This window comes from Arthrobacter sp. BGA-UO-ETr-C19, assembly GCF_059568005.1.
This window is the reverse complement of sequence record NZ_JCAQPC010000015.1, coordinates 114,638-171,728: the sequence shown is the minus strand read 5'-3', so window position 1 is coordinate 171,728 and position 57,091 is coordinate 114,638. Positions and strand designations below refer to the sequence as shown.

General features: G+C 66.9%; 49 protein-coding genes (2 of these 49 cut by a window edge). 25 read left to right on the top strand and 24 right to left on the bottom strand.

Going from position 1 to position 57,091, the window contains the following annotated elements; all coding sequences use genetic code 11:
- A protein-coding gene (ribA, locus tag AC57BR_RS08015; protein ID WP_496359263.1) for a GTP cyclohydrolase II RibA crosses the window boundary here: on the top strand, positions 1-481 show its final stretch. 1,376 nt of this gene lie to the left of the window's left edge; the window shows 481 of its 1,857 coding nt (coding positions 1,377-1,857); the start codon falls outside the window, past its left edge; the stop codon is at positions 479-481.
- 18 nt (positions 482-499) lie between these two features.
- Here ribA and AC57BR_RS08010 read toward each other — a convergent pair whose 3' ends face one another.
- From AC57BR_RS08010 to bioB, 6 genes are read right to left on the bottom strand one after another with little or no spacing between them, the layout of a single operon-like run.
- Positions 500-1,693, bottom strand: coding sequence for a cytochrome P450 family protein (locus AC57BR_RS08010; protein ID WP_496359624.1), 1,194 nt, complete (start codon positions 1,691-1,693; stop codon positions 500-502).
- A complete protein-coding gene (gene bioD / locus AC57BR_RS08005) occupies positions 1,693-2,388 on the bottom strand; it encodes a dethiobiotin synthase (protein ID WP_496359261.1) in 696 nt (231 codons plus the stop codon). The genes AC57BR_RS08010 and bioD overlap by 1 nt, the downstream gene beginning before the upstream one ends.
- Entirely contained in the window at positions 2,385-3,560 is a 1,176-nt protein-coding gene (locus AC57BR_RS08000) for an 8-amino-7-oxononanoate synthase (RefSeq protein ID WP_496359622.1), read from the bottom strand. Before AC57BR_RS08000 ends, bioD begins: the two co-directional genes overlap by 4 nt.
- Before the next feature lie 8 nt (positions 3,561-3,568).
- The gene (locus tag AC57BR_RS07995) at positions 3,569-5,014 is read right to left on the bottom strand and encodes an adenosylmethionine--8-amino-7-oxononanoate transaminase (RefSeq protein WP_496359259.1); all 1,446 of its coding nucleotides are present in this window, start codon (positions 5,012-5,014) and stop codon (positions 3,569-3,571) included.
- Complete coding sequence (gene bsaP / locus AC57BR_RS07990) at positions 4,984-5,220, bottom strand: biotin synthase auxiliary protein BsaP (RefSeq protein WP_496359257.1); 237 nt, start codon at positions 5,218-5,220, stop codon at positions 4,984-4,986. Before bsaP ends, AC57BR_RS07995 begins: the two co-directional genes overlap by 31 nt.
- Positions 5,217-6,266 (bottom strand): biotin synthase BioB, encoded by a 1,050-nt coding sequence (gene bioB / locus AC57BR_RS07985; protein WP_496359255.1) that lies wholly within the window; start codon positions 6,264-6,266, stop codon positions 5,217-5,219. Before bioB ends, bsaP begins: the two co-directional genes overlap by 4 nt.
- A gap of 180 nt (positions 6,267-6,446) precedes the next feature.
- On the opposite strand from bioB, the gene AC57BR_RS07980 reads away from it, so the two are divergent.
- The 4 genes from AC57BR_RS07980 (at position 6,447) to AC57BR_RS07965 (ending at position 11,307) form a co-directional block, all read left to right on the top strand.
- Positions 6,447-7,487 (top strand): LLM class flavin-dependent oxidoreductase, encoded by a 1,041-nt coding sequence (locus tag AC57BR_RS07980; protein WP_496359253.1) that lies wholly within the window; start codon positions 6,447-6,449, stop codon positions 7,485-7,487.
- Between the two features lie 106 nt (positions 7,488-7,593).
- Positions 7,594-8,727 (top strand): amidohydrolase family protein, encoded by a 1,134-nt coding sequence (locus tag AC57BR_RS07975; RefSeq protein WP_496359251.1) that lies wholly within the window; start codon positions 7,594-7,596, stop codon positions 8,725-8,727.
- 38 nt (positions 8,728-8,765) lie between these two features.
- Entirely contained in the window at positions 8,766-10,112 is a 1,347-nt protein-coding gene (locus tag AC57BR_RS07970) for a type I glutamate--ammonia ligase (RefSeq protein WP_496359249.1), read from the top strand.
- Between the two features lie 34 nt (positions 10,113-10,146).
- Positions 10,147-11,307 carry a M20 metallopeptidase family protein gene (locus AC57BR_RS07965; RefSeq protein ID WP_496359247.1) on the top strand — a complete coding sequence of 387 codons (1,161 nt, stop codon included), beginning with the start codon at positions 10,147-10,149 and terminating at the stop codon, positions 11,305-11,307.
- Between the two features lie 28 nt (positions 11,308-11,335).
- On the opposite strand, the gene AC57BR_RS07960 is transcribed toward AC57BR_RS07965, so the two are convergent.
- From AC57BR_RS07960 to AC57BR_RS07950, 3 genes are all read right to left on the bottom strand, one after another.
- A complete protein-coding gene (locus AC57BR_RS07960; protein ID WP_496359245.1) occupies positions 11,336-11,923 on the bottom strand; it encodes a TetR/AcrR family transcriptional regulator in 588 nt (195 codons plus the stop codon).
- A gap of 243 nt (positions 11,924-12,166) precedes the next feature.
- Positions 12,167-13,561: a trimethylamine monooxygenase gene (locus tag AC57BR_RS07955; RefSeq protein ID WP_496359243.1), complete on the bottom strand. Its 1,395-nt coding sequence runs from the start codon at positions 13,559-13,561 to the stop codon at positions 12,167-12,169.
- 105 nt (positions 13,562-13,666) lie between these two features.
- Positions 13,667-14,047 carry a cupin domain-containing protein gene (locus tag AC57BR_RS07950; RefSeq protein ID WP_496359241.1) on the bottom strand — a complete coding sequence of 127 codons (381 nt, stop codon included), beginning with the start codon at positions 14,045-14,047 and terminating at the stop codon, positions 13,667-13,669.
- A gap of 483 nt (positions 14,048-14,530) precedes the next feature.
- Between AC57BR_RS07950 and AC57BR_RS07945 the strand changes: the two genes are divergently transcribed.
- The 4 genes from AC57BR_RS07945 (at position 14,531) to AC57BR_RS07930 (ending at position 17,124) form a co-directional block, all read left to right on the top strand.
- Positions 14,531-14,941 (top strand): cupin domain-containing protein, encoded by a 411-nt coding sequence (locus AC57BR_RS07945; protein WP_496359239.1) that lies wholly within the window; start codon positions 14,531-14,533, stop codon positions 14,939-14,941.
- A 58-nt stretch (positions 14,942-14,999) separates the two neighbouring features.
- Positions 15,000-15,164 carry a hypothetical protein gene (locus AC57BR_RS07940; RefSeq protein WP_496359237.1) on the top strand — a complete coding sequence of 55 codons (165 nt, stop codon included), beginning with the start codon at positions 15,000-15,002 and terminating at the stop codon, positions 15,162-15,164.
- A complete protein-coding gene (locus AC57BR_RS07935) occupies positions 15,161-16,576 on the top strand; it encodes a purine-cytosine permease family protein (RefSeq protein WP_496359235.1) in 1,416 nt (471 codons plus the stop codon). The genes AC57BR_RS07940 and AC57BR_RS07935 overlap by 4 nt, the downstream gene beginning before the upstream one ends.
- Positions 16,577-16,659: 83 nt before the next feature.
- Entirely contained in the window at positions 16,660-17,124 is a 465-nt protein-coding gene (locus tag AC57BR_RS07930; protein ID WP_496359233.1) for a DUF8821 family protein, read from the top strand.
- Positions 17,125-17,163: 39 nt separating this feature from the next.
- Here the strand turns inward: AC57BR_RS07930 and AC57BR_RS07925 are convergent, their stop codons facing one another.
- Positions 17,164-17,751, bottom strand: a complete 588-nt coding sequence (locus tag AC57BR_RS07925; RefSeq protein ID WP_496359231.1) for an HhH-GPD-type base excision DNA repair protein — start codon at positions 17,749-17,751, stop codon at positions 17,164-17,166.
- A gap of 67 nt (positions 17,752-17,818) precedes the next feature.
- Here AC57BR_RS07925 and AC57BR_RS07920 point away from each other — a divergent pair, with 67 nt between their 5' ends.
- Positions 17,819-18,754 (top strand): 5'-3' exonuclease, encoded by a 936-nt coding sequence (locus tag AC57BR_RS07920; RefSeq protein WP_496359620.1) that lies wholly within the window; start codon positions 17,819-17,821, stop codon positions 18,752-18,754.
- 18 nt (positions 18,755-18,772) lie between these two features.
- On the opposite strand, the gene AC57BR_RS07915 is transcribed toward AC57BR_RS07920, so the two are convergent.
- The gene (locus AC57BR_RS07915; protein WP_496359229.1) at positions 18,773-20,929 is read right to left on the bottom strand and encodes an amylo-alpha-1,6-glucosidase; all 2,157 of its coding nucleotides are present in this window, start codon (positions 20,927-20,929) and stop codon (positions 18,773-18,775) included.
- A gap of 194 nt (positions 20,930-21,123) precedes the next feature.
- Here AC57BR_RS07915 and AC57BR_RS07910 point away from each other — a divergent pair, with 194 nt between their 5' ends.
- Positions 21,124-22,365, top strand: coding sequence for an MFS transporter (locus AC57BR_RS07910; protein WP_496359618.1), 1,242 nt, complete (start codon positions 21,124-21,126; stop codon positions 22,363-22,365).
- A 97-nt stretch (positions 22,366-22,462) separates the two neighbouring features.
- The gene (gene ggt, locus AC57BR_RS07905) at positions 22,463-24,289 is read left to right on the top strand and encodes a gamma-glutamyltransferase (RefSeq protein WP_496359227.1); all 1,827 of its coding nucleotides are present in this window, start codon (positions 22,463-22,465) and stop codon (positions 24,287-24,289) included.
- 47 nt (positions 24,290-24,336) lie between these two features.
- Here the strand turns inward: ggt and AC57BR_RS07900 are convergent, their stop codons facing one another.
- Positions 24,337-24,960, bottom strand: a complete 624-nt coding sequence (locus tag AC57BR_RS07900; protein WP_496359225.1) for a hypothetical protein — start codon at positions 24,958-24,960, stop codon at positions 24,337-24,339.
- Between the two features lie 168 nt (positions 24,961-25,128).
- On the opposite strand from AC57BR_RS07900, the gene AC57BR_RS07895 reads away from it, so the two are divergent.
- The 3 genes from AC57BR_RS07895 to hrpB all read left to right on the top strand — a co-directional run bounded on the left by AC57BR_RS07895 (position 25,129) and on the right by hrpB (position 30,531).
- The gene (locus tag AC57BR_RS07895; RefSeq protein WP_496359223.1) at positions 25,129-25,860 is read left to right on the top strand and encodes a hypothetical protein; all 732 of its coding nucleotides are present in this window, start codon (positions 25,129-25,131) and stop codon (positions 25,858-25,860) included.
- Positions 25,861-26,023: 163 nt separating this feature from the next.
- Positions 26,024-27,658, top strand: a complete 1,635-nt coding sequence (locus AC57BR_RS07890; protein ID WP_496359221.1) for an HNH endonuclease signature motif containing protein — start codon at positions 26,024-26,026, stop codon at positions 27,656-27,658.
- 101 nt (positions 27,659-27,759) lie between these two features.
- Positions 27,760-30,531: an ATP-dependent helicase HrpB gene (gene hrpB / locus AC57BR_RS07885; protein WP_496359219.1), complete on the top strand. Its 2,772-nt coding sequence runs from the start codon at positions 27,760-27,762 to the stop codon at positions 30,529-30,531.
- A 32-nt stretch (positions 30,532-30,563) separates the two neighbouring features.
- On the opposite strand, the gene AC57BR_RS07880 is transcribed toward hrpB, so the two are convergent.
- Positions 30,564-31,595, bottom strand: coding sequence for a glycosyltransferase family 4 protein (locus tag AC57BR_RS07880; RefSeq protein WP_496359216.1), 1,032 nt, complete (start codon positions 31,593-31,595; stop codon positions 30,564-30,566).
- Between the two features lie 77 nt (positions 31,596-31,672).
- On the bottom strand, positions 31,673-33,802 hold the full coding sequence (locus AC57BR_RS07875) for an amylo-alpha-1,6-glucosidase (RefSeq protein WP_496359214.1): 2,130 nt from the start codon (positions 33,800-33,802) through the stop codon (positions 31,673-31,675).
- Between the two features lie 250 nt (positions 33,803-34,052).
- On the opposite strand from AC57BR_RS07875, the gene AC57BR_RS07870 reads away from it, so the two are divergent.
- Complete coding sequence (locus AC57BR_RS07870; RefSeq protein WP_496359212.1) at positions 34,053-36,233, top strand: elongation factor G-like protein EF-G2; 2,181 nt, start codon at positions 34,053-34,055, stop codon at positions 36,231-36,233.
- A gap of 5 nt (positions 36,234-36,238) precedes the next feature.
- On the opposite strand, the gene AC57BR_RS07865 is transcribed toward AC57BR_RS07870, so the two are convergent.
- On the bottom strand, positions 36,239-36,925 hold the full coding sequence (locus tag AC57BR_RS07865) for an alpha/beta hydrolase family protein (protein ID WP_496359210.1): 687 nt from the start codon (positions 36,923-36,925) through the stop codon (positions 36,239-36,241).
- Positions 36,926-37,266: 341 nt separating this feature from the next.
- Between AC57BR_RS07865 and AC57BR_RS07860 the strand changes: the two genes are divergently transcribed.
- Positions 37,267-37,425, top strand: coding sequence for a hypothetical protein (locus AC57BR_RS07860; RefSeq protein ID WP_496359208.1), 159 nt, complete (start codon positions 37,267-37,269; stop codon positions 37,423-37,425).
- Positions 37,426-37,489: 64 nt separating this feature from the next.
- Complete coding sequence (locus tag AC57BR_RS07855; protein ID WP_496359206.1) at positions 37,490-37,648, top strand: hypothetical protein; 159 nt, start codon at positions 37,490-37,492, stop codon at positions 37,646-37,648.
- Positions 37,649-37,656: 8 nt separating this feature from the next.
- Here the strand turns inward: AC57BR_RS07855 and AC57BR_RS07850 are convergent, their stop codons facing one another.
- Complete coding sequence (locus AC57BR_RS07850; protein WP_496359204.1) at positions 37,657-39,633, bottom strand: alpha-amylase family protein; 1,977 nt, start codon at positions 39,631-39,633, stop codon at positions 37,657-37,659.
- A gap of 244 nt (positions 39,634-39,877) precedes the next feature.
- Between AC57BR_RS07850 and ligD the strand changes: the two genes are divergently transcribed.
- Positions 39,878-40,900 (top strand): non-homologous end-joining DNA ligase, encoded by a 1,023-nt coding sequence (ligD, locus tag AC57BR_RS07845; RefSeq protein WP_496359203.1) that lies wholly within the window; start codon positions 39,878-39,880, stop codon positions 40,898-40,900.
- Between the two features lie 60 nt (positions 40,901-40,960).
- Here the strand turns inward: ligD and AC57BR_RS07840 are convergent, their stop codons facing one another.
- Together AC57BR_RS07840 and AC57BR_RS07835 are read right to left on the bottom strand one after the other, a co-directional pair.
- Positions 40,961-41,581, bottom strand: coding sequence for an L-threonylcarbamoyladenylate synthase (locus AC57BR_RS07840; RefSeq protein ID WP_496359202.1), 621 nt, complete (start codon positions 41,579-41,581; stop codon positions 40,961-40,963).
- 67 nt (positions 41,582-41,648) lie between these two features.
- Positions 41,649-43,625 (bottom strand): APC family permease, encoded by a 1,977-nt coding sequence (locus AC57BR_RS07835; RefSeq protein ID WP_496359201.1) that lies wholly within the window; start codon positions 43,623-43,625, stop codon positions 41,649-41,651.
- Between the two features lie 165 nt (positions 43,626-43,790).
- On the opposite strand from AC57BR_RS07835, the gene AC57BR_RS07830 reads away from it, so the two are divergent.
- From AC57BR_RS07830 to AC57BR_RS07820, 3 genes are all read left to right on the top strand, one after another.
- Positions 43,791-45,794: a DUF4118 domain-containing protein gene (locus AC57BR_RS07830; RefSeq protein ID WP_496359200.1), complete on the top strand. Its 2,004-nt coding sequence runs from the start codon at positions 43,791-43,793 to the stop codon at positions 45,792-45,794.
- A complete protein-coding gene (locus tag AC57BR_RS07825; RefSeq protein ID WP_306923446.1) occupies positions 45,791-46,465 on the top strand; it encodes a response regulator in 675 nt (224 codons plus the stop codon). Before AC57BR_RS07830 ends, AC57BR_RS07825 begins: the two co-directional genes overlap by 4 nt.
- A gap of 126 nt (positions 46,466-46,591) precedes the next feature.
- A complete protein-coding gene (locus AC57BR_RS07820; RefSeq protein WP_496359199.1) occupies positions 46,592-47,020 on the top strand; it encodes a VOC family protein in 429 nt (142 codons plus the stop codon).
- 54 nt (positions 47,021-47,074) lie between these two features.
- Here AC57BR_RS07820 and AC57BR_RS07815 read toward each other — a convergent pair whose 3' ends face one another.
- Positions 47,075-48,013, bottom strand: coding sequence for a LysR family transcriptional regulator (locus AC57BR_RS07815; protein ID WP_496359198.1), 939 nt, complete (start codon positions 48,011-48,013; stop codon positions 47,075-47,077).
- Positions 48,014-48,254: 241 nt separating this feature from the next.
- Here AC57BR_RS07815 and AC57BR_RS07810 point away from each other — a divergent pair, with 241 nt between their 5' ends.
- From AC57BR_RS07810 to AC57BR_RS07800, 3 genes are all read left to right on the top strand, one after another.
- Positions 48,255-49,373: a PrpF domain-containing protein gene (locus AC57BR_RS07810; RefSeq protein WP_496359197.1), complete on the top strand. Its 1,119-nt coding sequence runs from the start codon at positions 48,255-48,257 to the stop codon at positions 49,371-49,373.
- Between the two features lie 34 nt (positions 49,374-49,407).
- Positions 49,408-50,832, top strand: a complete 1,425-nt coding sequence (locus AC57BR_RS07805; RefSeq protein ID WP_496359616.1) for an SLC13 family permease — start codon at positions 49,408-49,410, stop codon at positions 50,830-50,832.
- 261 nt (positions 50,833-51,093) lie between these two features.
- Entirely contained in the window at positions 51,094-51,342 is a 249-nt protein-coding gene (locus AC57BR_RS07800; RefSeq protein ID WP_496359196.1) for a hypothetical protein, read from the top strand.
- 101 nt (positions 51,343-51,443) lie between these two features.
- Here the strand turns inward: AC57BR_RS07800 and AC57BR_RS07795 are convergent, their stop codons facing one another.
- The 5 genes from AC57BR_RS07795 to AC57BR_RS07775 form a co-directional block, all read right to left on the bottom strand.
- Positions 51,444-53,888, bottom strand: a complete 2,445-nt coding sequence (locus AC57BR_RS07795; RefSeq protein ID WP_496359195.1) for a phosphoketolase family protein — start codon at positions 53,886-53,888, stop codon at positions 51,444-51,446.
- A 104-nt stretch (positions 53,889-53,992) separates the two neighbouring features.
- A complete protein-coding gene (locus tag AC57BR_RS07790; RefSeq protein ID WP_496359194.1) occupies positions 53,993-54,745 on the bottom strand; it encodes a maleylpyruvate isomerase family mycothiol-dependent enzyme in 753 nt (250 codons plus the stop codon).
- Positions 54,745-55,581: a fumarylacetoacetate hydrolase family protein gene (locus tag AC57BR_RS07785; RefSeq protein ID WP_496359193.1), complete on the bottom strand. Its 837-nt coding sequence runs from the start codon at positions 55,579-55,581 to the stop codon at positions 54,745-54,747. Before AC57BR_RS07785 ends, AC57BR_RS07790 begins: the two co-directional genes overlap by 1 nt.
- Entirely contained in the window at positions 55,581-56,723 is a 1,143-nt protein-coding gene (locus tag AC57BR_RS07780) for a cupin domain-containing protein (RefSeq protein ID WP_496359192.1), read from the bottom strand. Before AC57BR_RS07780 ends, AC57BR_RS07785 begins: the two co-directional genes overlap by 1 nt.
- A gap of 123 nt (positions 56,724-56,846) precedes the next feature.
- Positions 56,847-57,091, bottom strand: partial view of an IclR family transcriptional regulator gene (locus tag AC57BR_RS07775; protein ID WP_496359191.1) — the end only. It continues 553 nt past the right edge of the window; the window shows 245 of its 798 coding nt (coding positions 554-798); its start codon lies off the right edge, out of view; the stop codon is at positions 56,847-56,849.

Sequence of the window (57,091 nt, the reverse complement as noted above, 5' to 3'; positions counted from 1 at the left end):
GCTGAACCTGGTGGCGCCCGCGGCCGCCCTGGGAGCCGCCGAGTACGCTATCGGCGTCTTCCGGGAAAAGATGCTGGTACGCAAGGTGAAGAACACTGCTGACAACCGCCAGGCGGATTCACCGCTGGCCCAGGCGCGCTACTCGAAAGCCTACGGACTGGTGGCCACCGCGCGCCTGCACTGGCAGGAGGCGATCACGGCGGTGGCTGAGTCCCATCGGCGCCGGCCAGCAACACTGACGGAGGAGGAACGCGTAAGCCACCGGCTCTCGCTTGCGCTTAGCGGTGAGGCTGCGGAGGAAGCCGTCCGGCTCATCACCGCGGGCTCCGGCGGGAGTGCCCACCGGCTGTCGAACCCCCTACAGCGGATTCAGCGCGACGTGAATGTCCTGCTCAACCACCCGACCCTGAGCTTGGATCCGATCCTTGAGCAGGCTGGCCGGGGCCTGCTGGGCCTTGGGTTCACGGTCTCGTCCTTCTAGCGCCCGCCGATTTTTAGCCTACGGTCGGCCTGGCCCGTTCGTTACGTTGGCGGTCCGCGGTGCCTGGAAGGACAGGAGCCGGATCCAGTCCGGTTCGTGGTCCCGCAGCTGGATCCGGGGCAGCGCCGCCGCGGCCTCCTGGACGATGATGGCGGCCTCCAGCTCGGCGAGCTTGGCCCCGAGGCAGCGGTGGATGCCCGAACCAAAGACGAGGCCGGTTGAGGATCCGCGGCCGGCCTGGCCCTGCGGGGACTGGCTTCCGGGTCCGGGGCCCGCCGTGATCCGGTTGCCGGACAGCTCAAGAAGTATCTCTGTACCGGCCGGGATCCGGTCGCCGCCGAGGTCCGTGCTGTGGGCTGCCACGCGGCGCCAGGTGGGGACGGATGATTCGCTGGCGAGCACATGCCGCACAGCGCACCGGGCGCCGGCTTCAGAGGCCGCGGCCGTCCAGCCCACGGGCGCGGTACCCTCCAGCAGCCGGAACAACGTGGTGCTGATCAGCTGCGTGGTGGTTTCCTGGCCGGCGATCAGCAGGAAGTAGCCGAGCGAGCACATCTCGGTCCGGGTCAGGCCATGTTCGGCCAGCGACTTGAACAGGTTGCGTCCCGGCGCCGACACGGATTCGGCAACGAGCCGGCGCAGCCAGCCATAGAACCCGGCGGCGCTGCGGGCCAGCTCGAGCTGCCGGTCCCCGTCCGGCCAGCCCCAGAACAGCTCCATGGAGTCAAGGCCCCAGCGTTTGAGCTCGGCAAGGTCCCGCACGGGCAGTCCGAGGAGTTCAAACATGATGACTGCCGGGGGCAATGCCGCCACCGTCTGCACGAGGTCCGCGTGGCCGGACTGCTCCAACTGCTCGGCGGTCTTCCCCGCCGCTTCCCTGGCCAGTTCCCGGATGCGCGGCTCCATGGCGGCGACGGTGGCGGGCGTGAAGAAACCCGCCACCACCTTGCGGATGCCGCCGTGCGTGCCGGTGTCGTTGCTGGCCAGGACCGGAGGCAGCGCAAAGCCCGCGCGCTGCAGCACTCGCAGCGCGGGTCCCTGCAGCGGGGTCACGGCCACCAGGGCATTGGCAGGGCTGAAATCGGCAGGCCTGTGCAGGACCTCCCGCACCGATTCCGCGTCCCGGACCACGAGATAGGGACACCTGGACCCGTCGGGGGCCTCCGCCGGAGCCGGCTTTGCCGCGGAGCCGGTGGTGATCGTCGCCGGCATCACGCGGACACCCCGTTCAGCCAGCCTGCGCCGGTCAGCCAGGCGGCCGCGCCGGCACGGAAGTCAGTCGGGGACAGTTCGGAGGCCCGGCCCGGAAGGGCGCCCAGGAGCGGCACCGGCAGCAGCCCGAGAACCTGCCGGTTGCTGTGGTGCACGGTGTCGGGGCGGGCCGGCCAGCTTCCCAGCACCACGCCGAGGACGTCGAGCCCGCGCGCGGACAGCGCCTCGAGGGTCAGGGCCGTGTGGTTCAGCGTGCCAAGCCCCGGACGGGCGACAACCACAAATGCCGCCGCCAGCAGGGAGCCGAGGTCCGCCAGGGTACCGCCCTGGGAATCCAGCTCCACCAGGAGCCCGCCGGCGCCCTCCACCAGGACGTGATCGTGGGCGTCGGCGAGCTCGCGGATCCGCTCCGCGTGGGCAGCCAGCGACGGCAGGGGTGTTCCATCGATGGCCGCAGCTGCGACGGGCGCCATGGGTTCCTGCAGGATGACTCCGGCCTCCGCTGTCACGGCGCCGGCGAGCCGGACGATTTCGGCAGCATCGGAATCACCGTCGGCGGCACCCGACTGGCACGGCTTGTACACCGCCACGCTGCGTCCTGTTCCGTACAGGACAGCGGCGAGGGCCGCCGTCGTGATGGTTTTGCCGACGCCGGTGTCCGTTCCGGTGACCAGAACGACGGGGGACAGGTTCATGGAAGTTCCTCCAAAATGCCGCGCAGCACTGCGCAGCTGTCTTCGATTTCTTCGGGCGTGAGCGTGGCGCGGGCGGTGAGCCGCAGCCGCGGGATCCCGTCCGGAACGGACGGCGGGCGGAAGCAGCCGACGCGGACGCCGGCACGGTGCGCGGACTCGGCGGCGGCTAGGGCTGATTCCGCGGACGGCATGGGGATGGACTGGACGGCCCCAGCTGTCCGGTCGGGGGCTGTGCCGTATTGGTCAACAGTTGCCCGGCTGGCCAGGAGCTGGGCAAGCCCGGCGGCCAGTGCGGCCGCGTTGCCGTGGACGGCTTGCGCCCGCCACGGTTCGTCCCTGATGATCCGCGCCGCGGTGAGAGCCGCTGCGGCGGATGCCGGCGCCAGCCCCGTGTCGAAAATGAAGCTGCGGGCCCGGTTGAGGAGGTGTTCACGCAGCAGGGCGGATCCCAGGACGGCCCCGCCCTGGCTGCCCAGCGCCTTGGATAACGTGGCCGTCACCACCACGTTGGGATGGCCGGCGAGGGCGGTCCCGGCCACGGCGCCGCGGCCCTGGAAGCTTCCTCCGCCGGTGACGCCGAGGCTGTGGGCTTCGTCGATGAGCAGCACGGCATCGCGCTGTTCAGCCAGGGCCAGGAGGTCGGTGAGCGGCGCCGCGTCGCCGAGGACGCTGTAGACGGATTCGACGGCGATAATCGCCCGCGGCTCCCTGCGGTCGGCGAGTAGACGGCCGGCTTCCCCGACGCTGTTGTGGGTGAACGATTCGGTGCGGGACCGGCTGAGCCGGAAGCCGTCGATCATCGAGGCGTGGCAGTGCTCGTCCGCGATGATCAGGGTCCCGGGAGCGCCCAGCGCCGTGATCACCCCGATGTTGGCCAGGTAGCCGGAGGAGAAGACCAGCGCGGCTTCCATCCCGGCCAGCGTGGCCAGTTCCTGCTCGAGGTCCAGATGCAACTGCGTGGTGCCCGCCACCAGACGGGAGGAGGTGGCGCCGGCGCCCCACTGCGATGCAGCCTCCGCGGCTGCCCCGGCAACGCGCGGATCCGATGCGAGGCCCAGGTAGTCGTTGCTGGCCAGGTCGATGAACCGTTCATGCGCGGCGCGGGGGAGCGGGCGGCGGACCTGGCCCCGGCGTTCCCGGACCGCTGCCTGCCGCTCGAGCCACTGGGCCATCGAGCCGCTCATGACGCGCTTCCGGCTCTGGCCGGGACCCGTTGGACCTGGAGTTCCGGAACGCCGGTTTCGCGGCGCCCGGTTTCATCGCGCCCGGTTTCATGGACCTCGGCGACGGCAGCGGTCATCCCCGCCGTGATCTGTGCGATGTCCGCCGCCGTGCTGATGTACGGCGGCATGGTGTAGACGAGGTTCCGGAACGGCCGGACCCAGACGCCGTGGCGGATGGCCGCGGCGGTGACGGCGGGAACGTCGACAGCGTCATGCAGCTCAATGACCCCGACGGCGCCGATGGTCCGGACGTCGCGGACAGCCTCCAGTTCCATGGCGGGGGCGAGTCCTGATGCCAGGCCGGTGCCGATCCGGCCGACGTCGGTCCGCCAGGTCCCGGTCTCGATGATGCCGAGGCTGGCGTTGGCCACGGCGCACGCCAGCGGGTTGCCCATGAAGGTGGGGCCGTGGAGCAGGGCACCTGCCTGGCCGCCGGAAACAGCCCGGGCCACCACGGCTGTGCAGAGCATCGCGGCGAGGGTCAGGTACCCAGCTGTCAGTGCCTTGCCCACGCACATGATGTCGGGCACGACGCCGGCATGATCGGCCGCGAACAGCTCGCCGGTGCGGCCAAATCCGGTAGCGATCTCGTCGAAGATGAGCAGCAGCCCGTGCCGGTCCGCCACTTGGCGGAGTGTTGCCAGGCATTCAGCCGGGTACGCGTGCATGCCGCCGGCGCCCTGGAGCACCGGCTCGACGACGATCGCGGCAAGTTCCCCGGAGTGGGCGGCCGCGAGCTCCGCCACGTCCGATGCCCACGCCTGGACGGTTTCCGGGGTTGCCGAAGCCGCCGCCGGCGGACGGGGTGCGAAGACGTTGCCGGCCAGGAGCCCGGGGAAGGCCGAGTGCATGCCGTCCACCGGATCGCAGACCCCCATGGCCGCGAAGGTGTCGCCGTGGTAGCCGCCGCGGAGGCTGAGGAACCGCTGCCGCCGTGGACGCCCGGCCGCGGTCTGGAACTGCACCGCAAGCTTCAGCGCAACCTCGACGGCGACAGAGCCCGAGTCTGCGAGGAACACCCGCTCCAGCCCCGGCCGGCCGGGTGCGGCAGGGGCCATGTCCACCAGGCGCTCGGCCAGTTCCACGGCCGGGGCGTGGGTCAGACCGCCGAACATGACGTGGCTGAACTTATTCAGTTGCTCTTTGGCAACGGCATCCAGGACCGGATGGCGGTAGCCGTGGATCACCGACCACCACGAGGACATCGCATCGATCACCTCGTGGCGGGCGCCGTCTTCGCCGCGGAGCCGCAGCCGCACGCCGCCTGCCGCCTCCACTTCCCACAGCGGAAGGTCCGGGGAAGCGGGCGCGTAAGGGTGCCATAGCCGTGCGCGGTCCCGCTGGATCAGGTCGGTCTGCTGCGAAGCCGCCGTCACGGGACCAGCACCCCGTGGCGGGAGCATTCCGCGGACCAGCCCAGCGGCGTGACCTGGACCTTCATCCGGCGCCGGCAGGCGGTGCAGTAGCGCGGCGGCTCCATTGCCAGGCGTTCCCCGCACGTCCGGTGGGCGTACGACGGCGGCCCGTCGCCGCCGTCGTACTCCTCACCGCAGTGCCCGCAAAACTGGCCCCGATCGGTGGTTGAGCTTGTCGAGCGGTTGGGGATCATAGCGTCTTCTGGAGTTCCTTGATCGGCATGTTCAGCTCGACCAGCAGGTTCAGGTCGGCCGTCGCCGGGCGACCGAGTGTGGTGAGGTAGTTGCCGACGATGACCGCGTTGATGCCCCCGAGCAGGCCCTCGCGGGTGCCGAGGTCGCCGAGGGTGAGTTCGCGCCCGCCGGCGTAGCGCAGCACGGTGCGGGGCATGGCCAGGCGGAACGCGGCGATGGCGCGGAGGGCGTCCTTGCCGTCCATGATGCCCTGGTTTTCGAGCGGGGTTCCGGGGCGGGGGTTGAGGAAGTTGAGCGGGACCTCGTGCGGCTCGAGGGCTGCGAGCTGGGCGGCGAGTTCGGCGCGCTGTTCGAGGGTTTCGCCCATCCCGATCAGGGCACCGCAGCACAGTTCCATCCCGGCGGCCTTGACCATGTTGCAGGTGTCAAGGCGTTCCTCGTAGCTGTGCGTGGTGACCACTTCAGGAAAGTAGCTGCGGGCCGTTTCCAGGTTGTGGTTGTAGCGGTGAACGCCCCATCCGGCAAGCTGGTCCACCTGGCGCTGGGTGAGCATCCCCAGCGAGCATGCGATGTTGATGTCCACTGCCTCGTTGATGCGGTCGATCGCGAACTTGATCTGGTTCATGAGCTTGATGTCGGGTCCGCGGACGGCGGCGACAATGCAGAACTCGGTGGCACCAGTGGCTGCGGTTTCCTTGGCGGCCTTGACCAGCTCGGGAATGTCGAGCCAGACGCCGCGGACGGGGGAATCGAACAGGCCGGACTGGCTGCAGAAGTGGCAGTCCTCCGGGCAGCCGCCGGTCTTGATGGAGATGATGCCCTCCACCTCGACGTCCTCGCCGCAGTGCCGAAGCCGGACCTCATGGGCAAGCTGCAGGGCTGCGGGCAGGGCCTCCTCCGGAAGGCGGAGTACTTCCTCGATCTGCGCCTGCGTGAGCCCGATGCCGTCCTCGAGGACCTGCCGGCTGGCGGTTTCCAGGATGGGGAAGGTCTTGGGGACGGTCGCTTGGCTTGTGGCTTCGCTCGCGTTTGCCTGAATCGTCATTGATGGGTCCTTTGCGTGTGATGGCTGCGGATATTCCTCCGAACTGACGCTAATTCCCCATCGAGGGCAGGATTTTGTGGGGTCCCCACAAGCAGGCCGCCGGGACGTTGGCCGGGTCCCTGCCCGGGGCCCGGCCCTGCGGTGGGGAATGTATTTTCAAACTTGAAGGTTCAAGCAAATATGGACTTTGGCATTTTTACTTTCGGCGAACTATCCCGCGACGTCAGCACCGGCACGGCGCTGTCAGCCCACCAGAGGCTTGCCGAGATCGTTGAGCTGGCCAAGCTTGCGGACCAGGCCGGCCTCAGCTTTATGGGCCTGGGCGAGCATCACCGGGGGGACTTCGCTCTGTCCGCGCCGGAGATCGTCCTGGCAGCCATTGCCCGGGAGACCACAAACCTCAGGCTGAGTACCGCTGTCACGGTTCTGTCCACCCAGGATCCGGTGCGGCTTTTTGAACAGTTCGCCACCCTGGACCTGATCTCCGACGGGCGGGCCGAGATCATTGCCGGTCGCGGAGCCTTCATTGACTCGTATCCCCTGTTTGGCCACAGCACGGCGGACTATGACGCACTCTTCGACGAGAAGCTGCGGATGCTGCTTGAACTCCGCGACCAAGCCAACCTCACCTGGCAGGGAAGCCTGACGCAAAGCATTCCCGGGATGGACATCGCGCCCCGTCCCCTGCAGGAGAAGCTTCCGGTCTGGGTCGGAGTGGGCGGCACCCCGGCAAGCTTCGAACGGGCCGGACGGCTGGGCCTTCCACTGTTTATTGCGCTGCTCTCCGGTCCGCAACGGTTCCGGCGCCTCGTGGAGCTCTACAGGCAGAGCGCAGCCGACGCCGGCCACGATGCCGGCTCCCTGCAGGTCGGAGCCGGCGGCCACTTTTACGCGGCACGGACGTCCCAGCAGGCCCGGGATACGTTCTACCCCCGCTACCGCGCCTACTTCGAGCAGAACATGCCGCGCCCGGTGGACCATTTCCCGCGCTCAACTTTCGATGACTGGAGCGAACCGGGCGGCGGGCTGCTGGTGGGAAGCCCCCAGCAGGTTACCGAGAAGCTACTCGAAATCCACCAGACCCTCGGCAACAGACGCTACATGGCGCAGATCGGCCTGGGCGGGCTGCCGTTCGCGGAGACTGCACGTTCCATCGAGCTGCTCGCCACCGAAATCATGCCTGCCGTGAACCGCGAAGTCATGGGCACGAAACCGGCCTAGGCCGGCGGATCGGGCTACATTGATTTCCCGGCGCTACATGGCGCTCGCGCGGCATCAGACCCATACTCGATCTAAGGGTGGCCGAACACAAGAGTTGGCGGGGATCATGACTGACACCAACAGCCGCAGGATTGACCTTCCCCTGATCGATCACCATTGCCACGGTGTGGTCGATACCGAACTGAGCGACGAGGGGTTCAGGAGTCTGGCCACGGAATCCGACTGGCCGGGACCGGCAGGCACTGACAGCCTTGATTCACCCTTCGGGCTGGCGGTACGGAGTCTTTGCGCCCCGATCCTCGGACTTGAGCCGCTTGCGCCTCTGGATGAATACATCGCACAGCGCAGGAACATTGGCGCCGCTGAAGCGAATAGGCTGCTGCTGCGCAGCACCGGAACATCTGACTACCTCCTTGACACGGGCATACCGGATACGCGGCTTCTTGACCCCGCCGCTATGGCGGCGTGTGCTGATGCCCGCACGCGCGAGATCGTCCGCATCGAGAGCGTGGCGGAGGATCTGGCTTCCGAGTCCACAGCGGCCGGCTTCGTTTCAAAGCTCCCGGAGACGCTGGCAACCCGAAGCCGGGAGGCCGCGGGGCTGAAATCCATCATTGCCTACCGTCATGGCTTCGACATCCCCGCAGAACAGCCAACCAAGCGTGAAGCGCTCAAAGCCGCTGACGCATGGTTCCGTGCCGTCGAGACGACGGGAACATTCAGGCTCACTGACCCGGTCCTGTTAAGGTACGGGCTTTGGGCGGGCATCGGGATAGGCCTGCCCATTCAGCTCCACACGGGATACGGCGACGGCGACATTGAACTTTTCCGGGCGGATCCATCCCGGCTCAATCCACTCTTCCGCGCCCACAGATCACTGGGCGTCGATTTCATGCTGTTGCACTGCTACCCCTTCGTCAGGGAAGCCGGAATCCTCGCCCAGGTCTTCCCGCACGTCTACATTGATGTGGGCCTGGTTTCGCATTACCTGGGGCCAAGTTCCGGCACAGCAGTCCGCCAGGCGATGGAAATCGCACCATTCAGCAAGATCCTCTACTCATCGGATTCGTATGGGCTTGGTGAACACTACGCCGTCAGCGCTGCCAACTGGCGAACTTCATTCGCGGTCCTGATGGACGAATGGGTTGGCTCGGGCTGGGCAACCCCGAATGACGCCGAGAGAATTGCCACGATGGTTTCCTCGAAAAACGCCAAGCGCGTCTATAAATTGGACGCCTAAAGCTCAATGCCGGTCGCCTGAACAACGGGAGGAATGCTGTGACGTCGAATCCAAAGGCAGACATGGATCTCCAGCAAGTGAGGGCTCTTGTCATTTCCACCTTGGACAACGCAGGAATTTCAAGGGTCAAAGTCCTGCCCGGACCCAAGGTAGAGGAGGCTTTTCTTAATGGCTGCGGTGTCTCGGTCAGCGTCGGAGTCCTGTTGGCGTCTGACGACCATGTCACCCGGTCCTCGGAGATCGATCCCATCGTCGGTGACCTGCGTGGAATGCCGGATCGCTCAGCGGTTGCCGTCATCGACAAAGCCAGCGGCCTCGCCTGGGTGCCGGCCGATCTGGCGGATATGCATGGTGCCCCATATCCAACCTGCCAGCGTACGGCACTTAAGCGTGTTGCTGCCGATTGGGGAGCAGCCGGACTGGAGGTTTCGGTAGGCTTCGAGCTGGAGTTCACGGTGTTCAGCGGTACGCGGGACGCGCCTGTTCTGGCCCATGGTGGTCCGGGTTATGGTGCGGCTGCATTCCTGCAGCTGGAAGCATGGCATCTGGACGTGCTCACAGCGCTTGTGGAGGCCGGCGTTCCGGTTGACCAGATTCACCCCGAATATGGCAAAGGCCAGGTGGAGATCGCCCTGGCCCCGAGGAGCCCGGTTCAGGCTGTGGATGATTACCTTCTCACCCGGTTCATTGTCTCCCGGGTGTCACTCAAGCATGGATTGCACGTCTCCTACTCGCCAATAGCGGATTCCGATACCGCGACCAACGGATGCCACATCCATTTCTCCGCGAGGAACGGGGACGGCAACGTCTTCTACGACGCGGCAGCCACCACGCAGATGCGCCCGGCGGGGGAGAGCATGATCGCCGGCGTACTCGCGAAACTGGCTGACAGCTCAGCATTGCTGGGAGGCAGCGCCCTGAGCTTGGTCCGGCTTCAACCGGCACAGTGGGCGGGCAGTTTTATTTGCTGGGGTACCGGCAACCGTGAGGCTGCCGTCCGCTTCGTGCCGGGCCTCAAGGGCTACGAGGACAAGCAATCCAATGTGGAAGTGAAATGCTGCGACGGCTCCGCCAACCAGTACCTTGCCGTAGCTGCAATTCTGGCAGCTGCAATGGAGGGCTACAGGAGTCAGTTGAAACTGCCGGCGGAGGTCACGGTCGATCCCGGCATACTGAGCGACGCCGAGAGGGAGCGCCTGGACATCAGGGCATTTGCGCCTGACATGTTCACGGCCCTGGACGATCTGGACGGCAGCAATTTCCTCCGAACAACATTGGGCCATGAGTTGCTGGACGCCTACGTTGCTGTGCGGCGGGGCGACGCCGAGCGATTTGCCAAGCTCGACCATGAGGCTGTCATCGCCGCCCTCCGCTGGCGTTACTAGCCGGCCCGTTGTGAACCGGCCCGGAACCTGTGACATGGGTGCGGCGTTGGCCCGCTTGGCCATCGAGGTGCAGAACGTCGAAGGGCTGCACAGGCAGCTGCATGCCCAGCCTCGGATCTCGGGGGATGAGGGCGACACTCTGGCCACGCTCATGAATGAACTGCCTGACTCATTCCAAAAGGAAATCCTGACTGGAAACATCGGGGTCGTCCGGCTCGGTGGAGACGGGGTCTCGGTTGCACTCAGGGCCGAGATGGATGCCCTGCCGATCGTGGAACAGACCGGCCTTGCCTGGGCCGCCAGTAACGGAGCCATGCATGCCTGCGGCCATGACGTCCATATGGCGGCATTTGTGGCGGTTGCCCGCACTGCTGCTTCGCTGCTGCCGCTGCCGGCTCCGTTGGTCGGGATTCTCCAGCCGAGGGAGGAAGTCGGGGAGTCGGGAGCCCGAGACGTACTGCGGGCCGGGGTGCTGGGGGCCCAGCGGGTGGGCGCTGCTGTCGGGGTCCATCTCCAGCCGGCGCTGGACCCTCTGACTTATTCATGCACGCCGGGACCGGTCAATGCCGCCGCCGACGAATTCGAACTGGTCATTTCCGGCCGGCCCTCGCACGGTGCTTACCCTCATCATTCTTCCGACGCCCTTCTTGCCGCCAGCGCCTTTGTGGTGTCGTGCCAGCAGATCGTTGCACGCAACGTCGATCCCACCATGTCCGCCGTGGTGACGGTCGGGACCATCAATGCGGGCGCCAGCCCCAATGCGATCCCGGAAGAGGCAACGGTGACAGGAACTGTCCGCTCCATGTCAGAGCCACAACGGCACATGATCCACAGCCGCCTCCGCGAAGTAGCCAGCGGAGTAGCGACCGCCCACGCCTGCACGGTGCGCCTGGAGATCAGGAGGGGTGAGCCTGTTCTGGAAAACGACGCCGAACTTGCCGTCGAAATTGGACGTCGGCTTGAGGTGCAGGGCAATGCCCTTCGTGAATTCCGTTCCTATGGGTCGGATGATTTCGCGTTCTATGCCTCCGCGGCGCGGTCGGTGATGATCTTCACCGGGATGCCGGCGGCAAGCGGAAACCTGCACGCCAGTACGTTTGCGCCGGATGAACAGGCCGTGGGCCGTGTGGCCACTGCGATGCTCACCGGCTACCTGGCTTCCGCCCAGGTGCTCGGCCGGAGTGGGGCTGGGTGACGTCGCCGCGGACAGACTCCCCACGAAGCTAGACGCCGGCTTTGGCCAGGAGGGCATCAAGCACCAGGAAGAAATTGCCGCGGTGGTCGGCGGCCTTCGGGTCGGTCATGTACTGAATGGCCGCTCCGTCGTAGATCATCAGAAAGGTCCGAACCAGCGTCGCGGCGTCTATGAGGCACTTATCACCGTTGCCCTGGGCGGCGGCAGTGAATAAGTCTCCCAGCTCCACTTCATAGGCGGGATAGATGTTCGCGGCCAGTGGGCTGGAGGCCGCATTGCGCGTTGCCCACAGAATGAGTTCGATTTCCGCAAGCAGGCTGCCGGGCTCTTCCTCCAGGGCGCGCCAGTAGTTTTCCGCTACTTGTTCCACAGCCTTTCGCAGCCCCAGATGGACCGGGACGTCGCTGGAATAGCGGTTCAGGTTCTTCAACCAGGCCTCTGCGGCAGCGTCCATGAGTTCGCTCTTGTCGCTGAAGCAATAATGGGCCGCGGCCAGGGGCGCGTTGGCCTCCTTGGCAATGGCCCGCATGGTCACATACTGGACGCCTTCGCGCCGCATCAGTTCCACGGTCGCTGCAATTAACTGTTCTTTACGATCGGCTGAGGATATCCGCATGCCTCACTCTCCCGTCTCCCGGTTCTGGCCCCGCAGGGACATTTTCCTTAAGACTATTGCTTGGACAAAGGTTTCACATCATTGTCCTGAACAATTGACTGGAACGGGTGTCAGATTGAGGAGTGCACCGGGAACCGGCGATTGTTAAACGGGGCTGCCTGGCCCCGAGCCGCGTCACTTCTCGGGACAGTGTTCGCGGTCCGGGGTGCCAGGCAGTGCACGGAGTGCGGGCTCAGCCAGAGACTATCTGGCAGCCACGATGTCCGGGACGGTTGCTCCGCTATCAACATCCTGCGAAGGTCCGTCGAGGTAGCGCGCCATGGAGTCGTCCATGGCGTTGAGCCAGCGGGTGTGGTGCTTGGTGGCCATGGTCCCGGTCACCACGGAGCGGTGGAGCATGTCTCGGTAACCCAGAATGTCGTCGTGCTTGTGGCGCATCCAGTCCTTGAACAACTGGGACACTGCGTCCAGGTCGAACGGCGGGTAGTCGGTGGCGTCGATGAGTTCCCGCAGGTAGTCCGTCTGGAAATCGGCCTCCGCGTCGTGATCCGGCAGGGCGGCCTGGCGCTCGAGCCAGAGCTGGATATCCGCCTCGCGGTCGGCAAGGGACGGCAGGTCAATCGCTCCGGTCATGACGTCGCGGGCAAACCACGCCTGCGCGTCAAACATGTTGAAGGTGTAGTACTGGTCCTGCGCACCCAGGTAAAACAGATTGGTGTTCTGCTGCCACACGACGCCCTTGTACAGGTTGCCCGGGTACAGCACATTCGGCGACTTCAGCGACATCTCGCTGGGCAGGAACGGGTACTTGTGCTGATATCCGGTGCAAAGTACGACGGCGTCAAAGTCACCTTGGGTGCCGTCGCTAAAGTGGGCGGTGGGTCCCAGGAAATGGGTGACAAGCGGGCGCTCCACCGTATTGGCCGGCCAGTGATAGCCCATCGGGGCCGTGCGGTAGCTGAGGGTGATGGACGCAGCGCCCATCTTGTGGGACTGCATGCCGATGTCCTCAGCGGAATAGCTGCTGCCAATCATGAGCAGATTCTTCCCATAAAAGCGCTCGGCTCCGCGGAAGTCGTGCGCGTGCAGGACCTCGCCCGGGAAGGTCTTGATCCCTTTGAATTCGGGAACGGAAGGAACGTGGAAGTGGCCGGTGGACACCACGAGCTTGTCGAAGACGTGGGTTTCAGTGAGGTTGGTTTTGAGGTCCTCAACCGTCACTGTGAATTCCTGCGTGGCCTCGTTGTAGCTGGTGTGGCGGGCGACGGTGTTGAACTTCACGTACTTGCGGACGTCCGACTTTTCCACGCGGCCCTTGATGTAGTCGAAGAGAACCTCGCGGGGCGGGAAGGACGAAATGGGGCGGCCGAAGTGCTCGTCAAAGGAGTAGTCCGAGAACTCGAGGCACTCCTTGGGCCCGTTGGACCACAGGTGGCGGTACATGCTGGAGTGCACCGGCTCGCCGCTACCGTCGAGTCCTATCCGCCAGCTGTTGTTCCACTGTCCGCCCCAGTCGCTCTGCTTCTCGAAGCACAGGATCTCGGGGATGTCGGCGCCTTTTTGGCGCGCCGATTCAAATGCCCGCAGTTGTGCCAGGCCGCTGGGGCCCGCACCAATGATTCCGACTCGTAATGTCATGCTTCTCTCCTCTTCCAATGGTTCGTGTGGGTCGCTGCTCTGCGACGCCGTGGTTGCCCTAGGCGGTTGCGCTATGTGTGCGGGGGAGTGCTTACGGTGCTGTCCTTACGGTGCGAAGGAGCGGTGGCCGGTGAAGAACCCCAGGCCGTACTCGGGGGTCTCAAACTTGACCGTGGTGCCCTTGGGGAAGAACAGCACGTCGCGCTCCTTCGCGTGCGTGACCTCTCCTGTGGTCTCGTCGGTGAGGATGAACTCGCCCTTGATGACGACCTTCATTTCGTCATAGGTGTACGTATACACCAGGGGTTCGGAAGCCTTCAGCTCGAAGAAGCCGGCGCTCATGACCGACCCGGTTGGGTTGTGGAGGGAGTCGCCGATCGCGGCGACAGTGCCGGGCTCGTTCATTGGCGGCAGGCCGACGTAGCCGCCTACTACCTTGTGGATGGATCCGGCCTTGCTGAGTGTTCCTACGAGGGTGGTTTCCATGGGTCTCTCCTGTGAATGGTGTTGTAAGGGATTTCTCTGAATTGAACAGCGTGGCGCTGATGGTGTGCGCTTTGGTACAAGGGGGCGTTGGTGCCACTGGGGCTGTGCGGGGATCAAGCCAGAACCGGGGTCGGGCTCCAGGGGCACCGTCGTCAACGCGACATTCTCTGTGTCGAGAGGCCCCGGCCGGCTCCGTGTCGAGCCTTGCCGGTGTGAGGCCAGTCACATATCCGTGTCCCAAAACTTTCACATGGACAGCTGTCCGAGTCAAGCGTTCAAGTTGAAGATTTTTCCCGGAGCGTCTGCCGTGGCTCTTTTTATGGCGCTTGGAGATCTTTCGTTCTGAACCATTGACTGGAACAAGCGTCCCTGTCACTGTATTGAAATCGCCGTGACCCAGATCACGATGACGCAATCTGATTCAGATTCCCAACAGCAAATCCCGCAAAGCAGATTTCCCTACTTGAGAAACGGGTAAAGACAATGACCACAACCACCCCTCAGCCCCTGACGTCCGCGACGGGGGAGGCAATCGATTTCTGGCCGGCCAAGTCCATGGAGGTCATGAAGGATGACTGGCCGCGATTGCGCTGCAGGTTCATAAATTCGAATCCCGTAGGCCCATGGAAGGACGTCATACTCTCGGAGTGGGAGCTGGAGTCCTGTGGCTGGCAGGACTTCCACCCCCACACCGAGACGAACTTCGTGCTGGAAGGCGAGCTCCATATCGAGTGCGAAGGCAAGACTGTCGTCCTGAGACCGGGTGATTCGGCACGGGTTAATCCCGGACGGACCGGCCGATACTGGGCGCCCGTGTACGCCCGCATGGTCACCATTTACGGTCCCAACCCCGACGGTGTGGAGTCGCACTCCTTCCGCTACTCCGAAATCTAAGTCTTGGCCGCAGCGCCGCGGTCCACCACTACTCCAACTCCTTGAACGTGGGTACAACATGAGCACACTTAAAGAGCAGTACGCAGAAGAACTGAACGCCAGACTGGCCGAGTGGCAGGCCGGCAGTCTGGAACCACCATTCAGGTTCGCCGACATGCGAACCTTGCATGCCGTCACCCTGGCTCTTCCCGTTATCGCCTTGATCCTGGGGTGGTTCCTGTGAGTCAGGCTACGGACGAAATCTCCACGTCGGGAACTGAAGGATCGCTTCCGCTGCTGAGCCACGAGCGGAACTGGAGCCCCAAGGCTCTGTTCTTCAGTTCTGCCCAGGCTGCCGTGGCAACCTGGTGTTTCATCATCGGCGGCTATGTTGCCTTCTATCTGCCGGCTGGGCAGGGGTCGATCGTGATGATTGCGGCGATGCTGGCGGGAATGTTCCTGGTCTTCCTGGCAACGGTGCCGATGGCGACCCGGTACGGGCTGGAGGCTGTGCGCTCAACACGGCCCGTTTTCGGAACCCGTGGTTCGCTTTTCACCGTCGCCCTCACCTTTCTCTTCACGATCGGGTGGGGGACGACGCTGATGATTTTCAGCGGAAAGTCCGCTGCGTTGCTGCTGGTCTCTCTCGGCGTCGTCAGCGAGGCTAATGAGCCAATCGCCCAGACAGTGAGCAGCCTTGTCTGCCTCCTGGTGGTGTGGGCACTCATCAGCCGCGGACCCGGCATCCTCCGAAGGGTCGGTGTCATAGTTGCCTGCTCGGTCCTCGCACTGGGGGTCATGGTCATTGTCGTGATTGTTGCCAAGGTCGGCTGGGCTGTTCTCCTCGAGGCCAAGCCGAGCGCCGCAAGCGGCAACAAGCTTTTGGACTACACGACGGCCATCGAGCTGATGCTCGCTACTGCCTTGTCCTGGTGGCCCTATGTCGGTGGCATGACCCGGTTCTCCAAGAGCACCAAGAAGTCCGTACTGCCGGTAACGCTGGGACTTGGCCTCGCCCTCGCGGTCATCTGCCTGATTGGTCTTTACACTGGGCTGGTCTTTCCGGATTCAGGTGGAGACCCACTACCGGGGCTGCTGGAAATCGGCGGCGTGTGGCTGGCTTTGCCGGCATTCGCGTTCATCATCGTTGCCAATGTCGGCACGGCGATGGTCGGCACCTACACGGCAGCGCTTTCCCTAAAGCAGCAGCCTGCCATCGACGCCCGCCTTAGCTGGAGAGGCTCGACCACTGTGGCTGGACTTACTGTGGCGGTGGTGATCGTGTTCCTGGCGGAGCCCTTCTACGCCAATTTCGGAACGTTCCTCACCCTCTCGGCCGTCGTCTTCGGCCCGCTGTGCGGGCTTCAAATCGCCGATTACTTCATCATCAGGAAGCAACGTCTGGACTTGGATGGCCTGTATAACGACAGTGCAGGTGCGGCGTACTGGTACTGGAAGGGCCTGAATGTGACGGGCTTCGTCAGCATGGGCGTTGGAATCGTCGTCTACTTCCTCCTTCTTGACCCGGTCACGTTTGCCTCCGCTCCCGTGTTCGCCTTCACTACCGCTACGCTGCCGTCAACCCTGGCCACGGTCGTTGTGTATGTGCTCCTGGCGCGGCTTCAGCCCAAGGCGTTCGGGCCGGTCATGCACTAGTCTGATCGATCAGGAATCGAGAAGCCGGGCCGCGCCGCTGGACATAGGGTGAGGAGTGCGACGAATCATTACCAGGAGGGCGCATGCCATACACCGTAGACTTCCAGAACGTGTCCACCGTTGGCGTGGAATCGTCCCCAGTGGCGGAACCGCTGGCAGGACTGCGTGCCAACGAGGCACGTTATTACAAGAACAAGTACGACCACCCTTTCACCGTCAGGCCCGCGAGTGAGGCGCCGGAAACGCTGGACTGGGTGAACCGCATCCTCTCCGACGAGCGCAACATCGTCATCTCGGCCCGTCCGCTCGAGGTTACCTCCTTCGAAGTGGACGGTTTTCGGATGGCTTATGTGTTCTACGAGTCCGGCCTGGCAATCAACGTGATGTACGGCCTCGAGGCCGGATCAAAGCGCGCAGTGGGGTTCAAGCTCTCCGAAGGCATGGAAGTTCCAGAGGAACTCGCATCAAGCTTCAAGTTCGCGCGCCAAAAGTCGAAGCTGGCCGGGGTGATCCGCGGCTCCTACTTCGTGATCAAAGGCGAGTACTGAGCAGCTCCGCCAAAGCGACCGGCCGCCGTCGTACTTAAACTACCCGGCGGCCGGCGCCTTCGCTGCCTTGGCGGCGGCCTTTGCTGCCTGCTTGCTGGCGCGCACCTTCGTCAGCGACTCGGGGTCCACGATGTCCGCGACCGAGAGGTAGGAACCCTCTTCGCCGTAGTGGCCCGCGGCTTCACGCCAGCCTGGCGCCTGGAGCCCGCACTGCTTGCCGAGCAGCGCCAGGAAGATTTTGGCCTTCTGTTCGCCGAATCCCGGCAGTGCCTTCAGTCTGCGGAGCACTTCCTTGCCGTCGGGTTCGTCCCGGGTCCAGATGGCAGTTGCCTCGCCGCCCCACTCGCTCTGCACGGCCTCGGCGAGCGCCTGGACGCGGCCGGCCATGGAGCCGGGGAAACGGTGGACTGCAGGGCGTTCCTTGAAGACCTCAACAAAGCCTGCCGGGTCATGTTCGGCGACAGCCGCAGGACTGATGGACCCGATGCGCGTGCGGATCTTTTCGGGTCCGGCGAAGGCCGACTCCATGGTTACCTGCTGGTCAAGCAGCATACCGGTGAGCAGCGCGAAGGCGTCATCGCTGAGCAGTTTGTCGGCGGCATCGTCGCCGGTGATGTGCAGTTCCATGCGCCCATCCTCCCACTTCCGGCCCGTGTCCCGGGCACCGCACGGTGAATCCGTGTCAGGATCAGTCATGGTCAACCGCCTGATGCTGCTCGACACCGCGTCCCTGTACTTCCGCGCCTTCTACGGCCTGCCCGACACCATCCGCCGCCCCGACGGCACCCCGGTGAACGCTGTCCGCGGCCTGCTCGACATGATCGCCCGGCTCGCCACCGACTACGGCGCCACGCACCTGGTGGCCTGCTGGGACGATGACTGGCGGCCGCGGTGGAGGGTCGACCTCATTCCCACCTACAAGGCCCACCGGGTGGCGGAGGTGGTGGCCGGCGCGGCAGATGTGGAGGTGGTGCCGGACGGGCTGGAGGCACAGATCCCGCTGATCCGGCACGTGCTGGGCCTGGCCGGCATCGCCGTCGTCGGTGTCCCGGAGCATGAGGCCGACGACGTCGTGGGCACCTACGCCAGCCACGCCGGCCTTCCCGTCGATGTGGTGACGGGGGACCGGGACCTCTTCCAGCTGGTCGACGACGACCGCCAGGTGCGTGTGATCTACACCGCCCGCGGCATGCGGAACCTCGAAGTCCTCACCGACGCCGTCGTCGTCGAAAAGTACCGCGTGCTGCCGCAGCAGTACGCCGACTACGCCACCCTCCGCGGCGACGCCTCGGACGGGCTGCCCGGTGTGGCCGGCATCGGCGAGAAGACCGCGGCTGCGCTGCTCCTGGAACACGGCACCCTCGACGGGCTGCTCACGCCCGCAGCCGATCCCGGCGGCGGGGTGTCCACGTCGGTGCGCTCCAAGCTTGCCGCCGCCGCGGACTATCTCAAAGTGGCGCCCGCAGTCGTTAATGTGGTGCGCAATCTGGAGCTGCCGTCCCTGGAGGAAGCGGGCGCGGAACTGCAGGCCGTCACAGGTGAGGCGCGGGAAGAACTCGAGAGGCTCGCCACTGAGTGGAACCTCGGCGGCTCGGTCCGCCGGCTGCTGGCGGCGCTGGACCGGACCTAGACCGGACCTAGACCGCCCTTACTTACCCAGCCCGGCTTCCGCCATAAGCTCTGTCAACCACGGCCGGTGTTCGCGGTGGAAGGTCAATCCTTCCGGGAGTCCCTGCACGGTAGGTTCGGAACCCGTGATATCGATGGTGATTCGGCCGCCCCCCATGGGTGCGTTGGTAATGTGCAGGTCGCCGAAGGATTCGGGCAGGACCGGGTCCATCCACATCCCGCCCCGGGATACGTGGGCGTCGTACCGCATCAGGCTGGTCACCAGCATGATGGGCGTGGTGGCCGCCCACGCCTGCGGGGAGCACGCCGTCGGATAGGGCACCGGCTCGGTAACCTGGTCCCGGCTGAAGCCGCAGAACAGTTCCGGGAGCCGGCCGTCCGTGTAGTCTGCCGCTTCCAAAAGGGCAGTCGAGATCCGCTGCGCCTCGTCCACGAAGCCGTAGCGCAGCAGCCCTACTGCGATGATGGCATTGTCGTGCGGCCAGACCGACCCGTTGTGATAGCTCGCCGGATTGTAGGCACCCATGTCCGTGCCCAGCGTCCGGACGCCCCAGCCGCTGAACATTTCGGGAGCCATCAGCCGCTCGGCCACCTGCGGCACCTTCTCCTCATCGATGATGCCGTGCCACAGGCACTGCCCCATGTTGGACGCGCACGCGTCAACGGGCCGCTTGTCCCGGTCCAGGGCGACGGCGTAATAGCCGCGGTCCGGCAGCCAGAACTGTTCGTTGAACTTCTTCTTCAGCTGCGCCGCCTCATCGGTGAGCTGCGCCGCCAGCGGTGCGTCACCGGCGTCGTACGCCATCCACGCCCGGGACAGGAATGCCGAATAGACCAGCGCCTGGACTTCACAGAGCGCGATCGGCGGCTCGGCCAGGGTTCCGTCCGCGAAGTTGATGCCGTCCCACGAGTCCTTCCAGCCCTGGTTGATGAGGCCCTGGTCGTTGAGCCGCTCATACTCGACGAACCCGTCGCCGTCTTTGTCGCCGTAGTTGCGGACCCAGTCCAGCGCGCGGTCCGCATGCGGCAGCAGTGCGGCAATGGTGTCCCGGGCAAAGCCCCAGCGGCTCACCGAACCGAGCGCCATCACGAACTGTGGTGTGGCGTCAATGCTGCCGTAGTAGGCGTTCTTGCCGCCCAGCGCCAACCCGCTGGAGACACCGAGCCGGACCTCGTGCAGGATTTTCCCCGGCTCCTCCTCGCTCATCGGATCCACCACTTTGCCCTGCCGGTCGGCCAGCGTCTGCAGGGTGCCCAACGCCAGGGACGGATCGACGGGCAGCGCCATTTCCGAGGCCCACAGCGAGTCCCGGCCGAACAGCGTCATGAACCACGGGGCACCCGCAGCCACCACGATCCGCTCCGGATGGGCGGGATCCTCGATACGCAGCGCTCCAAGGTCGTCGTAGCTGCGCCGCAGGGTGCGCTCGATGGAGCGGTTGCCCATGTGCAGCTTGGGAATCTTGGCCACCCACTCCTGCCGGCGGCGGTCACTCGGGGAAAGGTCACCGGCGGCAGGGCGGACCACCGGTGACGGCGGGACCGCGGCGCCATTGGCGGCAGGCGCCACGCTCACCCGCGAGCTCCATGCACCGCGCGGCGGGACCACCGTCCTGAAAGTAAGGGAATCGGCGGTGACCTCGGCGCCGGCTGCGTGGACGATGACGCTCTTGACGAGGTCCTGCCAGCCGGCCCTGATCACCAGGGAGTCGCCCTCGGGCCGGCGGGATTCTTCCCAGCGCCGCTGGACCCGGGCCTCCTTCACCTCAAAGAGATCCGCGAAGTCCGACTCCACGCTGAGGGACACGATGCACTCGGTCTCCTTCGAGGAATAGTTCCGGATGGTGATCTCCTCGCGGATGCCTGCACCGACCTCCCGCAGGCGCTCCACGATCAGGGGGCTGTCCGCGTACCCGTCCGAGCGGGGAACCCGGCCAATGAACAGCGCCCGGTAAGGCTCCTTGGTTTCCGCAGTCAGCGCCTCCAGGGGCAGGCCGTTCACGGACAGGTTCCAGCGGGACAGGATCCGGGTGTCCTCATGGAAAACCCCGTGCGGGTGCTCCGGATGGATGTCCCCGTTCGCCAAGGAGATACAGAAGGACGAACCTTCCACCAGGGTGACCGTTCCCGACCCCACAGGACCGGCAGCCGTATCAGCGTTCCAGCCAGCAGCCATGCCCGCCTCCTTCGACGGCTCAGGGCGAGGGGGCGCTGGGCGGACCGGAGCCGCCCTGCCGTTCGCCGCCTACCCCGTTGGGCATGACGCTACGCTCGAACGCCTCCTGATAAAAGGGTCTCTGGCGGCCCCCGGTGAAGACGACGAGAATGGGTTTCGTGCCCCAACTTCGCGCCGGGACGGACAGCGAGGCGATGAACCCGGCGGCCCGCAAGGTGCAGCGCATCTACCTGACGCTGACACTCGGCAATACCCTTGCGGCCTCGTTCATCTGGGGGATCAACACGCTCTTCCTTCTCGACGCCGGGCTCAGCAACCTCGAGGCCTTTGCCGCGAATGCCTTCTTCACCGCCGGCATGGTGCTGTTCGAGGTACCCACCGGCGTGGTGGCCGACGGCTGGGGGCGCCGCGTTTCCTTCCTGCTTGGCACCGCCACCCTGTCCGTCTCGACGCTCCTCTACTACCTGCTGTGGCAGCTCACGGCGGCGTTCTGGGCGTGGGCGGTCGTGTCCGTGCTGCTCGGCCTGGGCTTCACCTTCTTCTCCGGCGCCGTGGAGGCCTGGCTCGTGGACGCCCTGCACTTCTCCGGTTACGACGGCGCTCTGGAGACGGTGCTCGGGCGCGGGCAGATGGTCTCCGGCACCGCCATGCTCATCGGCTCGGTCGCGGGTGGCGTCATCGCCCAGGCCACCGACCTGGGCGTGCCGTTCCTGCTGCGCGTGGGCGTGCTGCTGGCCATGTTCGTGGTGGCCCTCTGGCTCATGCACGACATCGGCTTCACCCCGGAACGTTCGGCGCGTCCCCTTCAGGCGACGCGTGCCGTCCTGTCTGCCTCGATCGAGAACGGCCTGAAGAACCCGCCCGTGCGCTACGTGATGCTGTCCGCGCCGTTCACTGCCGGCGTCGGAATCTACGTGTTCTACGCCCTGCAGCCGTTCCTGCTTGAGCTGTTCGGCGACCGCGGCGCGTACGCCATTGCGGGCCTGGCAGCGGCCATCGTGGCCGGTGCCGAGGTCCTGGGCGGCTGGCTGGCGCCCCGCTTCAGGCGCCTGGTCCGCAAACGCACCACTGTGCTCATCCTCAGCGGCGCCGTGAGTGCAGTGATCCTGGTGGCGCTCGGGTTCACCCGTGAGTTCTGGGTGGCCTTGATGCTGCTGGCCGTGTGGGCGCTGGTGGCCGAGGTGGGGATGCCGGTGGGGCAGGCCTACCTGAACGACATGATCGACTCCAGGCAGCGGGCCACGGTTCTCAGCTTCGCCTCCCTCATGGGTTCGAGCGGCGGCGTGGTGGTGCAGCCGTTGCTGGGGCGGGCAGCCGATGTTTACGGCTACTCGGCGTCGCTGGCCTTCGGCGGCGTGATCCAATTGGCCGCGGTGCCGTTCCTGTACGCCAGCCGCCGCCGGCGCGCCGCTGCGGATGAAGCACACGGCCGTTGATCAACGCCCGGTGAAGGTTTCGGCCGTTGAGTGTCCTTGCCTTGCGGAGTAGCGTGACAGTACCGTCAACCCGCATTACACCGACCCGGGAGCGAGCATGCCATACCTGAGGAGCCGAGTAGCCGCCGTCACCACGGCCCTGGCGTTAAGCGTGACGGCGGGGACCGTCACCACGCCGGCCTTTGCTGATCAGCGGGAGACCGAAAAGGCCGCCACGGCCACCGGGTACGGCGGTGCCGTCAGCACCGTGGACCCGGAGGCATCCGCGGCGGCCATCGACATCCTCCGCAAGGGAGGCAACGCGGCGGACGCCGCCGTCGCCGCCGCGGCCACCCTCGGCGTGACCGAACCCTACAGCGCCGGAGTGGGCGGCGGCGGATACTTCCTCTTCTACAGCGCACATACCGGCCATGTGAGCACCATCGACGGCCGTGAAACAGCGCCGGCGGCCATGCCGCACGATGCCTTCATCGATCCGAAGACCGGAAAGCCCTACAACTTCACCCCCGAACTCGTCACCAGCGGCGTGTCGGTGGGCGTGCCCGGTACCCCGGCCACGTGGGAGCGCGCGCTTGACCGGTGGGGAACCAAGGACCTCGACGACGTCCTCGAGCCGGCCATCAACGTCGCGGACCGCGGCTTCGTGGTGGACAGCACCTTCCGCCAGCAGACACTCGACAACAAGCTCCGCTTTGCGGCGTTCACCTCCACCAGCAAGCTCTTCCTCCCCGGCGGTGACGCACCTGCCGTCGGCAGTATCTTCAGGAACCCGGACCTCGCGGCAACGTACCGGCTGTTGGCAGACAAGGGAACCCGCGGCTTCTACCACGGCGCCCTCGCCAAGGAGATAGCGTCAACCGTCCAGGCTCCGCCGAAGACCAAGACCACCAAACTGCCCGTCCCGGCCGGACACCTGACCACAGCGGACCTCGCCAGGTACCGCGCCCTGAACCAGTCGCCTACCCACGTCGAATACCGCGGCCTTGACGTCTACGGCATGGCACCGTCAAGCAGCGGCGGCACCACGGTGGGCGAGGCGCTGAACATCCTTGAGCCGTTCGACCTCTCCGGAATGTCCACGCCCAGCGCGCTGCACCATTACCTAGAAGCCAGCGCGCTCGCCTTCGCAGACCGCGGCAAGTACGTGGGCGACCCTGCCTTCGTCGACGTTCCCACGGACGCCCTGACGGACCCGCTGTTCGGCAAGGAACGTTCCTGCGAGATTGACCCGAAGGTGGCAGCCGCTAAGCCCGTGGCGCCCGGTGACGTGGCAAATTACGACGGCGCGTGCCCGGCCGCCGCGGCGGCCCCCGCCAGCGAAAAGGACACCGAGAACATCTCCACCACCAACCTGACTGTCGCGGACAAGTGGGGGAACGTCGTCGAGTACACCCTCACCATCGAGCAGACCGGCGGGTCGGGCATTGTGGTTCCCGGCCGCGGATTCCTGCTGAACAACGAACTGACCGACTTCTCCACCGTGTACGACCCGGCGGACCCGAACCGGATTGAGCCCGGCAAGCGGCCGCGGTCCTCGATGTCCCCGACCATCATCCTCGAAGACGGCGACCTGTTCCTCGCCCTCGGCTCGCCCGGCGGCTCAACGATTATCACTACCGTCCTGCAGACGATCCTGAACAGGGTGGACCTGGGGATGAACATCTCCGATGCCATCGCCGCCCCGCGGGCAGCGCAGCGGAACTCGGCCAAAGTCACGGCCGAGCCCGGATTCATCACCGCGTATGAAAAGCAGCTGAAGCCGTTCGGCCACGAGTTCACCCCGTCCGGTGACGCTTTCACCTCGGCAGCAGAGATCGGCGCGGCCACCGCCATCGAGTTCAAGTCCGGCGGGCGCCTGGTTGCCGCGGCCGAACCGGTCAGGCGCGGTGGCGGCTCCGCCATGGTGGTCAAACCCTCGCGGTGAGACCCGCCGTCGTACTTGGGAAAGCCAGCCGTCCGGCAGGCGATCCGCTAAGGAAGGCCTTGGCCTGGGCCCGGCAGCAACTGCCGGTTCCTGATCTGCGACGGTCCGAACTCCACGGTGAGCGGACGGATTTCCCAGGAGCCGCCTCGTTCCCGCCGAGGGCCTTCCCCTGAGCGGCCCTGCGACTTTGGCTTGCCCACAGCAACGTGGGGGCGCCACCGCGGATACCTGTAGCCCAGGGCGCGGGAGCTAAGGATGAAGTCATCGGGGTTGTCCACCAGCAGGTCATCGAGCAGCTCATGGAGGGCCTGGACGAGGGAGACCTGAAAGTTCCGCACGCCCTGGGGCACTTCCACCTCGAGTCCGGATACGCGGCCGCCGCCCAGCAGGACCAGCCGGTCCGCTGTTCCCGAGAAACCCTCCAGCACGGGCAGCGCGCGCAGCCAGTCGGCGGTTGTGACGGCGGCCGCGGCAGGGTCAGTGGCGCCCTTGGTCCATTCGGCAACGTCGGCGGCGAAGTCCTCCAAAATGCCGATGTGGAGCAGGGTCATGTGCAGGCGCTGGGGCCTGCGCAGCCCGTCCGCGTAGGCGGCGAGCTGTTCGTAGTCCGAGGGTTTGGCGCCGACGCCGAGCACCGGAACCTCGACCGTGATGCGCGGAAGCCTCAGCATCCGGACCTCCCTTGTCCCTGGCCGCCGTCGTCAGTTTTGCCTGTGGATGATGCCATTATGCGCCTCATAGGGTGCTCCAAGTTTTTCCCAACGTCCGGAGCCGATCATGGCCCGGGGTGCAAGCTGGATGGCTACGGAGACTAAACCGAACAACAGTGAGGACATGCCATGGGCGAGCTACGGAAACTCGGCACAATCGGAAGCCTTGGGCTGCTGCTGTCGGGCAGCCTGATTTTCGGTTCATCACAGGCCGCACTGGCGGCCACCGGCCGTCCCGCTGCGGCAGTCCCGGTGAGCAACCTTGGGGGCAAGATATTGACCGCCACAACCTTTGAGGGCAATACCATCGCGCCGTTCGTGGCGACCCGATCCGGCAATGGAACAGTGGCCGTTGCCAGCCCCAGGGCCCATACCGGTACGTGTTCGGTCCGCTTGCGGGCCACCGATACGATCGGGTCCGTGGCGAACATGGGGTACGGCCTGGAGGCCGGCACCCAGAGGGCCAGTGCCGACGCCTGGGTCAACATCGTGTCCGGCGGACTCCGTGGGAACAACGTTCCCTACGTGCGGTTCTTCTCCGGCGGCACGCGCATCGCCGACGTCTTCCGCGACAACGCCACGGGCACTCCCTGGCTGCGGATCACCAATTCCAACGGGACGTTCTCCTACACGAAACTTCTGGTGCGGAACATGACCTTGAACGTCTGGCACCATGTGCAGATGCAGGTCAGGGCCAACGGCGACAAGTCCTCCATCGAGATCTGGCTCGACGGCGCCCGGGTGTTCTCCAACAACCGGGTTGCCCTCGGCGCCACGAGCCTAAGTAAGGTTCAGTTCGGAGCCGAGCACCCGCGCCAGATGGGCGACAGCTACATCGACGACGTCGTGGTCCGGAGGTAGCACCCCCAACTGGGTCGCAGAACAGGGCGTTCCCACGGCTGGGAACGCCCTGAGCTGCGACCCGGTTTTCGTTTTCGATTGGATCAAAAAACTTCTTCGAACCGGCCCGCATGTGCTGCGCGATCCACCCTTAAATGTCACAGCCCTCTGTCATTCTGTGGGTATGGATAACGCGGCAGTCGTGGAGACGTTGAAGGCCATCGGTGCCTCTGCTCTTTCGCTGGCTGCTGAGCTTCGCCGGGCGGCTGATCCCGGACCGGGTGGCGCGGACGCGCAGCCGGGTGGCGCGGATCCATTGCAGGATCAGGCGGATGTGTGTCTGGACGGCCTGACCAAGGTTTCCGGGATGGAGGCCCGGGTTGCGGCCGTGAAGGTGCACCTCGCGGCCGGGTTCGCTGCCGCGGAGTCGGCGATGGCGCCGCCGGAGGCGTCGCCGCAGGAGCGATCTGCCCTGCAGATGTCCGTGACTGCGTCGGTGGCGTGTGCGCTGACCGTGAGCGATGGGTCGGCTGCGCGGTTTCTGGCCGAATCCGCCAAGCTGAGTACTGACTTGCCGTTGACGCTGGACGGGATGGGGTCAGGAACGCTGTCCTGGCAGCACGGGCGCATCATGTGCGATGAAACCGATGGGCTGGATCCCGCAGCCGCCGCGGCGTTGGAAGCCCACTTCCTGGATCCCGACGTCCCCAGCCCGGCGCGAGGCTGCCCCGACGGGGAGCTGACACCGGGCAGGTTCCGGGCCAAGGCCCGCTATTGGCGAGAACGGCACCACCCGGTCAGCATCGAAACCCGCCACACCAAGAGTGCGGCGGACCGGCGGCTGGAGTACGTCCCGGACCGGGACGGCATGGCCTGGCTCTCGGCGTACCTGCCCGCCGACCAGGCGGCCGGGATCTGGGACCGCACCACCGCCGCCGCCCGGGCCCTGCAGGGCCCGGAAGAACCCAGGACCTTGACCCAGCTCCGGGCGGATGTCGCTTCCGCATGGCTGCTGGGCCCGGCCGAAGGGGTTGACGGCACGCCCGCAGGTTCTGCCCCGGCCGGTGAAGTGCCGTCCCCACGGGCTCAGATCCTGGTCACGGTTCCGGTGTTCTCGCTGCTCGGACAGACCGAGGAGCCGGCCACGCTGGACGGGTACGGGCCGATCCCGCCGTCGATGGCCCGCCGGCTCGTCGCCGACGGCGGTGGATCGTTCCTGCGGGTGCTGATCGACCCGCGGAACGGGGCGCCGCTGGAGATCGGACGCACCAGCTACCGATTAACGAAACCGATGCGCCAATGGCTCCGGCTCCGGGACGCGCGATGCACGTTCCCCGCCTGCAACAACCATTCCCTGGACAACGACGCCGACCACATCCTGGCCTGGTCCGCCGGCGGCGGCACCGGCGTCGCCAACCTCGGCCAGCCCTGCCCGAAACACCACCGCCTGAAACACACCACCGGGTGGCGACCGGTCGGCGCGACCCGCGAGAGCCCGCCGGCCTGGATTTCACCCGCGGGACGGTCCTACCCGGCTGAACAACAGGACTGGGAACCACCCATCTGGCCCGAACCACCACCCGGCCAGGACTGGCCGGAACTGCCCGGCTGGCCCGACCCTCCGAAAGGGCCAGAGGATCAAGGTAGCCTCGACGTGTTCGACGGCTACTCACGCCTGACCAGTTACCAGGACTGGCCTGAATCTTCGGAGCCTCCCGACGACATTGACTTTGGTGAGAGCCCGATGGCTTTCGAGGGCGTTGAACCACTACTGCCAGTGGATCCATGGCCGCATTGGGCATCATCCACAGCAGCCTAAAAGACACCCGCCCCGTGGCTGCGGCGCGCATCAGGCATGCCACGCAGTCGTCGAAGCCTGCCCGTGTCAGGTCCCACGCCTGCCACCGGCACAATGGAAGAGTGACTTCCGCACCCCTGCCGCAAGACGTTCCAATCGACGCCGTGGGCCATTCCGCGCCGTTCAACCTTCTGGCCATCGGCTCCGGGCTGGTCTTTGCGGAGTCGCTTGGGGAGCTGGCGGGCGTGCTGCAAAAGCAGGGCGCCGGCGGAGCCGCGGTGGTGCAGGCGCCGCCTGGCACCGGCAAGACAACGTTGGTGCCTCCGCTGGTTGCGAACCTGGCACAGGCTGCCGGAGGCGACGGAAAGCCACGCATCGTGGTGACCCAGCCGCGCCGGGTGGCTGCACGGTCGGCCGCACGGCGGCTTGCGAACCTCGACGGGACGAAGCTGGGGGAGCGGGTGGGCTACACCGTCCGCGGCGAACGGCAGGCCGGTCCCGCCACCCTGATCGAGTTCGTAACCCCCGGCATCCTGCTGCGCCGCCTGCTGGCGGACCCCGGCCTCGAGGGCACTGCCGCCGTCATCCTCGATGAGGTCCATGAACGTGGTCTGGAAACCGATCTGCTGCTCGGCCTGCTCGCCGAGGTGCGCCAGCTGCGCGCCGACCTCATGCTCGTCGCCATGTCCGCCACCCTGGACGCGCCGCGGTTCGCGGCCCTGCTCGGCGCGGACCCCGACGGGCAGCAAAGTCGGGAGGCCCAGGGCGGCGGCCCGGCTCCCGTCGTTGACTGTCCTTCCGCCCTTCACCCGTTGGAAACAGTGTGGGCGCCCGCACCGGTGGCGCGGCTCGACGAACGGGGTGTGACGCGCGGTTTCCTGGACCATGTGGCGGATACCGCCGCGGCTTCATATGGGCAAGCCCTGGCCGCCGACCCCGGCGCCGACGCCCTGGTGTTCCTGCCAGGCGCGTGGGAGGTGTCCCATGTGGCCGGCCGGCTGCGCAGCCGGGTGGGTCCCGGCGTCGAAATCCTGGAGCTGCACGGCCAGGTCAGTCCCACGGCCCAGGACCGAGCAGTGTCCGGCCGCAAGCCCGGCGAACCCGCCCGGATCATCGTGTCCACGGGGCTCGCCGAATCGTCGTTGACGGTGCCCGGCGTCAGGCTGGTGGTCGACGCCGGGCTCTCCCGCGAACCGCGCCGCGACGCCGGCCGCGGCATGACGGGGCTGGTCACCGTCTCCTGCTCCCGGGCCTCTGCGGAACAGCGCGCCGGACGCGCGGCGCGGCAAGGGCCGGGGAAGGTGGTTCGCTGCTATGACCAGAAGACCCTCGGCGCAGCGCCCGCGCACCAAACGCCCGAGATCGCCGTGTCCGACCTGACTGGCGCAGCCCTGATCCTCGCGTGCTGGGGCTCACCCGGCGGCCGCGGGCTTGCCCTTCCTGACGCCCCGCCGCAGGCTGCAATGGCGGACGCCGTCGAGGTGCTGCGCGAGCTGGGCGCGGTCGGGGAGGACGGCCACGCCACGGACTTGGGCAAAGCCCTTGCGCGCATCCCCGCCGATCCCCGCCTCGGGCGCGCCCTCCTAGTCGGTTCGGCGCTGCTGGGCGGAGGGCATGCCGGTAGCACCGGGTCCGGGACTGCCGGGTCCGGAACTGCTGGTTCCGGGACGGCGGGTATCGGGCTGGCGGCGGAGGTGGTTGCCGCCGTCGCCGGGGACCAGCGCGCCACGGGAGCCGATCTGCCCCGGCTGGTGTCCGCCCTCCGCTCCGGCAAGGATCCCGCATCCAGGCGGTGGGCCGATGAGGCACGGAGGCTGGACACCCTGGCGCGCCAGGCGGGGTCCGGCGTCGGGCTTCCCTCGGTCGATGTGCCAGTGCTCGACGTGCCGGCGGGAACGGCCGAGCAGATGGGTCTGGTCGTAGCCCTGGCGTTTCCGGACCGGGTGGCCCGCCGCGTCCCCGGGGACGGGCCGGAGCGCTATCTGCTGACCTCCGGCACGCGGGCCGGCCTTCCCGCCGGCAGCCCGCTTGCCGGACACGAGTGGCTGGCCGTGGCCGAGGTTGCGCGGGCGGACGGGCGGGACGCCGCCGGGACCGGCGCTGTGATCCGCTCTGCCGCGCCGCTGACGGCGGACACGGCCGAGGCCGCCGCGGCGCACCTGCTGCTCGACTCGGTGGAGGCAACGTTCAGCCAGGGCCGTGTGACGGCCCGCAGGGAGCGGCGCCTCGGTGCCATATCCCTCTCCTCCACGCCGGTGCGTGCCTCGGCAGGTGACGGCCGCGCCGCCGTCGCCCGGGCTTTGGCGGACCACGGGCTGGGAGCCATCGGATGGTCGACGGCGGCAGAAGCGCTGCGCCGCCGACTCGCCCTGCTGCACCGGGAACTTGGCGATCCCTGGCCGGACATGTCCGAACAGGCGCTGCTGGCCCGGCTCGACGACTGGCTTGGTCCGGAGCTGGAGGCGCTGGCCGGCGGGGCCGCAACCTCCGGCATTGATCTGACGGAGCCGCTGCGGCGGCTGCTGCCATGGCCTGACGCCGCACGGCTGGGCGAGCTCGCCCCGGAGTTTTTGGAGGTGCCCAGCGGTTCCCGCGTCAGGATTGACTATCCGGCGCCCGGGGACGACGGCGGCAGGCCGGTGGTTGCCGTCAAGCTCCAGGAATGCTTTGGCTGGGACCGGACGCCGCTGCTCGCCGGCGGACGGGTGGCGGTGCAGTTCCACCTGCTGTCGCCGGCCCGGCGGCCGCTGGCCGTCACCGACGACCTCGCCTCCTTCTGGTCCGGCCCGTACGCGCAGGTCCGCGCCGAGATGCGGGGCCGCTATCCCAAGCACCCCTGGCCCGAGGACCCTTGGACCGCGACGGCTACCGCACGGACCAACACGCGGAAATGACTACCGCGCTGCACCAAATGGTGCCGAGTTGACTACCGGGCGGACGGCACGCCGGTCAGCCGGGCGTACAGGGCAAGGTGGGCATCCACCATACGTTCGGTGCTGAAACGGTCTTCAGCCTGTGCCCGGACTGCCCCGCGGTCCAGGTCCGCCGCGCGTTGTAGAAGGCCCGCCAGGTCTTCCGGCGAGGAAGCCAGGTAGCCGCTCACGCCGTCGTCAACGATTTCCGGGGCTGAGCCCATCGGGGTGGCAACGACGGGTGTGCCGGTGGCCATCGCCTCGATCATCACCAGCCCGAACGGCTCCATCCACTGGATGGGATTGAGCAGGGCTATGGCTTGTCCGAGCAGTTCATACTTCTCTGCGCCGCCCACCTCGCCCAGGAACTCCACGTCCGGACCCTGCAGCGGCTTCACGACATCGTGGTAGTACTGCACTTCGGCGGGTTCCCGCATCTTTGCGGCAATCCGCAGCGGAATTCCGGCCAGTTGGGCCACGTTGATGGCCTCCAGTACGCCTTTGTCGGGGCACATCCGGCCAAGGAAACACGCATAACCGCCCTGTCCGTGGCCTATCGGAACGGCGGCCACCTCCATGCCATGGGGGATGATGGCCGCAACGCGGTCCGCCAGCACGCTGCTGACCTGGCTTTTGGAGATGGCGATCAGGGTTGTGTCTCGGGCGGCTGCGCCATACACGGCGGCGAACGAAGGGGACAGATCGCTGTGAATCGTTGTCACGACGGGCAGTCCCTCCGGACGGCCCCGGTAGAGCGGGCCGGCCAGCGTGTGGTCATGGACCAGTTCCACCATGCCGTCCATGCCGGCATACGCGTTGATGACGTGGCTGAGCTCCGAGGAGGTGAAGCCAACGAAGTCGGGTTCGGAGGAACGCATCCCGGGGAGCCGTTCCACCGGGCAGGTGCTGTCCGAGGCGGCGGCGAGCAGCACCTCGTGGCCCGCCCTGGTGAAGCCCCTGGCCAAGGCGTCGACCACCAGTTCGATGCCTCCGTAACCGGCCGGGGGAACCGGGTACCAAGGCCCCGCAATTAAACCGATACGCATCAGCAGCTCCCTTGTCGTCCGGATGTACTGAGACCGATTAATTACTGAGACCATTCACTTGTGGGTGGAACCAACAGTTACGGTGCCATCAGCCGCTCCAGCGGCGGCCGGGGCTGGTTGAGCACGATCATGCCCTGCGGCAGGCCCTCAATGGAACCCTCGCTACCGGTGGCGCTCAGGGTGATCCGGGAATGATCCATCTGCACGTTATCGGCGCGGAAGCTGCCGAACCCGGCGGGCAGCACCGGGGCCAGGCAGACCTCCTCGCGGGGAAGCAGGGGATCGAAGCGGAGAAGGGTCCGCATCAGGTGCACCGGCGCCGCCGAGGCCCAGGCCTGCGGCGAGCAGGATGTGGGGAAGGGCACGGGATCGGGGAAATCGTCCCGGGAGAATCCGCAGAAGAGTTCCGGCAGCCGCCCGTCGAACAGCTCGGCTGCGTCGAACAGGCCCGTGGCAATCCGTGTGGCCTCCTCGACGAACCCGTACCGCATGAGTCCGCCGGCGATCAACGCAGTGTCGTGGGGCCACACCGAACCGTTGTGGTAGCTGACGGGGTTGTAGGCGCCCATGTCAGAGGCAAGCGTCCGGACTCCCCATCCCGTGAACATCTCCGGCGACATGAGCCGCTCTGCCACCAGCGGCGCCTTGTCCGCGTCGACGATGCCCACCCAGAGGCAGTGTCCCATGTTGGAGGTACAGGCATCCACCGGGCGCTTGTCCTTGTCCAGGGCCACGGCGAAGTATCCCCGCTCCGGGAGCCAGAACTTCTCGTTGAACTCGGCCTTGATATCGGCAGCGCGGCGGTTCCACTTGGTCGCGGTCTCCTCGTCGCCCAGCTGCTGGGCGAGCAGCGCGCGTCCCAAGTAGGCGCTGTAGACGTAGCCCTGCACCTCACACAGTGCGATCGGAGCCTCCGCCATCCGGCCGTCGGCGAAGTTGATGCCGTCCCAGGAGTCCTTCCAGCCCTGGTTCAACAGTCCGTGTTCGTTGGCTCGCTGGTACTCCACGAAGCCGTCGCCGTCGCGGTCGCCATAATGCTCCACCCAGTCCAGGGCCCGGTCCGCGTGCGGCAAAAGCGACTCCAGCAGGTCGCCCGCCAGCCCCCAGCGCCCCAGTTCGGCCAGCAGCGACACGAACAGGGGCGTCGCATCCGCGGTTCCGTAGTACGCCTGGCTGCCGCCGAGTGCGAGTCCGGCGGTGACGCCCAGCCGCACCTCGTGCAGGATCCTCCCGGGCTCTTCCTCGGTGTCCGGATCAACCTTCTGGCCCTGCAGGGAGGCGAGTGTCTGCAGGGTCCCGGCCGCCAGCTTCGGATCCACCGGCAGCGCCATGTAGGAGGACAGGATGGAGTCCCTGCCGAACAGGGCCATGAACCATGGGGCGCCGGCGGCCACGGCTGCCCGCTCCGGGTGGTCGGGATCGAAAATCCGGAGGGCACCCAGATCCTCCTGGCTGCGGGTGAGGACCTTCTCCACGTTCTTGTCCGTCACGGTCAGCCGGGGAACATGTTCTTCCCATGCGGCATAGCGCTGGGCGCCCACGTGCGGAGCCGACTCGTGGGTGAACGGCTGTTCCGGTCCCGTGCCGTCAACCAGGGGCGTGGTGAGCACGGTGGCCGTCCACAAGCCGCGAGGTGCCAGTTCGGCGTCGAACGTCAGGGCATCCTCGGAGATCGCGGCGCCCTCAGCGCTGATGACCACGCCGCGGTGGACGCCGTTGCGCATGGCGTCAATCTGCAGCGCGTCCACCCGGACCCTTCGGCTGTGCTCCGAGGACGGCACCACCTTCCCGCCTTTGACGTCGAACAGGTCGCTCAGGTCCGCGTCCACCCTGATCTGTATCCGGCAGGTCAGCGGCTGTTCCGAATAGTTGTGGACCTTGATGTCGTCACGCAGGCCGGGCCCCACCTGCCGGCTGTGCTCCACCACCAGCGGGCTCTCCACCGCTCCGTTGGCCCCGCGGGGCCTGCCGACGAAGACCGCCCGGTAGGGCTCACGGGTCTGGCCGGACAGCGGCTCGAGAGGAACGCCGTCGACCGTTAACTGCCAGCGGGACAGGATCCGGGTGTCCTGGTAAAAGGCGCCCTGCGGCTGGCCGGGAAGCACGTCCCCGCTGTCGGCCGAGATGCAGAAGGACGAGCCTTCCACCACCGTCACTGCTGTCAGTCCGGATGATCCAGCACCGATATTTTCATTCCACGCACTCATCGACCGCTCCCTGGCGACTAGTCGGATGGCATGGGCCGGCCCGTGCGGCCACGTTATCCATCGTCCCCCTACCGGGATGACGCCGCAACGGGTTATTGCCTACCGGCCGTGACGGCTCCGGAGAGCCGCGGCGCCGCGCCGTCGGACTGGCGTGGAGCGGCCGGACCCCTTGCTGAACAGCAGCTTTGGGTGTCGAATCTTCTTACTAAGGCCGCGTGGCGGCTCACGACTAGCACGCCGGGAGATGGTCATGTCGGTAAAGGGCACAAACGGCCGGGGCAAGGGTCCAGGCCGCGGCAGTTCCGATCTCCGGCGGGCGGACGCGTCGGCCGGAGCGCCGGTGGACAAGCCGGAGGGCATCCGCAACGTCGCGCTGGTGGGACACTCCGGGGCCGGCAAGACCATGCTGCTCGAGGCCCTGCTCGCCGCCGCCGGGACCATCCCGCGGAAGGGCTCGATCGTTGACGGCAACACGGTCAGTGATGCGGAACCGTCCGAGATCCACCAGCAGCGCTCCGTGGTGCTTTCCGTGGCGCCGCTGATTTACGACGGCGTCAAGGTGAACCTGATGGACACCCCGGGCTACGGGGACTTCACCGGCGAGCTGCGTGCCGGGCTGCGCGCTGCGGACGCGGCACTGTTCGTGGTGTCGGCCGTGGACGACGTCGATGCTGCCACCACCGCCCTGTGGGCGGAGTGCGCCCAGCTGGATACCCCCCGGGCCGTAGTGATCAGCCGGCTTGATCACCCGCGGGCAAATTTCGACGCCGCCCTGGCCGCCTGCCGACGCGCCTTTGGCCAGTCGGTGGTGCCGGCGTACCTCCCGGTCCGCACGGACGGCAGTGTCACGGGACTGCTGGGGCTGCTGTCCGGGCAGGTCTCTGAGTACGACGGCGAATCCCCGGAGCCCACGATCCGTGAGGCGAGTCCCGATGAGCGCGCCGCCGCGGAGTCCGAGCGCGGCACGCTGATCGAGGGCATCATCTCCGAGAGTGAAGATGAGTCGCTGATGGACCGCTACCTTGAAGGCGAGGACATCGACACCGACGTCCTGGTGGGCGACCTCGAAACGGCTGTGGCACGCGGATCGTTCTTCCCCGTCGTGCCGACGTCGGCTGAGACGGGACTGGGGGTCACGGAGCTGCTGGACATGCTGGCCCGGGCGTTTCCGACACCCCTTGAGCGCGCCGTGCCGGAGGTGACTGGCCTTGCCGGCGAACCGGCCGGGCCGCTCTCCTGCGATCCCGACGGACCGCTGGCCGGTGAGGTGGTGCGCACCACCATGGATCCGTTCCTGGGACGGGTCTGCCTGGTGCGCGTCTTTTCCGGCACGCTGCGGGAGGATTCAGCCGTGCACGTCAGCGGCCGCGGCCTGGCGGAGCGCGGCCACGAGGACCACGACAGTGACGAGCGCCTCACCCACCTGTACTCCCCAATGGGGGCAAGCCTGCGGCCCGTCCCGTACGCCGTGGCCGGAGACATCTGCGCCATCACCAAGCTGGGCAGCGCTGAAACGGGCGATACCGTGTCGGCCAAGGATGCCCCGCTGCTGATCACGGCCTGGGACATGCCCGAACCGCTCATGCCGGTCGCTGTCGAGGCCGCGACCCGCAGCGACGAGGACGCTCTCGCCAAGAGCCTGGGCAAGGTGGCCGCCGGTGACCCGACCCTCCGGGTGGAACGCAACTCGGAAACCCACCAGCTCATTCTGTGGTGCATGGGTGAAGCGCACGGCGAGGTAATCCTGGACCGGCTGCGGGACCAGGGCGTGAAGCTGCAGACCGTGCCGGTGGTGACGCCGCTGCGCGAGACCTTCGCCGCCCCCGCCGCCGGGCACGGACGCTACGTGAAGCAGTCCGGCGGCCACGGCCAGTACGCCATCTGCGACATCGAGGTGGAGGCGCTCGAGCGCGGGGCGGGCTTCGAGTTCGTGGACAAGACCGTCGGCGGCGTGGTGCCGAACCAGTTCATCGGCTCGGTGGAGAAGGGCGTGCGGGCGCAGATGCAGAAGGGCGTTTCCGCAGGGTTCCCGGTGGTTGACATCCGGGTGACCCTGGTGGGCGGCAAGGCCCACAGCGTTGACTCCTCAGACGCCGCGTTCCAGTCTGCCGGCGCGCTGGCCCTGCGCGAGGCTGCAGCCGCCGGCCGCATTCAGTTGCTGGAGCCCGTCTCCGCCGTCACCATCAGCATCCCGGACGAGTACGTTGGGGCGGTCATGAGCGACCTCTCCTCACGCCGTGGCCGGCTCACGGGCACGACGTCGTCCGGCGGGGATGCCACGGAGGTCACCGCCGAGGTCCCGGACGGAGAGCTCCTCCGGTATGCGGTCCAGCTGCGGGCACTGACCGCCGGCACGGGCCGGTTCCGCCGCAGCTACCTGCGGCACGAACCGGTCCCTGGAAACGTTGCGCCGGCGGCGGCGCACGCCTGAGGTCCCTAGCCTGAGGGGTTGTTGGCACGCAGGAACGCGGCGACCGGCGCCGCCAGCGAGGCACCGATGTCCTCGGCGCTGCGCTTGTTTCCGGCGACCGCGAACGAGTGGTCGCCCCCCTCGCACCACTGCAGCGTGGCGGTCGGTCCGATCCGTGAAACCACGCCTTCGAGCAGCTCCCGGGTGGCGAAGGTGTCGCGTGTTCCCTGCAGGAACAGCATTGGGGTTTCCAGCCCGTAGAGGTGCTCGTCGCGGAGCTTCTCCGGCTTGCCCGGCGGGTGCAGCGGGTAGCCGAGGTAGATAAGGCCGGCGGCCGCCATGCCTTCCGCCACCGCCATGGAGGCCATCCGGCCGCCGAACGACTTCCCGGCCGCCCACACCGGCTCGGCTACGCCGCCGGACTCCGCCCGGGCCGCCGCTTCGGCCATCGCCGCCCGCCAGGCGGCAATCGCCGCCGGCGGCCGGTCGGGGAACTTCCGGCCCGCCTCACGGTAGGGGAAGTTGAAGCGCAAGGTGGCGACGCCGTCGTCGTTCAGTGCGCCGGTGAACCCGCGCATGAACGGATGCTCCATGCCCGCGCCGGCGCCGTGGGCCAGCACGAGCGTTGCGAACGGACTGGCGGGCCGCGCGTAGGCGCCGGAGACGTGGCCGTCGCCGACGGCAATGGTGATGGGCGAGTCAGCGGTGGGCATGACTCCATCATGCCTGATCGGGACTCCCTGATCCGGACGCCGGAACGGATGCCTGGTTCATGATGCCGGTGTCGTGATGCACAACCCGGGCACAGACTGGCGAAAGTCTCCAGCCAGCTCCGGGCCGGACAGTTGATGCAGAAGCCGGCTACGCCGGACACAGATCATGACCCGCCCGGAGGAACCACCATGATCGTGTACCGACCCATCGCACCCCTTACCGTCGGCAGTGGCAGGCTCAGTGCAGCCGTTGTTGCCATGGTCGTCGCGGCCTTTTGCGGAACGACGGCCTTCAGCCTGGATGAAGCTGGCGGCAGTTCACAGCCCCAGCAGGCGGCGCGATGACGGTCCTGGCTGCAGCCGCTGACGCCGCGGGCCTGGCCGGTATCGCCGGCTGGGTGGTGACCCTGATGGAGGCGCTGGGTGCTCCCGGCGGCGGGCTGGTGGTGGCGCTGGAGAACCTGTTCCATGGCTGGGCAGGGAGCGCACACGGACGTTGATCGGCAAGATCCCTTTCGTGGCCCTTGAGGACGTGGACAGGGTGGAGGCCTGGTCTGGAACTCGGTGCTTGTTCTGGCGGGTTACTTCCTCGGTGAGAACTGGCCGCTGGTCGAGGAGTACGCAGGCATGCTGCAGGTCCTCGTGAAAGCCGGGTGCGGTGTCCTGGCGATGGTCTTCGTCGCCGGAAAGATCAGGAAAGCGCGCAGCAAGGTGAACACCTAGCCGGCCGGTTATCTAGCGGCGGTCACCACTCTGAGCCAGGCGTAATCCTGCGGCCGCAGCACGAGCCCCTCATCGATCCGGACAGGCGTGTCGGAAAACAGGTCCAAAGCTTCGGCCGCGAACCCGGACAGCGTGTCCGCGGACACCACCTGCGGCCCGTCGCTGAAGTTGGCGAGGGCCAGGACCACCGTTCCCTCACCGGGCCGCTGGTATCCCAGAACGGCGGCGTTGTTCGTGGTGAAGGGAACCAGGCGGGTGCCGGCCAGCTCGGGAGCTGCCGCGCGGACCTCCGCCAGCCGCTTGAGCCCCGCGAACACTGCGCCCTCAGGTGTGGCCGGGTCCAGGCGCTTCGCGTACTTTTCTGCGGGGAACTGCGGCCGGTGCACCCACCGGCTGTCGGTCTCGTGGCCGTCCTCCAGCGTGTAGTCGTAGTCATTGAGCTGCCCCACCTCGTCGCCGAGGTACAGCAGCGGGATGCCGCCGGTGCTGAACGCCACCGAGTGGGTGAGCAGAATGCGGCGGATGGCCTCGGCCGAACCGTCCTCCAGGCCGCACAGCGACGCCGTGGTGCCGGAGATGCGGCAGTCGCCGGTCCGCGGGTTGTCCTGGAAGGGCACGCCGTGGGCGAAGCTGCCGGGGAAACGGTTGACGTAGAAGGAGTTCAGGAACCGGCGGTGGTCGAAGCCGTTGATGCCGAACTCGGCGGCATCCTCATCAGCGAAGGTCCAGCCGATGTCGTCGTGGCTCCGCACATAGTTCACCCAGGATGTTCCCGGCGCAATGTTGTGCCGCCGTTCGAGTGCCTGGGCCAGCAGCGACACGTTCCGTGTGGCGAGGGCTTCCCAGGTCAGTGCCATCTGCAGCGGGTTGTAGGAAAGCTGGCACTCGGCCGGATCGATGTACAGTGCCACCTCATCCGGGTGGACGATCGCCTCGGACTTGAACAGCAGCGACGGCGCCGCCAGCCGGCAGACAGCGTTGAAGGCCTGCAGCAGGGTGTGCGCCTCAGGCAGGCTCTCGCACGGTGTCCCGAGCTGCTTCCAGATGAAGGCCACCGCGTCCATCCGCAGGATGTCAACGCCCAGATTGGCCAGGAACAGCATTTCTCCCGCCATGGCGCGGAACACCTCGGGGTTGGAGTAGTTCAGGTCCCACTGGAACGTGTGGAAGGTGGCCCAGACCCACCGGCCGTCCGGCAGTTGCACAAAGGAACCGGGGTGGTCTTCCGGGAAGATTTCGCGCACGTTCTGTTCGAACGCGTCGGGCATGGCGCGGTCCGGGAAGATCCAGTAATAATCGCCGTAGTGCGGATCGCCCTCGGCGGCCCGCTGCGCCCACTCGTGCTCGTTCGAGGTGTGGTTGAAGATGAAGTCCACCACCAGGCTGATGCCGTTGGCGCGCAGCTCGGCGGCGAGCGCCCGCAGCTGATCAATGGTGCCGAGCTTCGGGTTGACCTCGCGGTAGCTGGACACAGCGTAGCCGCCGTCGGACAGGGGCTCCGGGGCCAGGAACAACGGCATCAGGTGCAGGTAGGTGAGGCCGAGTTCCTTGAAGTAGGGGATCCGGGCACGCACGCCCTCCAGGTCTGCCGCATACCGGTCCACGTAGCAGACGCCGCCGAGCATGCGGTTGGACTGGAACCATTCGGTATTGCCTTCGCGGCCGGCGTCGAGCTCCTTCAGGTCTGCGGGCCGCTCCTTCCAGGACCGGGCGACCTCCAGCGCGAGGGCCTCCAGCTGCTCCTCGATGTCCGGCCGCGATCCGTACAGCGATCGGAACAGCCGGGACAGGTCAGGGAAATGGCGGTCGAACCGCCGCTCCAGTTCGGTCCAGTCCTGGCCGCCCGGTTCCAGGCCGGCCTTCCCGGCCACCGTCCTGAACAGTTGGCGGCTGCCCGGCTGGGATGCTCTGGAAAGCTGCGGCGAACCGGATTCCCGGGCCGCGGATGGTCCTTGGTCAGCGTCCAGACTCGGGGATTCAACCATGGAACGGGTCTCCTTCGAGGATGCTCTGCCTGTTCGTCGATGCTTTGCGCCGGGCCGCGCCCGGTGGGTTTCATCCTTACAGATGGCCCCGCCGCTGCACAGAGACCGGGCAGCTGTTTCTTAATGCCCGACGGCGGGATCCCCCTGAGGGATCCGCCCGCCAAAGTTCACGGCGATCGATCGCGACGGGAATCGCGGCGGGCGTGCTGCTGACGCGGCGGGCCGAGCGGGGTAGGTTGTCCCCATGGCCAGTGAACAGACCACCATCAGTGTCGATGGGCCCGACGGCCCCCGGGAAATGCGCGTCTCCAGTCCAAGCCGGGTGTTGTGGCCCGAACTGGGACTGACCAAGCTGGACCTGGCGCGCTACTTCGTGGATGTGGGGGAGGCGTTCATCCGGGCCAACGGCGACCGGCCAGTCGCGCTGCAGCGGTTTTCAGACACCGTTGACGGAGAACAGTTCTTCTCCAAGAACCCGCCGAAGGGGACGCCGGACTTCATCCGCACGGTGAAGGTCACTTTTCCGAGCGCGCGCTCGCATCCCATGCTGGTCCTTGACGAGCCCGCCGCTGCCGTGTGGGCCGCGCAGATGAACACGGTGGTTTTTCACCCCTGGCCCTCGCATGCGGATGATTCGGACAACCCCGACCAGCTGCGCATCGACCTGGACCCCCAGCCAGGCACCGACTACGACGACGCCATCCCCGCCGCACTCGAACTCCGGAAGGTGCTCGCCGAGGCAGGGCTGGACGCCTTCCTGAAAACCTCTGGCAACCGGGGGCTTCACGTGTATGCCCCCATAGAGCCGGCCAGGGAGTTCCTGGATGTGCGCCACGCCGTGATCGCCGCAGCCAGGGAGCTCGAGCGGCGCATGCCGGACAAGGTCACCACCAACTGGTGGAAGGAGGAACGCGGGCAGCGCATCTTCGTCGACTTCAACCAGGCCAACCGCGACCGCACTATCGCCGGCGCCTACAGTCCGCGGGCCCTCCCGCATGCTTCCGTCTCCTGCCCCATCACCTGGGACGAGCTGGCGGACGTCAGGCCCAAAGACTTCACCATCCTCACCGTGCCGGACAGGCTGAAAACAGTGGGGGACCCGTGGGCGGACATGCACGCGAACCCGGGGACCATCGGCACGCTGCTGGTATGGTGGGAGCGCGACCTCAAGAACGGACTGGGTGAACTGCCGTTCCCGCCGGACTACCCCAAGATGCCGGGCGAACCGCCCCGGGTCCAGCCCAGCAGGGCGAAGAAGCCGGAGTAGCCTGGCCGCCCCGCGCGTGGCCGTGCCTCCGCTCGAACGCCGAGCTACTCAAACCCGCCCCTACTCAAAGCGGGACGGGTCGCCGGTGCCGCGGCGCACCACCTCGGCAGTCCCGCCGGAGAAGTCGACGACGGTGGTCGGCTCGGCTCCACAGTCACCGGACTCGATCACCGCGTCTACTACATGGTCCAGCCGCTCCTTGATTTCCCAGCTCTGGGTCAGCGGGTCCTCTTCGTCCGGCAGCAGCAGCGTGCTGGACAGCAGCGGTTCGCCAAGCTCCGCCAGCAGCGCCTGGACGAAGTTGTGCCGCGGGATGCGCACGCCCACTGTCTTCTTCTTGGGGTGCAGCAGCCGGCGCGGCACCTCCTTGGTGGCGGGCAGGATGAATGTGTAGCTGCCCGGCGTGACGGACTTGATGCTGCGGAACACGTCGTTGCCGATGTTCACGAACTGCCCCAGCTGGGCGAAGTCCCGGCAGACCAGCGTGAAATGATGCTTGCTGTCCAGCTGGCGGATGGAACGGATCCTGTCCAGCGCCTCCTTGTTGCCCAGCTGGGCGCCCAGGGCATAGCAGGAGTCCGTGGGGTACGCGATCAGCCCGCCCGATCGAAGGAGCTCCACGATTTGTGAAATCGCGCGGGGCTGGGGGTCTTCGGGGTGAACATCAAAGAATTTCGCCATGCGCTGAGCCTACGGCCAGGCAGCCGTCCACGCACGCACCCGCACTCACGCGATCACCGCCGCGCCCTCACCCCACGTGTACCCACGGACGCCTGGTGACGTCCGGTTCGGCTTCCCGCAGCACTTCCCGGGTGACCGGCGCGATCTCGCCTTCCCCGAGGAACAGGAAGCGCAGCAGGTTCACCACGGGGTTGCCCTCGGTCCAGCGGAAATAGATGTGCGGCATGAGCCCGGTGACGTCCCGGATGTGCAGGAGCACGGAGGCGATGGTGTTCGGCACCACGGGCCCGTGCACCTCCAGCACCCGGTAGCCGTGCCGCACCACGCCGTGAACCTGCAGTTCGGTTTCGAAGTCCGAGGAGTCGTCAACGATCACCTCAAGGAACAGCGCCTGGTAATGGACCGGGAGGTGGCTGACCTCGATGGCGGATGTCAGCTTCTGCCGGTACGCGTCCGCGGTCAGCCTGCGGGGCTCGTGCGCGATGATGCCGATGGGCCCGCTCTCATCCGCGGCGACGAATTCCAAAGCAGTCCGGTCGAGACGCACGTGGGTGGCGTGCAGCTCGAAGGACCGTCCGATCCTGGACAGCAGCGAGATGACGATGATGCCGAGGATGAAGAATCCGGCGATCCGAATACCCTCCGGGCGCTCGATGACGTTCGCGACCGTCGTGTAGATGAATACCAGGGCGATCAACCCGAAGCCTACGGTGCGCTTGCGCTGCCGGCGGCGCCGGGCGGACAGGGCGACGGCGACCGCCGCCGAAGTCATCAGCACCAGCACGCCGGTGGCATAGGCACCGCCCTGGGCGTCGACGTCGGCCTCGAAAAGAATGGTGACCAGGAAGGCAATGAAGCCGAATACCAGCACCAGCGGCCGGACGGCCTTGGCCCATTCCGGCGCCATCCCGTACCGCGGCAGGTACCTCGGCACCAGGTTCAGCAGCCCGGCCATCGCGGACGCGCCGGCGAACCAGAGGATGGCGATGGTGCTCAGGTCGTAGATCGTGCCGAACCCGTTCCCCAGGTACTGATGGGCCAGATAGGCAAGGGCGCGCCCGTTGGCCTGCCCGCCGGGCTGAAATTCGGTGGCCGGAATGAGGATCACCGTGGTGAGGCTGCTGGCGATGAGGAACGCGCTCATGATCAGCGCGGCCGTGGTCAGCATGCGGCGGGTTCCCTCGACGCGGCCCGCCGGGTTTTCCTCCGTGTCCGTGTCCCGGCCGCGGACCTGCGGCATGACCGCCACACCGGTTTCGAAGCCGGACAGGCCAAGCGCCAGCTTGGGGAACACCAGCAGCGCTATGGCGACCGCCAGGACAGGATTGCCGTGTGACGTCCCCAAGGCCTGCCACCAGTCACCGACGGCGGTCGGGTGGCCCAGGGTTTCGACGGCGGCTCTTGCCACCACCACGACGTTCAGTCCCAGATAGACCGCCACCAGGACGACGGCGATCCCGATCGCCTCTTTGAACCCCCGCAGGAACACTGCGGCGAGCAGTGCCAGGAGGACGAGGGTCACCGTCACCTCCTGCCCCTGCAGCCACGCCGGGGCGTACGGATTCTGGATGAGGTGCGCCGTGGCGTCGGCGGCGGAGAGGGTCATGGTGATCATGAAGTCGGTCGCCGCAAAGCCGAGCAGCACCAGGACGAACAGCTTGCCGCCCCAGCGGGGGAGAAGCCGCTCCAGCATGGCGATGGAACCCTCGCCGTGGGAGCTTTCGCCCGCCACGCGGCGGTACACCGGCAGTGCCCCGGACAGTGTGACGGCCACCAGGACTAGCGTGGCCAGCGGGGAAATGACGCCGGCCGCGAGCGCGGCGATGGCGGGCTGGTAGCCGAGCGTGGAGAAGTAGTCCACGCCGGTCAGGCACATGACCTGCCACCATGCATGCTTCCGCTCGTGGGCCATGGTCCGGCCGCCAGGCCCCTGGTGGGATCCCTTACTGTCCTGAAGGCCCAGCAGCAGCCAGCTGGAAAGCCGCTGCCTCCTGGTGTGGCGCAGCTCCGAAGGTTCCGCCGGCGGGCGGCTCATGGTGGTCATGGTCCCTTTCAGCCCGGGCACTTCGCTGCGGGCACTGCCGAACGTAGCATCGGGCAGGAGCGCCGGAACCGTCGGCAACGGAATCTTGACGGATCCTTAACGCCGGTGTGAAGCACCCCACCGCGCGTGCCGCCTTGGCTGGCGGACAGGTGAAAGAATGACGTCATGGCAGGGGAACGGATCGTCATTGGCCTGTCGGGAGGCCTTGAGGGGGAGGTCCTTATCCGCCGTGCCATCAAGGTCCTGAACGGCGCCGGTGGCGGGGACCTGCTCGCGGTCCACATTCGTTCCGCGGAGGGCGCACCGCACGAATCGACCAGCGCCCTCGAATCGCAGCGCCGCCTGGTGGTGGAGCTGGGCGGCAGCTACCACACTGTCGCCGCGCATGACCCCGTCGAAGCGCTCCTCGGGTTCGCGTCCCATGTCGGCGCCACCCGGCTGGTCATCGGCCAGTCACGGGCACACCCGCTGTCGATGCTTTTCACCGGCGCCATGGAGACACGGATCATCCGCCGTGCCGGAGACCTCGACGTGCAGGTGGTGCCGCATCCCCTGGCCGGGCGCGGCACAGGCCGGCGGCGGCAGCGGGACCTCGGCCGCGTGCGCGTCGCCGTCGGGTTCGTGCTGGCGGCCGGCGTCCCCATCCTGATGCAGCTGGCGCTCGCCGTCATCGAGCACAGCGTGGCCACCGCCGTCCTGGTCCAGCTCGCCGGGGCCGTGGCCGTGGCGCTCGTGGGAGGCCTGTGGCCGGCTGTGGCCGGTGCGCTCTGGAGCAGCCTGCTGGTTAACTACTTCTCGACGCCACCACTTGGTGAACTGGCCATCAAAGACCCGCAGGACCTGCTTTCCCTGGCCGTGTTCGTGGGCGTCTCGGTGGCTGTGGCCGGTGTGGTGGACAGGTCCGCCCGGCGCTCGAAGGAAGCCGCGCGGGCGCGTGCCGAGGCCGCGACGCTCGGCGAGCTGGCCCGCGGAGCCACCCGCGCGGAGGACACGGTGGGCAGTCTCCTGGAACAGGCGCTGGACGTCTTCGGAGTCCGCGGAGCGGCGCTCTTCAGCGGGACGGCTTTCCCGAGCCGGATGGCTTCCGGCGACGCGCAGCCTTTCGGTGATGCACCGGCTTTCCGCGACGGGGAGGCCGGGGCAGCGCGGAAGCTGCTGGCGAGTGCGGGCGAGCTCACCGGCTCCGAACGGGAAGGCGCGGATTTTGCCGAGCACACCGTGGAACCGGTCGACGACGGCACCTGGCTGGTGCTGTTCGGCAGGACAGTGCCCGCTGCCGACAGCAGCCTGCTGGGCGCCTTCGCCGCGCACGTGCTGGCACAGCTGGAGCGCCGGCAGCTGGCCGCCAGCCGCCTGGAGGTGCTGCGGCTTGCCGAAGGAAACACCATGCGCACCGCCATCCTCCGGGCCGTCTCGCACGACCTCCGCACGCCGCTCGCCGGTATCAAGCTCGCCGTCGGCGGTCTCCTGCAGACCGCCGTCAGGTATACGCCCGAGGAGAAACAGGAGCTGTTGGAAACCATCGACGAATGCTCGGACCGGCTGGACGCCCTGGTGGGGAACCTCCTCGACATGTCCAGGATCACGGCCGACTCCGTACGCCCCCTGATGAAGCCCGTCCGGTGGCTCGACGTCGTGCCTCCGGCGCTGCGCGGTCTTCCGCCGGGCAGCGTGCGGGTGGTACTGCCGCCGAACCTTCCCGCTGTCGACGCTGACGCCGTCCTGCTGGAACGTGTCATCGCCAACATCGCGGAAAACGCGGTCAAGTACGCGCCCGCCTCGGACGTCACCGTGACCTCGGCGTCGGGTGGGCTCAGCGGCGCCGTCCTCAACGGCCACCCGGCCGGCGAACTGCGGATCATCGACCACGGACGCGGCGTGCCGGACCGCAATGTGCCGGCGATGTTCCGGCCCTTCCAGCGACTGGATGATCTGTCACAGTCAACCGGGGTGGGACTCGGACTGGCTGTGGCGAGGGGATTCGTCTCGGCCATGGGCGGCAGCCTGGCGGCGGAGGAGACGCCCGGCGGGGGACTCACGATGGTCATCCGGCTTCCCCTCTCGACGGGCCACGGCTTAGCCATGCACGACTCAACAGGGCAGGACCGGCCCGACGGCGGGCCATCCGCCGTTGCTCCTGCCGTTGCTCCACAGGAGAGTGCCCAGTGACCGGCGTCCTGGTGGTCGACGATGACCAGCATCTGCTGAAGGCCCTGCGAATCACGCTGCAGGCGCATGGCTACGCTGTGGAGACTGCCGCGGACGGCGAGGCGGCGCTGATTGCTGCCTCGCGCAATCCGCCCGGGATCGTTGTCCTGGACCTCGGACTGCCCGACATGGACGGCGCGGCGGTCCTCCGGGAACTGCGCCGCTGGAGCACCGCCCCGGTCCTGGTGCTCTCGGCCCGGCACGGCTCATCGGACAAGGTGGACGCCCTCGACGCCGGCGCTGATGACTACATCACCAAGCCCTTTGGACTGGAGGAGCTGCTGGCCCGGCTTCGCGCACTCCTGCGCCGGGCTCCGGAAGCCACCGAGCCGTCGACTGTGGACACCCCGGAGTTCAGCGTGGACCTGGGACGGCGGATGGTTACCCGGAACGGAGAACCCGTGCGGCTCACTCCCACGGAGTGGAGCATCCTCGAACTGCTGGTGCGGAACCCCGGGAAGCTCATCACCCAGCAGCAGATCCTGGCCAGCGTGTGGGGTCCGGCCTATGAGAAGGAAGCCAACTACCTGCGCGTCTACATGGCGCAGCTCCGGCGCAAGCTTGAGGCGGACACCGGCAACCCGCGCCATCTGCTGACCGAGGCCGGCATCGGCTACCGCTTCCGGCCCTGACCTGCATTTATGAGCGGTCCATGAACTTCCGTGAACCCCTATGAAGGGGAGTCGGATTCGGGCAACATGTGTAGTGCCGGGCGCCTCTCACCGGGCGCCACATGTACAGCCGAAGGAGAACCCATCGTGTCCACCCTGCTCAACCCGTACATCAGCTTCCGTGACAACGCCCGCGACGCCATGACCTTCTACCAGTCGGTGTTCGGCGGTGACCTGGCGCTCAGCACCTTCGGGGAGTTCAACGCCAGCGAGGATCCCGCGGAGGCGGACAAGATCATGCACGGCATGCTGACCTCGGAGAAGGGGCTCGTGCTCATGGGGGCCGACACCCCCAACTCCATGGACTACTCGCCGGGGAACACCATTTCCGTGTCGCTCAGCGGTGACGACGAAACCGAACTGCGCGGTTACTACGACAAACTGTCCGACGGCGGCACGGTCACCGTCCCGATGGAGAAGGCACCTTGGGGCGACATCTTCGGCATGTGCACCGACAAGTTCGGCATCGCATGGCTGGTCAACGTCAACGGAGCCGCGGCGGCTCCTGCTTCCTAGCGACGAAGCAGGCTGTTAACGGTTTGGGGCCGGTCTAAGCGGCTTGGGGCCGGTCTAGAGATAGTCGCCGGCCCGTTCGCGGGCGATTTCCAACAGGGTGGAGTGAAAGGCCACCTCGGCCGGGGCATAGACCTTGTCCTCGCGCTGCGCCAGCAATATCCGCCGCAACGGGGCAGCTGAATCCAGGCTCAGCACCTTAACGTCGGGATGCTGCAGCGCCACAGCAGTCCTCGGCACCATGGCCACGCCCATTCCCACGCTGACCATGGCCTGGGCCTCCTGGTAGTCGTTGGCCAGGAAGGCAATCTCGGGTTCGAACCCGGTGTCGTGGGCGGAACGCTGCAGAACCTCCACGACGGGGTGTGCCTCGGCGCGCACAATCCAGGACTCGTTGCGCAGGTCCTCCATGCTTACCTGCTCCCGGTCGGCAAGTGGATGGCTCCGGGCCACCAGGATCACGGTGCTCTCCCGGAAGACCTCTGTTACCCGGATGGAGTCGTCCCGGAACGGATTCCACGGGTAGTCCCAGAGAAGGCACAGTCCCGTGACCCCGGACTGCAGATCCGCCACGAGTTCATCGAAGCGGGCGCTGCGCAACGAGAGGTTGATGGCCGGATAGCGCTTTTTGAAGGTCCGGATGACGATTGGCAGGAAGGATCCGGCCAGGGTTGGGAAGGTACCAACCGTAAGCGAACCGCGTTTGAGACCGGCGATCTGGCCCAGGTCGGACCGGGCCGCCTGCATCTGCCAGACAATTTTGCGGGCGTGGCCGGCCAGCACCTGACCGGCCTCGGTAGGCACCACCCCGCGGGAGCGGCGGGTGAGGAGAGGCTGCCCCACTTCCTGTTCGAGCTTGCGCAACTGCTGGGAGACAGCCGAGGGCGTGTACATCATGAGGTCGGCCGCGGCCGTGATGGAGCCCTGCTCCACCACTTCCAGCAGTAAGGCGAGCCGCCTTATATCGAATAGGTCCTGGCCTTCGTCGTTAAGCAACGCTTCGCCCTTCTTCGGATTTGATTCATTCTCTATCGGGACGTGCCTCCGTCCCCGGATACAGGGCCTCCGGCCGGGCTGGTGAGGGCGGAGAGGCGGGGAACCGCCCTCTGCTTTCCAATGATTTAAGCAACCCTACATCCCCCAACAATAATCCAACATTGTCTAAAGGTGTGATCTGGCTCAATCTCTTGTTAGGCGCCGATAACGGAAGTCGAACACGAGGAGATGTGGGAACACCATGAAGATCGAAGCCCAATGGATGCGCGGAGGCACCAGCAAGTGCTGGGTGTTCGAAGCGGAGCATCTTCAGGAGGGCGGCACCAGCCTCGATGTGCTGCTGCCGCGGCTGTTCGGCAGCCCGGACCCGCGCCAGATCGACGGCGTCGGCGGGGCCACCTCGACCACCAGCAAGGCTGTGATCCTGCACCGGCCCGTCAGCGACGACGTCGACGTCGAGTACACGTTCGCCCAGGTGGGAATCGAAGAGGCCGCCGTGGACTGGGGCAGCAACTGCGGGAACGGCTCCGCGGTGGTGGGCCTGTATGCCATCGAGAAGGGGTGGGTGCTTCCCACCGGCGACGTCACCCGGATCGTGACCCGCAACACCAACACCAACCAAATCATCGTCCAGCGCGTGGCCACTCCTGCCGGCGCTCTGGCAGCGGTTCCGGACGCCCAGATGCCCGGCGTACCCTTCCCCGGGTACGCGGTGGGGCTCGGCTTCCAGGACCCCGCCGGCAAGACCACCGGGGCCCTGCTGCCCACCGGAGCGGCCACCGACACCATCACCGCCAGCGGAACCCGCTGGACCGTGTCGATGGTCGATGCCGGAGCGCCGGTGGTGATGGTCCGCGCCGAGGAGCTGGGTCTGGACCCGGCCCGATACGACAGCTGGCGCGCCGGGGTGGAACTGCAGCTCGATACCCTGGAGCTGATCCGACGGCAGGCGGCGGTCCGGATGGGGCTGGCCCCCACCACCGCCGAGGCGGCCCGGGCGATCCCGAAGCTCGCAATCGTCGCAGCCCCCGCTGAGGCCGACCCCGGCTCTGACACCAACGTCATGATGCTTTCCATGGGCAGGCCGCACCCGGCGCTGGCCATCACCGGCAGCATCGCGCTGACCCTCGCCGCCCGCACCACGGGCACCGTAATGCACGCCATCACGGGCGACACTCTGGGGAGGACGCTCCGGCTGCGCACCCCGGCTGGGGTGATCGAGACGTGGAGCGAGGAACACAACGGGAGCGTCCTCGTCGGCGTCGACCGCACGGCCCGCACCATCGCCACCACCATCATCCACCTCCCCGAGGTTTCCGGCAGCGCCGTCGCTGCCTCCCTCGCGGTAGCCGCACATTAAGGAGATCATCGTGACCAAGACTGAGACCCGCACCATTGCCGCTGCGGGCGAGACCCGGGACGAAGCCACCAAGCCCCCCACCCGCCGCCGCCGTATCCTACTGGTGGCGGTGGCCGCCGGTTTCGCGATCCTGGCGTTGATTGCCCTCATGCTGGGGGGTGACATCTTCAACCCGGCGGCCAGCGCGGAACGGGAGCCCACCATGACCGCTGTGCAGATCATCCCGCTCGTCATCCTCGTGGTTATGTTCGTCGTCGCCACGAAGTGGCCGCTGAACATCGGCGTTATGGGGTTGGTCGCATCCTTCGGCGTCGGCTACTTCATGCTTGGAATGACCGACAAGCAGATCCTTGAAGAATTCCCGGCCAGCATCGTGCTGACGATCATCGGGGTCACCTACTTCTTCAGCATGGCCCAGCGGAACGGGACCATCGACATCATCGTCCAGTCCTGCGTGCGGCTCGTCAGGGGCAAGACAATGCTGTTGCCCTGGGTGTTCTTCCTGATCGCTGCCGCGCTTACCTCCCTGGGCACCTTCTCACCCGCAGCCGTCGCACTGCTGGCACCGGCGGCCATCGGGTTCGCCTACGAGTCGCGCATCCATCCCGTGCTGATGGGAGCGTTCATCATCAACGGCGCCCACGCCGGCGGCTTCTCGCCACTCTCCGTGGCCGGAGTACTCGTGCATGACATCGCCCTGAAGAACGACTTTCCCATCTCCCAGGGCGCGCTCTTCGCCGCCAGCTTCGCCGTCAACCTCATCCTCTCCGCACTGACAGTCGTCCTGTTCGCGCTCATCGGCAAACTGCGCGATAGCCACGGCGGCCAGCACGCCGACGTCGACACATCCCGCACCGGCCGTCCCCATGGCCAGCAAATCTTCACGCTGGCCCTGATCGCCGTGATGCTTGTGTGCACCCTGGGCTTCCACATGCCCATCGGCTTTGTGGCCCTCTCCGCCGGCCTCCTGCTTGCATTCGTGAACATCAAGGAACACCGGACCTTTGTCGGCGGAGTCTCCTGGTCCACCGTCCTGCTGGTCGCCGGCATGATCACCTACGTCTCCCTGCTCCAGCACGTGGGCGTCATCGACACCCTCGCCGAGCAGGCCCTGGCACTGGGCGCACCGCTGCTGATCGCGCTGGTCCTCTGCTACGTGATCGGCGTCGGCTCAGCCTTCGCCTCCTCCACGGCCTTGCTGACCGCGTTCATCCCGCTGGCCGGCCCGCTGCTGGCCACGAGCTCGCTGAGCGCGTCAGGAACGGTGGCGGCCCTCGCCATCGCGGCCACCGTCGTGGACGTCTCGCCCTTCTCCACCGACGGTGCCCTGGTGGTCGCCAACGCCCGCGAGGACGACCGGCAGCGCGTCTACAAGCAGTTGATGATGTACGCCGGCGGTGTCGTGCTGGTGGCCCCCGCCCTGGCCTGGGGACTGCTGGTACCCACCGGCATCATGTGACCGGTCCCGGAAACCGCGACCTGCGGACGGACTTCATCCAGAACAGCTAAAGATCTACAGACTGCCGGACACACCCGGCGCGTGTCGGTCCCCGACCTTGCACTCCATCGCAACAGGTAGCCCGAAGGACGGGCGCGGGACGCGGGTCCGCACGCAGAAGGCAGGGAGACGGCACCGTCTCCCTGCCTTCGCCACAAGCCCGCCCAGTCACGCCCATCTCTTCCACTCGCCCAGCCCTTCCACTCGCCCAAGGACACCGCCATGACAAACTATTCACGCGCCCCCAAACCGCCGGCAGCAAGGCCTGAGCCGGTCCCAAACTGGTCAAAATTGTCCCGCGCAGACCAAGTGGAGATCTACCGGAACGGCGAAGCCATAGCATCGGGCAAGATCGACATGCTGGCCATGGACGGAAGCATGCTCTGGATACACCAGGACGGGGCGAACGGCCGCGCGCTGTTCCTGCACGGCGACGGGCTCAAGATATACCGACGGCCGCGCCGCCACTGACGCGCATCGACGCATTTTGAGTGTCCCGACTGGCTGTTCAGGAACCTGGCCGCTCAGGAACCTGGCCGCTCAGGAACCCGGCTGTTCAGGAACCCGGCTGTTCAGGCACCTGGCGGCGACCAGGCCCACTCGCGGATTTCGGGCAGGTCTTCGAAATGCTCCCGGATGTATTCGGCATGGGCGTCCAGCTGCTGGTTGCAGTGATCGGCCAGGGCCTGCGCGCCGTCGAACTCCCGCGGCATCCGGCGGAGCGCTTCCAGCGCCAGGTGGTAGCGGCTCATCCGGTTGAGCACCACCATGTCGAACGGCGTGGTGGTAGTGCCTTGCTGGCTGTAGCCGCGGACGTGGAACCTCTCCGGGTTCGGCCGGCCGTGCAGGAGCTGGTGGAAGGAGCGGGCGTAGCCGTGCCAGGCCACCACCACCTCGCAGGTGTCCGTAAACAGCGAGGTGAACGTCCCGTCGTCGAGCCCGTGGGGGTGCACGTCCCGCGGTGGAAGCACCATGGCATCCATGACGTTCACCACGCGCACTGTGGCCTCCGGAACGTGGCGCTGCAGCAGCCACGCGGCCGCCAGTGCCTCCTCGGTGGGGATGTCGCCAGCGCAGGCGAGAATGACGTCGGGCTCAGCGCTGCTGCCATTCTCGTTGCCGGCCCATTCCCACCGGGAGGCGCCTGCCTCGGCGTGCGCGCGGGCTTCCGCCAGCGTGAGGTACTGGGGATGGGACTGCTTGTCGACGACAACCAGGTTCACGTAGTCCTTGCTGCGCAGGGCGTGCTCTGCGGCCGCCAGCAGGGTGTTGGTGTCCGGCGGCAGGTAGATCCTCGTCACCTCTCCGGACAGTGACAGCACGGTGTCGATCAGGCCCGGTCCCTGGTGACTGAAACCGTTATGGTCATTGCGCCAGCACGTGGAGGTCAGCAGGATGTTCAGGCTCGGCACCGGTGAACGCCACTCCAGCTCCCGGGCGTGCTGCAGCCATTTGGCGTGCTGGACGGTCATGGAGGCGCTGACCATGGCAAAGGCCTCGTAGCTGGCGAAGAATCCGTGCCGGCCGGTCAGCAGGTAGCCTTCCAGCCAGCCCTGGCAGAGGTGCTCCGAGAGCACTTCCATCACCCGGCCGTCCGCCGAAACGTGGTCATCGCCATCGTGCCCCGGGAGCAGGAGGCAGCGGTCGGTGGCCTCGAAGACGGCGCCCAGCCTGTTGCTGTTGGTCTCGTCCGGGCAGAAAAGCCGGAACCGGGGGTCGTCCTCCGTCCCGGTATAGAGGTCGCGGAACAACTCGCCCAGCGGCTTGGTGGTCTCGATGCTGGTGGAGCCCGGCCGGCCGGGGTCGACGGCGTACTGCGCGAGGTCGGGAATCTCCAGCGGGACGGACGGCTGGCCGTTGGCCCAGGGCGCGGCCCCCATCCGGAGCCTGCCTTCGGGTGCCAACGCGGCCAGTTCGGGCAGGAGCCGGCCGCCGTCGTCGAACAGCGTTTCCGGCTGGTAGGAGCGCATCCACTGCTCCAGCAGCGCCAGGTGCTCCGGGTCGTCCTTGACGCCGGACAGGGGAACCTGGTGCGCACGGAACGTGCCTTCCACCGGGCTGCCGTCCACTGATTCCGGGCCGGTCCAGCCCTTTGGCGTGCGGAGGATGATCGCCGGCCAGCGGGCCGCTGTCGTTCGATGATGGCCGGTTCGATTATGGCTGGTCCGATTACGGCCGGTTCCGGTGTCACCGGCACCGGCGTCCCGGGCGTCCCGCTGGATGTCCCGGATGGTGGCGTACGCGTTGTCGAGCGCGGCGGCCAGGGCCCGGTGGACCTTCCCAGGCTGGTCGCCGGCGACCGTCACGGGCTCCCAGCCGTTGGCGCGCAGCAGCGCCTCAACATCCTCGTCCGTGCGGCGTCCCAGAACAGTGGGCCCGGAAATTTTGGCCCCGTTGAGGTGCAGGATGGGCAGGACCGCGCCGTCCCGCACGGGATTGAGGAAGAACGGTGCCATCCAGGACGCGGCGAGCGGGCCGGTCTCGGCTTCGCCGTCGCCCACCACGCAGGCGGCTATGAGTCCGGGGTTGTCCATCACCGCGCCGGTGGCGTGCATGAGTGAATAGCCCAGCTCACCGCCCTCGTGGATGGATCCGGGGGTGGCGGGGCCCACGTGGCTGCCCACCCCGCCCGGCGTCGAAAACTGCCGTGCCAGCCGGTGCACGCCTGCAGCGTCGCGGCTGACTTCGGGGTAGATCTCGGAGTAGGTTCCTTCGAGGTAGACGTTCGCCACCACGGACGGTCCGCCGTGGCCCGGCCCGGCGATGAACAGGACCTCGGCAGACGTATTTTTGATCAGCCGGTTCAGGTGGGCGTACATCAGCGACAGCCCGGGGCCGGTGCCCCAGTGGCCCAGCAGCCGCGGCTTGATATGCTCCGGCCGCAGCGGCTCCCGAAGCAGTGCATTGTCCTGGAGATAGATCTGGGCCACCGTCAGGTAGTTCGCCGCGCTCCAGTAGCGGTGGAGGAGGTCCAGTTCGTCGTCCGAAATTGCCCCGTTTGCCCCGGCCATGCCCATGAATGTGCCTTCCGTCGGATCCGCTCCAGCGCTGACGGGCACAGTCTACCGCGGTGTTTTGGCCACCCTCAGATCCACCTCGGGCCTCAGATCCACTACGGGCCTCAGATCCACTTGGGGGCGGCGGGAACGTCGGGCAGCAGCTCTGTCCCGTGGGCGGCGGTGACGCCGCTGCTGCCGCGGCCGGTGGCCCATTCGACGACGGCGGGCAGGGTTCCGGTGGTGATCGTTGGGTCAGTGGCGCTGGTGTCGCCGAACGTCAGATCGGTGCCGTTCACTTTGATGAGGAGCCCGGCGTCGGTGCGGCGGGTTTTCCAGGCGCCGGTGATGTCTGTCAGGAGCCGTTCCAGGACGGGTGCGGGGATGTCGGTGAAGGTGGCGCCGTTGTTAAGGTCGACGGCGTGGATCCAGACTTCGCGGGTGCGCATCCAGACGGTTTCGGACGCGGGGACGGTGCGGCCCTGGGCGGTTTTGACTTCGTTGGCCCAGGCCTGGTCGGGCAGATCGCGCCATTCGACGGACAGGTGCACTGCGGAGTGGTCAAACAGGTTCCGCAGGGCGATCGGACTGAGAGTGGCGCCGAACTCGATCTCGCGGTTGCGCGCTTCCGGAGAGGAATACATCGGGGTCTCGATCCCGGTCGCGGCCCATTCGCTGAGCCGGGCGATCGCGCGGGCGTTGTAGCCGACGTGGGCGGTGAGGTGGCGGCGGGTCCAGCCCGGCAGCAGCGAATCCCCATCGAGCTCCGCATCGGTGAGTTCGTTGAGTTTGCGGGCGAAGAACGCGGTGCCCCGCCGGGCCTGCAGGAGCTGTTCCTGCAGGCCCGGGTCGGTGGCCTGGTCGGTGCGGGCGGCCATCAGGCCTCCTTGACCACGCGGTTGGTCAGCTGGCCCAGGCCCTCGATGGTGGTGACCAGGACCTGGCCTTCCTGCAGGTAGCGCTTGGGCTCCTGCGCGTGGCCCACGCCGCCGGGGGTGCCGGTGGCGATCACGTCGCCCGGGTTCAGGGTGATGATGGTGGAGATGTAGGAGACCAGGTATTCGGGGGTGAAGACGAGGTCCCCGGTGGGGGTGCTCTGCTGGATCTCGCCGTCCACGGCGGAGGTCATCAGCGGCCCGGCAGTGAACTCGTCCTTGGTGACCAGGGCGGGGCCGAATGGGGTGGAGTTTTCCCAGGTTTTGCCCTGCAGCCACTGGACGGTGCGGAACTGGTAGTCGCGCATGCTGATGTCGTTCAGCACGGAGTACCCGGCGATGTGCCCGGGTGCGTCGGCTTCGCTGATCCGCCGCCCGGTTTTGCCGATGACGACGGCGAGTTCGGCTTCCCAGTCCACGGCGTCGGATTCCTGCGGCAGGGCCAGGTCGTCGTTCGGGCCGATCAGCGATTCCTGGTATTTGGCGAACAGGGTGGGGTGCTCCGGGACGTCCCTCCCCATCTCCTTGATGTGGTTGCGGTAGTTGTGGCCCACGCAGATGATCTTGCCCGGTGCGGGTACGACGGCGGCGAGGTCGGCGCCCTCGAGCGGGTGCGTTGCGCCGTTGGCCGCCTTCGCCGTCCCTTCCCAGTCCGGGGCGCGGAGGAGTTCGCCGACGTCGGTGAACCCGTCGATCTCGGTCAGGGTGTTCCCGTCCTGGCGGACAGCCTTGGTTACTGTTTTTTCGCCACCAGGGAGGCGGAGGGTGAGGAGTCTCATTATTTGTTGCGTCCTTCGGTGTAGGTGCGGTTGAAGTTCAGCCGTTCAAAGATGGGGGCGTCGCTGAACCGGAACAAATCAAACGAAGTGTGAGGATCAGCGTCCGCCTGCAGGGACCATTCCTGCCAGGACGGGACCACGAACAGGTCACCCTTGGCCAGCGTCCTGGTTTCGCCGTTCAGGACCACACTGCCGGTGCCTTCGAAGACCTGCCACACGCTGGAGCCGACCTCGCGCAGCGGCTCCGTGGCGGCGGCGGGCCGGAGCCGGTGGAATTCGGCGCGGATGGTGGGCATCACGTCGCCGCCCGTGGTCGGGTTCGAGTACCGGATCGCGGCGTGGCCCTGGGACACGGTGGCCGGGTGGCCCTCGTCCTCCAGCGCCAGCTGCTCGCGCAGGGCAGCGTCGGTGTGTTCCCAGCGGTAGGCGGCGATGGGGGAATTGGTGGTGTCCTCGAGCCCGGAGAGCGGGCGCAGGCCGGGGTGGGCCCAAAGCCGCTCGGACCGGGAGATATCCGGGGTCGCCTCGTCGGTGACACGCTCGGTGCCGAACTCGAAGAACCCGGCGTCGGCGTAATGCACGAACGGGATGTCCAGGCCGTCGATCCACGCCATCGGGGAGTCGGTGTCGTTGTGGTGGCCGTGGAAATTCCAGCCCGGGGTCAGCAGGAAGTCGCCGCGGCGCATCGCCACCGGATCCCCGTTCACCACGGTCCAGACACCTTCGCCTTCGACGACGAAGCGGAACGCATTCTGCGAATGCCGGTGCTCCGGGGCGGTCTCGCGGGCGCCGAGGTACTGGATGGCCGCCCACAGCGTCGGCGTCGCATAGGGCGTGCCACCCAGCCCCGGGTTGGCGAGGGCTATGGCCCGCCGCTCGCCGCCCCGCCCGACCGGGACCAGGTCACCGGCCCGGGCAGCCAGGGGGTAAAGGTCGTTCCAGCGCCACACATGCGGCACGGCCTTCGGGGTGGGGACCATTGGCATCAGGTCACCGATCTCTGTCCACAGCGGGATCAGGTTCTCCGACTCGAAGTCCCGGTACAGCTGCTCCAGCTGGCCAGCCTCCGCCGGCGTGGGCTCCGGGGCCACATGGGCGGCGGCAACTGATTCGTGGGTCGTGGTCTCGGCGCTGATGGACATGGCGGCCTCCTCGGTGAGTGCTGATGACGTCTTGGCGTAGTACCGAGATTAGGGACACCCAGGCTGTGGACCACAACATATTCTGCTAAGCAGAATTATTTGGAGTCAGTCCCGTCCGCCAGGTCAGCCGGGCTCGGCCGGATTGGCGGCGATGTCGATCTCCAGCTGCCGGCGCGTCTCCATCATGGCCGGGAGCAGTCCCGCGTCGAACACGGCGCGGAACCTGGTCACAGGGGTGGCCACGCTGATCGCGCCCACCACTTCGCCCTTTCCGTTGTGCAGGGCCATGCCCAGCGCGCTGATGCCTTCCTCGGTTCCCTCGAAATTAGCCGCGAAGCCGTTGCCACGGACCGTTTCGAGCTCCCGCA

Bases quoted from the DNA above. Each gene is read 5' to 3' on its own strand.
- AC57BR_RS08010 (WP_496359624.1), bottom strand. From the start codon at position 1,693: ATGCCGGCGACGATCACCACCGGCTCCGCGGCAAAGCCGGCTCCGGCG.
- bioD (WP_496359261.1), bottom strand. From the start codon at position 2,388: ATGAACCTGTCCCCCGTCGTTCTGGTCACCGGAACGGACACCGGCGTC.
- AC57BR_RS08000 (WP_496359622.1), bottom strand. From the start codon at position 3,560: ATGGCCCAGTGGCTCGAGCGGCAGGCAGCGGTCCGGGAACGCCGGGGC.
- AC57BR_RS07995 (WP_496359259.1), bottom strand. From the start codon at position 5,014: ATGCTCCCGCCACGGGGTGCTGGTCCCGTGACGGCGGCTTCGCAGCAG.
- bsaP (WP_496359257.1), bottom strand. From the start codon at position 5,220: ATGATCCCCAACCGCTCGACAAGCTCAACCACCGATCGGGGCCAGTTT.
- bioB (WP_496359255.1), bottom strand. From the start codon at position 6,266: ATGACGATTCAGGCAAACGCGAGCGAAGCCACAAGCCAAGCGACCGTC.
- AC57BR_RS07980 (WP_496359253.1), top strand. From the start codon at position 6,447: ATGGACTTTGGCATTTTTACTTTCGGCGAACTATCCCGCGACGTCAGC.
- AC57BR_RS07975 (WP_496359251.1), top strand. From the start codon at position 7,594: ATGACTGACACCAACAGCCGCAGGATTGACCTTCCCCTGATCGATCAC.
- AC57BR_RS07965 (WP_496359247.1), top strand. From the start codon at position 10,147: ATGGGTGCGGCGTTGGCCCGCTTGGCCATCGAGGTGCAGAACGTCGAA.
- AC57BR_RS07960 (WP_496359245.1), bottom strand. From the start codon at position 11,923: ATGCGGATATCCTCAGCCGATCGTAAAGAACAGTTAATTGCAGCGACC.
- AC57BR_RS07955 (WP_496359243.1), bottom strand. From the start codon at position 13,561: ATGACATTACGAGTCGGAATCATTGGTGCGGGCCCCAGCGGCCTGGCA.
- AC57BR_RS07950 (WP_496359241.1), bottom strand. From the start codon at position 14,047: ATGGAAACCACCCTCGTAGGAACACTCAGCAAGGCCGGATCCATCCAC.
- AC57BR_RS07945 (WP_496359239.1), top strand. From the start codon at position 14,531: ATGACCACAACCACCCCTCAGCCCCTGACGTCCGCGACGGGGGAGGCA.
- AC57BR_RS07940 (WP_496359237.1), top strand. From the start codon at position 15,000: ATGAGCACACTTAAAGAGCAGTACGCAGAAGAACTGAACGCCAGACTG.
- AC57BR_RS07930 (WP_496359233.1), top strand. From the start codon at position 16,660: ATGCCATACACCGTAGACTTCCAGAACGTGTCCACCGTTGGCGTGGAA.
- AC57BR_RS07925 (WP_496359231.1), bottom strand. From the start codon at position 17,751: ATGGAACTGCACATCACCGGCGACGATGCCGCCGACAAACTGCTCAGC.
- AC57BR_RS07920 (WP_496359620.1), top strand. From the start codon at position 17,819: ATGGTCAACCGCCTGATGCTGCTCGACACCGCGTCCCTGTACTTCCGC.
- AC57BR_RS07915 (WP_496359229.1), bottom strand. From the start codon at position 20,929: ATGGCTGCTGGCTGGAACGCTGATACGGCTGCCGGTCCTGTGGGGTCG.
- AC57BR_RS07910 (WP_496359618.1), top strand. From the start codon at position 21,124: ATGAACCCGGCGGCCCGCAAGGTGCAGCGCATCTACCTGACGCTGACA.
- ggt (WP_496359227.1), top strand. From the start codon at position 22,463: ATGCCATACCTGAGGAGCCGAGTAGCCGCCGTCACCACGGCCCTGGCG.
- AC57BR_RS07900 (WP_496359225.1), bottom strand. From the start codon at position 24,960: ATGCTGAGGCTTCCGCGCATCACGGTCGAGGTTCCGGTGCTCGGCGTC.
- AC57BR_RS07895 (WP_496359223.1), top strand. From the start codon at position 25,129: ATGGGCGAGCTACGGAAACTCGGCACAATCGGAAGCCTTGGGCTGCTG.
- AC57BR_RS07890 (WP_496359221.1), top strand. From the start codon at position 26,024: ATGGATAACGCGGCAGTCGTGGAGACGTTGAAGGCCATCGGTGCCTCT.
- AC57BR_RS07880 (WP_496359216.1), bottom strand. From the start codon at position 31,595: ATGCGTATCGGTTTAATTGCGGGGCCTTGGTACCCGGTTCCCCCGGCC.
- AC57BR_RS07875 (WP_496359214.1), bottom strand. From the start codon at position 33,802: ATGAGTGCGTGGAATGAAAATATCGGTGCTGGATCATCCGGACTGACA.
- AC57BR_RS07870 (WP_496359212.1), top strand. From the start codon at position 34,053: ATGTCGGTAAAGGGCACAAACGGCCGGGGCAAGGGTCCAGGCCGCGGC.
- AC57BR_RS07865 (WP_496359210.1), bottom strand. From the start codon at position 36,925: ATGCCCACCGCTGACTCGCCCATCACCATTGCCGTCGGCGACGGCCAC.
- AC57BR_RS07860 (WP_496359208.1), top strand. From the start codon at position 37,267: ATGACGGTCCTGGCTGCAGCCGCTGACGCCGCGGGCCTGGCCGGTATC.
- AC57BR_RS07850 (WP_496359204.1), bottom strand. From the start codon at position 39,633: ATGGTTGAATCCCCGAGTCTGGACGCTGACCAAGGACCATCCGCGGCC.
- ligD (WP_496359203.1), top strand. From the start codon at position 39,878: ATGGCCAGTGAACAGACCACCATCAGTGTCGATGGGCCCGACGGCCCC.
- AC57BR_RS07840 (WP_496359202.1), bottom strand. From the start codon at position 41,581: ATGGCGAAATTCTTTGATGTTCACCCCGAAGACCCCCAGCCCCGCGCG.
- AC57BR_RS07835 (WP_496359201.1), bottom strand. From the start codon at position 43,625: ATGACCACCATGAGCCGCCCGCCGGCGGAACCTTCGGAGCTGCGCCAC.
- AC57BR_RS07830 (WP_496359200.1), top strand. From the start codon at position 43,791: ATGGCAGGGGAACGGATCGTCATTGGCCTGTCGGGAGGCCTTGAGGGG.
- AC57BR_RS07810 (WP_496359197.1), top strand. From the start codon at position 48,255: ATGAAGATCGAAGCCCAATGGATGCGCGGAGGCACCAGCAAGTGCTGG.
- AC57BR_RS07800 (WP_496359196.1), top strand. From the start codon at position 51,094: ATGACAAACTATTCACGCGCCCCCAAACCGCCGGCAGCAAGGCCTGAG.
- AC57BR_RS07795 (WP_496359195.1), bottom strand. From the start codon at position 53,888: ATGGGCATGGCCGGGGCAAACGGGGCAATTTCGGACGACGAACTGGAC.
- AC57BR_RS07790 (WP_496359194.1), bottom strand. From the start codon at position 54,745: ATGGCCGCCCGCACCGACCAGGCCACCGACCCGGGCCTGCAGGAACAG.
- AC57BR_RS07785 (WP_496359193.1), bottom strand. From the start codon at position 55,581: ATGAGACTCCTCACCCTCCGCCTCCCTGGTGGCGAAAAAACAGTAACC.
- AC57BR_RS07780 (WP_496359192.1), bottom strand. From the start codon at position 56,723: ATGTCCATCAGCGCCGAGACCACGACCCACGAATCAGTTGCCGCCGCC.